The following is a 57671-nucleotide window of genomic DNA, read 5'->3' on the forward strand; positions in this document are numbered from 1 at the left end:
ATATCAAAATCTGTAACCCGCTCAAGGTGTCGGCCATTACCTGCGACGCGGACGGAGGGAACTTTGGCCGCCTGCTGGAATGGGAGGACACTTACGGGATTTGCCGTAAATGGGCGATGCCGATGGAAATGTTAAGTGGCAGCGGCGAAGAGCTGCGGCGGGTGCTGCTGGTCAACGGTCTGTCGTATATCAGCACCACCGGCGAGGCCCGCGCCCGGCTAATGGAATACATATCTCTGTGTAAACCAGAGCGCAAAGTCACCTGTGTGAACAAAACCGGTTGGCATGGCGGGGTGTATGTGTTGCAGGACGAGGTGATTGGTGAGGGGGCCGACGGGGTGATATTGCAGACGGCCAGCGTACAGGGGCGGGATTTTCGGGTAGCGGGCAGCCTTGATGAGTGGCGCGAGCATATCGGACGCTACTGTATCGGTAATTCCCGTGTGGCCTTTGCGGTCAGTCTGGCGTTTGCGGCTCCGCTGTTGCGTCTGGTGGGGATGGACGGCGGCGGTTATCACCTGAAAGGCGAGTCCACAGATGGCAAGACCACCACCATGAAAGCGGCCACCTCCGTGTGTGGCGGGCCGGATTACTGGCACACATGGCGCTCAACCGGTAACGCACTGGAGGGCACCGCCAGCCGTCGCAACGATGCCGCCATGATGCTCGATGAAATACGCGAGGTGGATGGTCGTGAGGCGGGTAATATTGCCTATATGCTGGCAAACGGACAGGGCAAAGGCCGGGCTGGGACTGACGGCGAACTGCGCGCCCGCAAACAGTGGCGTATGTTGTTCTTCTCCACCGGCGAACTGTCATTGACCGAACATGCCGCCCGCGCCGGTGAGCGCACCTTTGCCGGGATGGAAGTGCGGATGATCCAAATCCCCAGTGACTCAGGCAAGTTTGGCGTCTTTGAAGCGTTACACGGCTTTGGCAGCGGTAAAGAGCTGGCCGAACATTTTGAGGGGGCAACTGCCTGTTTCTACGGTACGCCGTTCCGGGCATGGCTCAAGGCGCTGACCGAAGACCTGAACGGCATGACCACTCAGGCGAAAGCGATGCTGAAAACCTATACCCGTGAGTTGATGCCTGTAGATGCCGGGAATCAGGTGGGCCGGGCCATTAACCGTTTCGCCCTGATTGCGATGGCGGGCGAGATGGCGACCCGCTGCGGCCTGACCGGTTGGCCGGAGGGGGAAGCCTTGCGGGCCACCCGTGTGTGTTTGCAGGCATGGATAGGGGAACGCGGTCACAGTGCCAATCAGGAAGACGCCGCCGCCCTTGAGCAGATACGCAGTTTCTTCACCGCCAATCAGTACAGCCGCTTTGCGGACTGGCATGACGAGCGCAACCGGCCCTCGAACATGGTGGGTTTTCGTAAGGTAGACAAGGGCAATAACACCCGTGAGGCCGTCACTACGTTCTATGTGTTGCCGTCGGGCTGGAAAGAGGTGTGCAAGGGGTTTGATGCCAAGAAAGTCGCGCAACTGTGTGTCACGGCGGGGTATCTGCTGGCATCGAAAGACGGGAAGACACAAACCACCGTCCGCCTGCCAGAGATGAATCCCAAACGGATATACGTCTTTAACAGCGAGGTGGTGGGCTAATCCTTTACGTGAGTCTTATCTTTAAGGTGTAACAAGGGTAACAGGTGTAACAATGCTGATTTCATTGAGAAAAGCCTGTTACACCTTTTTCTTTTGTCGGTGTAACAGGTGTAACAAACCGACACGATAACAGCGGTGTTACACCACGTTACACCGGGTGTTACACCTGATAATTTTATAAAAACACTGATATATCAATACTGTAACACCCGTTACACCTGTTACACCCCCAAAGGGATACACCGTTTCTCATTCAGGGCAGTTCAGGACTTCTTTCTGGCTGGCCGGTCAGTTAGCAGTCCGTCAAAGTATGGGTGCGTATCGCGGGAGCCTGTTGGGTGAAATGCTGCTTATTTCCCGTAAACGTCACTTCTTCTGGTGAAGCAGTCACCTGCAAGGTTCCGGCCCGCTGACTGAATCCCTGTATTGTCTTATCAGTGGGGTTACTCAGGGCTGACAGTAGCGCGTCCGAAAGGAATTGTGCTTCATGGCGTTCCAGTGTGAAAAACTTCTCTCCAACGGTCACATTAATCATGGTTTTCTCCTGTTAATCAGAGTCGCTATTGTGTCGTAATCGATGAATGGCACAACGGCGTGTTGTTGTGTCAGCGCCGGGACAACGGGCATCGGTTGAGCTGTTGTGTGTGGATTTGCACAATGGCGACATCCCGATGAGAACGGAGTACGACCATGAGCCAGACAGCAGAACACCCCATCACCCCAGCACTGAACAGCTATAAAGCAGCCAAAGCCCAACACCTGAAGAATGTAGAAACCTACGAAGACATTATTGCGTCCATTGCCCGCAGCCAGCAAAAGCAGCGGGATGCAGAAAATCAGAGCCAACAGGCTGACGGCAGTTGGCGCAAACTGTTTCGCAGCCTGCGCGGTGAAATGACGGATGAGCTGCAAACCGAACATATTCGCCGGATTTCACAGCGGGAGCTGGCACAAGAATTCGGGCATCTGATTGAAGAGCTGGAGTTGGATAAAAGTGAAACCATATTGAAATTATGCGTTTCCGCAAAACCGTATGAAAAAACACATATGGACGCCCTGATGGCTTATGCAGATATGGAAATGCAGGCCGCCATGAAAACCCTGTCTCCGGCAATCATTCGGGCAGCAAAAATCAACGTTGCCGCGAATAAACTCTACGGTAATGCATCATCGGAGGACGCACTGAGAACGCTCATTACCAGGGTACTTACATCTGCCGCACTCTATTCATTTGATCTGGAGAAAGAAACCGTACTGGCAGAATTGACTTTCCAGAGACCGCAACCTGACCGAGTAGACAGTATCCTGTACAACAGCCCGCTGAAACGGGGGTTATTAGGGCAGCGCATTCGAGATAAACGCGAAAAACTAAACCCTGCCGGGGAGTCGTCAACATGATGCGTTGCCCGGTATGCAGACACGCTTCTCATACTCGTTCCAGCCGCTATTTGTCGGAACAGACCAAGGAAGTCTATTACCAGTGCCAGAACCTTGATTGTTCCTGCACCTTTAAGACGGTTGAAAGCCTCGACAGAATTATTACCCGGCCACCGGCGCAGGAAATCCCCGCCCCGGTAGTGATACCTCCATCGGTAAAACGCCATACCTTAGGACGATATGGCGACGCATTCAGACACGGATAACAGAATCATGGCAACCTTTCCCCGCCCTCGTGCGGGGCTTTTTTTGTCTGCAATTTAGTGATGGCGTTCACCGTTTGAGGCTTTATTTCTGGCAGGCGATGCTAAAAAGGGGTGTGCATGCCTAGAGTGCATGGATCTGCATGCAGAATACCCCCCTTAAAACCCTGTGCAGCCCCAGTGCTGGCGCGGTTTAGGGGTCTGCATGCAACTGCATGAAAAGCGGCCTGTAAAGCGCACAGGCGTGGCGGGGATAGCATTGCGCGCAGAATACTTTAAGCGTCATTTTGCCATGGAAAAAAGACTGCATGATAATGCATCAGTTAAATGTTACTATTTATGTAAAATTGAGGGCTAAACAATCTGTTGATGGTTATACTAATCTCAGAAAATTAGTCTGAATGACACTTTTATAATAACCAATTATTAATGGGGGGGTGATATGAACACTATTTCACACCAAAAACCTCTTAACAGTTTCTTAAAACGAGTCAGCACATTAGATGGAAAGTTGGCAGAAGGCCTGTCCAAACTTGTTCCTGAATGGTGGGAAGACTCACTGAATTCATCTCCTGGTATAAGTCAGCAGGTGATATTCGGTTTAGCTAAATTTGCTAATATTGACCTAAACACAGTAGTCAATCCGCAAGTACAATTGAAATTCAATGAGTCGGTATGCAGATATAAGCATGCTGCAAATAAATCGGTTGAGCAACTACAAGCTGCAACGGCTGTCGTACATGGGATCGCGAAAATTGCTGCCACTGTAGTAAAAGATGAATACAGTGAGATACCATCAGCACAAGCTATCCGCCAAAGTATTCTAAATAGTGGTAAAGACTGGGTTGATTTTGAGTCCCTTTTAGAGTTTTCATGGTCTCATGGAGTCCCTGTTCTTTACATGCCTGAATTACCAGCATCAAAAAAAATGGATGCTGTAGTAATAAAAGTATCGAATCGGCCAGTAATTTCGCTGACAAAGAAACATAAGCATGCAAGTGCATTACTTTTCAGCCTAGCCCATGAGTTAGGCCATATAGCATGTGGTCACCTTGAAGATAACTCGTTAATAATCGATGAAAAAATAAACGAAGACGATATTGATAATCCTTTAGAGCGAGAAGCAAATAGTTTCGCTATAGAATTATTAACAGGTCGTCCTGATGCTGCATTCCACAGCACAAGCCGAATTAATGCTCGAATTTTAGCATCTGAGTCATTAAGAATCGCATATGAAAAAAATATAGATCCGGGTCATGTTGCATTGAATTATGCTAAAACCATGGCTAAAAGAAATATAAATTGTTTTCCAGTATCTTCTAGCGCACTAAATATTATCTATCCAGAATTAAACTGGCAAAAACTTATCGAAAGAACTTTTTTGAATCATGTTGAGGAAGAAAAAGTAACAGAAGATAAATTTGAGATTCTTTGTAGAATCAATAATATAGAGGTCTAGTGCCAGTGGCTGTATTACTTGATAATGATGTAGTGCTTAAGTTGGCCCAGTTAGATCTTCTTACTGAAGGCTGCAATTTACTGTCACGTACCTATGGTCAGTTATTTGTTTTAGATACCCTTATTTATCAATTAAAAAGTCGAGGGGCAGAACGGCGTTATGGCACTGAAGCTGTACAAAGAGTTAAAGCATGCTTCGCATCAAATATATTCTCTTTATTTAACGAGCAAATAACTGATCAACGTCTTATTAATTTGCAAAATACTCATGATAACCTTGATGAAGGTGAAATGCGTTTGATGCAAGGTTTAATAAATCATGGTGAACTTCTTTTGTCTGGTGATAAGCGTTTTCTTAGGGCAATAGCAGAGACTGGCCTAATTGAAGAAGCATCGCTCAATAATAGATTTGTGTGTCTAGAACAGATAATATGCTTTCTTATCAATGACTTATCATTGGACTATGTAAATGAAAAAGCTACAATTGCTTTCCAGTCAGGAGTCAGAGTCGATAGCTCTCTAAGAACGTGCATAGGTAATGGACGTAGTCGAGAGTACGTAACTGAAGGAGTATCGCAACAACTTCGAGAATTGCCGCCCCTATTACTTGCAATAGAGATGCATTGGCAAATAGTTATTTAATACCAAAGAGTCATGATTCATTACATGTACCAAGTCATGTACCAAAACTAAGTACAACAATAAAAAACAAACTAAAATAAACTAGTTAGGCAAATAAAAATAAACAGATTCAGAATATCGAGTAAGTTATCACGCTAGCACTCACTTGCCCCTCGAAGTACACCTCAAGCCCGTGTCACTACGGGCTTTTTTAGCGCTATAAATTTTTATGGTCGAATACTTTCTACAACCATATATTCCCCCTGGGGTTGATTGAATTTTCAGCAATGGAAATGTAAATTTAAGAAGTAACAACATGCGTACATATGCCTCAATCCAAGCCAGAGCCAATACTTCAGAAGTTCTGAACTCTGCAACTCACGATGAGCCGATGGGAATTGCTTGCAAAGAGAGTAGCGCCGTAGTGGTGAAAAGGTTATTTAATGGTTTGTGATATACACTAACCACAGCTCATGCTTAGTATCACCCGTCCTAGGTTACTATTCAGTCTGAGTCAGGTGAATCAATGGGAAAGGTTTTCCCTCGCCATCCAATTCTGAGCGACCGATTTTTATAAATCCGCATTTTAGATAAAAAGTTAATGCCGCTGGATTTTGCTCATTCACATCCACACGCAACTTTCCCTTTAAATGCTGAGCATGAACCAACAACGCTTTACCAATACCTTTACCGTGATAAGCGGGATCAATAAACAACGTTTCTACTTTGTTACTATCTAGGCCGATAAATCCTACGATCTCGGTACTATTTTCAAATAACCACACCTCCAGAGCAGGTAAATAGATATCCCGCACCTGTGGCAAATAAAACTGAATATCAGTTTCGGTTAAGAATAAATGTGTTTCTCTTACTGCGAGTTCCCAAACCTCAACCAAACGGGATATATCCGCAAGTGTCGCCTTTCTTATCATCCATACCTCAAACTTTCACCTCAGAGACAAGCGTAATTATCACTGACCGTAGAAGGATGAAACAAGACCGTATTTGTTCCAAACAACGCGAGGTGAGCACTTTTTTCCCTAGCCATCAGGTGTATGTTGAATAAATATAATCAGTTACTGATTAATCGCTTAACGATAGTCGCAAATAATACTCATGTCAGTGTAGAGTATGTAGGTAAGGAGAAAACATGCAGTTAACCGTATTAGTTGATAATAATACCTTGATAGATAAGTACCTTACCGCCGAACCTGGTGTCTGCTATCACTTACGAATTGACGAAAAATCATTTCTTTTTGATACCGGTTACTCCGATGTTTTTCTGAGTAATGCGGCCATTTTAGGCATTAACCTGACTGAGATAGACAGTATTGTCCTTTCTCATGGGCATAACGACCATAGCTGGGGGCTAAACCACCTTGCACAGCATCTTGATCGGGTAAACCATCAATATGCCAAGAAAATAAAGATTGTTGCTCATCCCAATGCTTTTCTGCCGAAATACTATGAAGATAAATCTATAGGGGCTAATTTACCGGCGGATGGTTATCCGATGCTTTTCGAACGGGTCGAACAGCCTGGGGTATATTACCTTACCGATAATTTACTCTTTTTAGGGGAGATTGCGCGTAACAACGATTTCGAAGGGCTAGAGCCTATTGGCGAAACTGTCGATTGCTGCGGCCATAAAGTTGAAGATTTTGTTACCGATGATAGTGCAATGGTTTATACCAGCCCTGAAGGTATCGTAATAATCACAGGCTGCTCTCACTCTGGTATCTGCAATATTATCGATTATGCTATTAAAGTTACCAACGATAAACGTGTGCGTGCAGTTATTGGCGGCTTTCATTTATTAAATGCCAGTAGTGAGATTCTATCCAGAACATCTGACTATTTTAAACAACTCAATGCTAAAGCAGTTTATCCCTGCCACTGTACTGATCTTAAAGCCAAAATAGCCCTAGCTAATACAGTTAATATTGAAGAAGTCGGCGTTGGCATGATACTGAACTTTTAGTAATTAAAGTGCCCAATTTGAGCAGTAATAACGAGAATTATCCGATTATTATAATTCCATAATATTTGTAAGTGTTTGTGTATGGCAAGAGGTTTAAAGCTAATGCATAATCCCTGCTGGAATTTTAACTCTCAAATAAGAAGGATTTCGTAATGCTTAAGAATGTACTTTTTTTCGATGCTTTGCTAACACCAAAAATTCTTACTGGTTTATATTGGCTTTTACTGGTGCTCATCATTATTTCCGGCGTATTTGTAATGATAAATACCAGCGTCATCGGCGGCTTTTTTAGCATCCTTGCTGGTGGCCTTACTTCTCGAATCTGTTTTGAAATGATCATGATCGCATTCAAAAACAATGAATATCTGAAAAGAATCGCAGAAAAACCATAATTGGGATTTGGGTATTCTTACTTCATTTGAAATGGAATACCCTAATTGCTCACCATTTTGCTGTTGTAGTGATGTTAACCCGCCCAAAGTCACACTTCTCTCCCTCAAACAAGCGGCTCTTCTTCATTATTTTATCAATTAAAATATTTTGTACAAATCAATGTAACAATATAAAAAATATGATGTTTTTTTTATTTTTTCCATGCTTACCTTTCTTCTTATGCCACAATTTGAGAGCAGAAAGGGCATTTAATATGTTTATGACTACTATCTAATATCAGGTATGAAGAAATTACACATATACTTTATTGGTTGGTCGGTCTAGACAGGGTCGTTTTATAAGGGCCAGAATTACCACCATCACAGGGTAAGCCAGAAATAGCGTTGCTTAAATTTTCTGGCTAAGGTAAGTAAAAGACACATATACACTTTTAGGGGATCGCGTATGTTCGAAGACCAAAACACATCGATCCTTGATACCTATTTTGGTACCCATAGCCCTTTTTGGCGACTGGCTTTTGATAGTCAAGCTTTAGAGTTGTCAGCGATTAAAGGGACTACAAATATTGCTATTCCCCTTAATTCAGTTCAAACAATGAAAATTCGGGGCTTAACCGGCATTACTGCCAGTTTAGATATTGAAATCGAGATTTATGGTAATCCACTTCATTTACATCTGGTGGGCCGTAAAGTTAATGACAAAGAATGGGGCGGAACGGCTTCCGCGTACGCGGATACTGAATCAGTAGCGCGCGATTTAGTAATGGGGCTTTCCTTTGCAGAACAAGTGGTTTCTGAAGCTAACTCAGTCATTGTGATTCTCGATAAAGATGGTTATGTACAGCGTTTCAATCACCTTAGCGAAGAATATACCGGTAAAAAAGAACAAGATGTCATTGGTAAAAATGTTTACGACTTGTTTATGACAGCCAAAGAGGGAGCCTCATCACGTAAAAATATTGAGGGCTTCTTCCAGCGCGGTGCATCTTACGAAGTTGAGCGTTGGGTTAATACCGTAAAAGGAAAACGTCTCTTTTTATTCCGCAATAAGTTTGTTCACAGTGGCAGTGGCAAAAACGAGCGTTACCTTATCTGTTCTGGTACCGATATTACTAAAGAAAGGCGTGCTCAAGAGCGTTTGCGGATTTTGGCTAATACCGACATGATTACTGGCCTGCCTAATCGCCACGCTATTCATGAACGTATTAATAGCGCGATCCTAACTCGTGGTGATTCTTCGGTGGGGATTATTTACCTCGATCTCGATAATTTTAAAAAAGTGAACGACCATTACGGTCATATGTTTGGTGATCGCTTACTGAAAGATGTCTCACTCGCCATTTTAAGTTGTTTGGGTGAAAGTGAAATGCTTGCCCGGTTAGGCGGTGATGAGTTTATTGTTCTGGTCGAGAATGCCTCGATGAGCTTACTGGAGGCAACTACACAGCGTATTCTCAACCGCATGAAATTGCCCTTCCGAGTAGGATTGATTGAAGTATATACTGGGTGCTCTATCGGGATAGCACTGTGCCCTGAACATGGCGATACACTAGAGAATATTATCCGTAGCGCAGATACTGCCATGTACACCGCAAAAGAACATGGAAAACAGACCTATTCGATTTTTTCACAAGAGATGAATAAGAAAGTATCTGAATACGTCTGGCTAGATACCAATTTACGTAAGGGTTTAGAACAACATCAATTACAAGTTTTTTACCAACCCAAGATATCTGCCAAAACGGGTAAAGTTCATAGTGTCGAAGCATTAGTCCGATGGTTATCACCTGAGCGTGGTTTAATCGCCCCACTTGAATTTATCTCCTATGCCGAAGAATCCGGGTTGATCGGACCATTGGGAAAATGGGTACTGCAAACCTCAATGCAACAAGCGGTAAATTGGAAAAAACGTGGAATTAACTTGCGGGTGGCAGTCAATGTGTCAGCCAGGCAATTAATTGATGAAGCTATCGTAACCAGTTTTATTGAGTCTCTTGAATCCAGCGAATTAGAATCAAGTTTGGTTGATGTTGAATTAACCGAAAGTTGCTTAATTGATGATGAAGATGCAGCTATCAATATCATGAAACAACTACGTCACTTGGGTGCTCAGGTTCATTTGGATGACTTCGGCACTGGCTATTCTTCACTTTCTCAATTGGCCCGTATCCCTATTGATGCCATTAAATTGGATCAAAGTTTTGTTCGTGATATTGATAATAATCCTATTTCACAATCTCTGGTTAAAGCCATTATCGTTGTCGCTGAGGCACTTAAAATGCGGGTGATTGCCGAAGGTGTGGAAACTAAAGGGGAAGAAGAATTCCTGGATTCTATTGGCATTGATGAAAAGCAGGGATTTCTTTACGCCAAACCAATGCCCGCAGATGAACTGGAGCATTGGCTGGTAACACAACACCCTCACCTTTCATTGGATTAGGTGCATAACGTTATATTGCTTTTGGCATTGCCGAAGTATGCCGGTCTTGTAACGTAACCAACCGTTCGATATAGGCAATATCTTTCGGCTCAATAGAAAATGCAGAATCAACCCAATCCTCAGTGATATCCATCAGTTCTGAACGCGTTAATTGTAAAACACGTTGCCGGACCCTAATCATCGCTCTCATACCATTTAACTTCGGCCTGATCGTATCTATAAAGGTGCGAGTAGCAAGATAAGCATCTCCCGGCTGAAATAACTTATCAACTAAGCCACGACTCTCATACCATTCCGCTGCATGAGACTCACCCGTCCAAATCAATTGTTCAGCTACCCTCATTCCTGCTTTTCTGGCAACAAGCGAATACCCCCCCATGCCAGGAAATAGATTAAATGCAATTTCTGGGAATCCCATTCTGGCTGTAGTTTGTGCCAGAACAAAATGATGGGCTAATGCTGCCTCAAAGCCGCCACCTAACGCGCTGCCCTCAATCATCGCAATAGAGATAGCACCAGTATCAAAGCCACGGGAAGCCGCATGAACACAATCTACGCATGCACGCGCATATGCCATTAACGCTTCTCGTTTGCGGTTTTTGATCATATGCGCGAAAAAGTTTAAGTCCCCCCCTACATTAAACATATTGGGCACCACCGAACCCGTCACCCAAAAATCAAAAGGTAACTTTGATTCTTTAGCGGCTTGCGCGAGTGTCATAATATTTTCAATTAATTCCAGATTAAAACAAGGGCGCGGATGAGCGCGCAACAACATCCACATGGTATTACGCTCTTCTTCGTAATAGGCCGATATTTGAGATAAGTGGCCAGCCTCAGTAAAAGGGCGGCAGCTAGGAAGATTAATCATATTCATATTCCATCCAATGAGTTAGTTAAACACAAATAGTGCTATTTCTGCCGGATCCTCCTTGAGGACGCGCTAAACTTGCCGGAGTGATGGCAACTTAAGCTGGCAGATAAATAGTGAGTCACTCAATGGATAAATGATGAGAAAAGCAGTAAAAATTTTAACAATACGCATGTTTAGAGCTGTGTTAAGGCGCTAAATAGAATATATATTGCCAAGGCGGTAGAATTTCAGATGAAAAAAACCTGCCGTTATGGATAAAATACTGGCTGAACTTTATCCCTGACGGATTTTTTATGCTGCAAATTCTGCACTTTCTTTTAGCGTTGATGACTATTGCAATACTGGCGTTGTTAGCCAGTCGTGACCGAAAAAATATTAGACTGCGCTATATTTTTCAGTTATTGGTTTTAGAAATTGCACTGGCTTATTTCTTTTTACACTCAGAAAATGGCCTGGGTGCGATAAAGTATTTTGCTGGATTATTCGAAACACTGATGAAATTTGCCTCAGTCGGTACTAGTTTTGTTTTTGGGGGAATGAACGAACAAGGCTTAGCATTTATATTCATGAACGTTCTTTGCCCGATCATTTTCGTTTCGGCACTGATTGGGATTTTACAGCACTTTCGTATATTGCCACTCATCATACGGGTGGTGGGCACGTTGTTATCCAAAGTAAATGGCATGGGGAAACTGGAGTCTTTCAATGCCGTAAGTACATTGATTTTAGGACAATCAGAGAATTTTATTGCTTACAAAGGGATTATTGCTGATATATCACCACGTAGAATGTACACCATGGCAGCAACGGCGATGTCAACAGTGTCCATGTCGATTGTAAGCGCTTATATGACTATGCTTGAGCCAAAATTTGTAGTAACTGCATTAATATTGAATATGTTTAGTACTTTTATTGTTCTTTCTATTATTAATCCTTACCCTGTTACTGAAGAACCCGAATTAAAGCTAAACAAACTTCATGAAGACCAAAGTTTTTTTGAGATGTTGGGGGAATATATTCTGGCTGGTTTTAAAATCGCTATGATTATAGCCGCGATGTTAATCGGGTTTATTGCCATAATTTCTGCTATTAATGCTTTATTTAGTAGCTTATTCAATATCAGTTTCCAAGAAGTGCTGGGATATCTATTTTATCCGCTTGCTCTGCTGATTGGCATTCCTACTCAGGATGCGTTACAGGCGGGGAGTATTATGGCTACCAAACTGGTGGCAAATGAGTTCGTTGCCATGATTGAATTAAAGAAAGTAGCAGCCGAAATGTCTCCACGTGGCTTAGGCATTCTTTCTGTCTTTTTAGTATCTTTTGCTAACTTTGCCTCAATTGGTATTGTTGCTGGTGCCATCAAAGGGCTGAATGAGCAACAAGGGAATATCGTTTCACGATTCGGATTAAAATTAGTCTATGGTTCAACCTTGGTCAGTTTACTTTCTGCCGCCGTTGCAGGACTTATTTTGTAATAAGGCAAGCTTTCATTCTAAGCCAAAAATAGGGCTATCAGCCTTTTATCTCTCGTAAATTGGAGATAAAAGGCTTGAAATGAATGTTAGAAATCTACGCACACAGTAGTATCAACTCGCATGACAGATTCTTGTGAAAACTGCTGTTTATAGCGGGAGCGTAGAGCTTCAATGGCGTATTCTTTGCCATCTTTATGAATAAGGACTAATGCCTTACTGCTTTCTTTGGCAACTTTCCCATCATTTCCCAACCATTGCCCCTTGGCATCAATTACGGTCAAGCCTTCATTGAAGCGGCTAGTCACATCATTATCGACAAAAGACTGCCATTCAGTGATAGAAATAGCGGGGCCATGAGGCCGATTCAAACCGAAGTAGAGTGTGGTTTGTGTCATTGACTCACCTTTAATACAGGTCGGAGGTACAACTTTCACCGCTACAGTGTTTGCATGACCAGCGTTATCAACACAACCGCCCAGTAATACCCCGATAGCAACCATACCGGCAAACAATGCCCCACGATAACGCAACGGATTAACACGATTGTCCATGAACAAATCTCACTGAAATAAAAGATAAAAACTACCATCCCCTGAATGACTCTGCAATCACGCAAGAGGATCATACAAGCGTACTAATGTACTCTCACAGAGCTTTAACCTACTATTTTTACCCTACAATTATTCATGCCTAATTATTAATACATTCTTTTTTTATTTATATTTATTAGATAGATAATTAATAAATTGATTAGTTAAAGTAATCTTAAATATATGACTTAGAAAATCTCAGTCGCGACAACCAGCCTTAGTCACTACTCTGCGGCCTTTACTGCCCTTAAGAAATTTGATTCATTATGCTACTCAGTGTTCTTTATATTATTGGTATTACAGCTGAAGCCATGACCGGGGCACTGGCTGCGGGCCGCCGTCAAATGGATATGTTTGGTGTCATTATTATTGCATCTGCAACGGCAATTGGTGGTGGTTCAGTCCGAGATATGCTGCTGGGCCATTATCCGCTGGGTTGGGTTAAACACCCGGAATACATTGTTATTGTCGCCGTTGCTGCAATCGTCACAACTTGGATGGCACCACTAATGAAGCATTTACGCCATTTGTTTTTGGTGCTTGATGCAATTGGGCTGATTGTTTTCTCTATTATTGGGGCACAAATCGCTCTTGATATGGGCCACAGTACGATAATTGCCGCCATTGCGGCCGTCATTACCGGCGTTTTTGGCGGCGTCCTGCGCGATATGTTCTGTAACAGTATCCCCTTGGTATTCCAGAAAGAAATCTATGCTGGTATCTCATTCGCTGCCGCCTGGATCTACATTGCTCTGCAATACACACAACTGTCACATAATTGGGTTGTTATCATTACACTCGTCACCGGGCTAAGTGCACGACTGTTAGCATTACGATTCCGGCTGGGCCTGCCAATCTTCAAATATGACCATTCAGAGCATTAAGTCAGGTACGTGAAGGTTTACTCCTCAAGTTGGAACCCGCTAATATTCTGTTGCGATAAAAAGTCAGCCATAGCTTGCACCTCTGGGTGGTGTAAGAAATGAGTAATCTGTTTTGCTCGAATCGGCCCAATACCCGGTATTAAACTCCACTCGGCGATACTGCGTTGTTGTAGTGACCGCCATTGAGAATTGACAAGTGTACCCTGCGCAAAACCCAATGCCTGTAGCCATTGGGAAAAGGGTTTTTCCCTTGTGCTTTGAAATTGCTGATAAATATTTTCAGCACGGGCTATCCCTATGCCAGGAACATCCGCTATTTGGTCTTTCGTGAGAGATAGCCACCCCACCAAATCATTGATCAGCCCATGATGGATCAGCTCTCGCCAATATCCACTACTAACACTTTGTATATCTAGTCCTTTTTGGCCACTAAGCCATGTCAAACGAGAGAGAAGTTGCGGCTCACATTCAGGAGGGATAAGGCGAAAACAGCTCAATTGATGAAATTGATCCTCTGCTGGAGGAGTGAACGTCTGCCGTTGGCTTACCCGCCAAACAACACTATCCAACCGTGGAATACCATGCCCGGCCAGTGCGATAACGATTTGATCGCCGGATGTAATATCCCACTGCCGCCAACGCGCGACCGAGCCAACATTCACTCGCCGAATCCATTTGTCATCAATTTTTACCGGTGAAACCTGTAAAACGACTGTCACTCTACCAGTGCGGCCTATCGTGAAATGTATATCTTTAATTTCAGCAAGTTGCTGCTGTGGTGGGTATTTCCACGCCACAACCCAGTGCCCCGGAACGGCCTGCCAGTAGCGTCCGGCTGGCTCCTGTTCCTGGCGGATAACAACGCCATCAGTTACAAAAGGCAGCGGTGTTTGCAACCAGTGTTTGCGAAAGTGTGCAACATCGCGACTTGATACTATTGGTTTGCTGTATTTAGCGGTCAAGGGGAAGCCCATCGCTTGCAATAGTGTCCCTTTCTCCACCATGCTGCTTGGTCCATCAGGCCATGCCCATATAAAAATGCCCAATTGGGGTAGTAATGCCGCTGGAGACTTACGCATAAGTGCGCCAGCAACTGTCGCCCTGGCATTGGCACCACCAGACGATGCTTGTTGATGGTCGTCCATTTGCAGGAATAGCTCCCCTTGCAGCGTTAACCAGGGAGGAGCGGTAGCAATATATTGAGGAATAGCAGTAATAAATGGTGCTTTGTCAGTCCAGTTCTGGCCTTTCAAACCATTTCCTCGACTGAGAAGTTGCATCAGTTTTCCATCCTGATACACCAGTGTTACTGCAACGCCATCTATTTTAGGCTGCACCCAGAGATTTTTCCGCCCCACCATCCAATCAGCCAGTGCAACTTCATTTTTAAGTTTTTTTAGTCCGGTATGCGCAACCGGATGAAGAAACTTCCCATTACCAGGAGTAAGTCTGTTTTCCTGTCTGTCCGGCAATAAATGGCATGACTGCCATAACTGTAATTTTGCCTGCAATTGATCGTAAACATCATCGGCATGCACGCTAATACCTTGCTGATGGTAAGCCACATTCCACTTATCCAGTTGTTTCTTGAGTGAGTTAATTTCAACCGACATTCTTTCTGGCGGCCATTCAGGGCAGATAGCTTCCGCTCTGGAGGACCAATGTATAAAACTGACTATCAACAGAACAAATATTTTTAAATTCAGCATGCTCATCAGTCCCTTTCCTTGGTGGCCGGAAGTAAAACCTGAAATGTCTTATCCGTCGAAGACCAAAAAAATTAAATGCGGACGCTACCGAAAAATAGTTTTCTGCTTACAGCAACAAATGAAAATTACGCAATCTTCGCCGCAAAATCAGAAAATCGAGCTGTTTACAGACGAAACATTCAGGTGAAATGTGTTGTAACGCTGCATGACGCGTAGCAGCCGTGTATACTGTGCGGAGATTCACACTTCTGCTTTCTATATACACCCAAAGTAATTGGTGTTGCGGATAGGTAGCAAGCGAGCAAATCCTGATGCGCTGACTAAAGTCAGTGTTTTTGGAGAGAGGGCTGCTAGCGCCGTTGCAACGTCAAGTAAGAAGGGTATATCAACCTAATCAACTGAAACGTCATCATGGTCCAAGGCACGCTATACATCGTTTCCGCGCCCAGTGGGGCAGGGAAATCAAGCCTGATTCAGGCTTTGTTAAAAACACAACCGCTGTACGACACGCAGGTTTCTATTTCCCATACCACGCGTGCAATACGTCCGGGTGAGAATCACGGTGAACATTACTTCTTCATTTCTAAAGAAGAGTTTTGCCAGATGATTGATGACGATGCTTTCCTTGAGCATGCCAAAGTATTTGAAAATTACTATGGCACCTCACGTTTGGCGATTGAGCAGGTTCTTGCAACCGGTGTCGATGTATTTTTAGATATTGATTGGCAAGGTGCGCAGCAAATTCGCGCAAAAATGCCCACTGCACGCAGTATTTTTATTTTGCCGCCATCCAAGGAAGAATTGGATCGCCGCTTGCGAGGCCGTGGGCAAGATAGCGAAGAGGTTATCGCTAAGCGAATGGCGCAAGCTGTCGCCGAGATGACCCATTACGCTGAATATGATTATTTAATCGTAAATGATGATTTCAATCTGGCTTTATCTGATCTGAAAACCATTATTCGCGCAGAACGACTGCGTTTAGGCCGCCAGAAACAGCGGCATGACGCTTTAATCACCAAATTATTGGCAGACTGAACCGAGTTTCAGTATCATGCCCCGTCATTTCGTCACCTGTGGAGTAGCAGAATTATGGCACGCGTAACTGTTCAAGACGCTGTAGAGAAAATTGGTAACCGTTTTGACCTGGTGTTGGTCGCTGCTCGTCGGGCACGTCAAATCCAGTCCGGCGGTAAAGACGCACTGGTTCCAGAAGAAAACGATAAAGTTACTGTGATTGCGCTGCGCGAGATTGAAGAAGGCCTGATTACTAATCAGATTCTCGATGTTCGTGAACGCCAAGAACAGCAAGAGCAGGAAGCCGCAGAGATCCAAGCGGTAACCGCGATTGCTGAAGGTCGTCGTTAATTAGACAGCGAGTCTGCCTTGTACCTGTTTGAAAGCCTGAATCTGCTGATTCAACGTTACCTGCCAGAGGAGCAGATTAAGCGCCTCAAACAGGCATATCTTGTTGCACGTGATGCTCACGAGGGTCAGACACGCTCCAGTGGTGAGCCTTATATCACTCATCCTGTTGCTGTGGCCTGTATTCTCGCGGAGATGCGGCTCGATTACGAAACCTTAATGGCGGCGTTATTACATGACGTCATTGAAGATACTCCTGCTACATATCAAGATATGGAGCAGTTGTTTGGGAAAAGCGTAGCCGAGCTGGTCGAGGGTGTTTCTAAACTCGATAAACTGAATTTTCGTGACAAGAAAGAAGCTCAGGCGGAAAATTTCCGCAAAATGATCATGGCGATGGTGCAGGATATCCGCGTTATTTTGATCAAACTGGCTGATCGCACACATAACATGCGAACGCTGGGTTCCTTACGCCCAGATAAACGTCGCCGCATTGCACGTGAAACCCTTGAAATATACAGCCCACTGGCCCATCGGCTGGGTATCCATCATTTAAAAACCGAGCTGGAAGAGCTGGGTTTTGAAGCGCTCTACCCCAATCGCTATCGCGTAATTAAAGAAGTGGTGAAAGCCGCACGTGGTAACCGCAAAGAGATGATTCAGAAAATCTTGGCGGAGATTGAAGGGCGTCTGACTGAGGCCGGTATTCCTTGCCGAGTCAGTGGTCGTGAAAAGCATCTCTATTCCATTTATTGCAAAATGAACCTGAAAGAGCAGCGTTTTCACTCCATCATGGATATCTATGCTTTTCGGGTAATAGTCAAAGAAGTCGATACTTGCTACCGCGTGTTGGGTCAGGCTCACAGCCTGTATAAGCCACGCCCCGGTAGAGTGAAAGACTATATTGCCATCCCTAAGGCTAACGGCTATCAATCGTTACATACCTCATTAATCGGCCCTCATGGGGTTCCGGTCGAGGTACAGATTCGTACTGAAGATATGGATCAGATGGCCGAAATGGGGGTTGCTGCACACTGGGCTTATAAAGAGCAGGGTGAGTCTGGCACCACCGCACAAATTCGCGCTCAGCGCTGGATGCAAAGCTTGCTGGAGTTACAGCAAAGTGCAGGCAGCTCATTTGAATTTATTGAAAGCGTAAAATCTGATTTATTCCCTGATGAGATTTACGTTTTCACCCCAGAAGGGCGCATCGTTGAATTACCTGCCGGTGCGACACCTGTCGACTTTGCCTATGCCGTGCATACCGATATTGGCCATGCCTGTGTAGGTGCGCGTGTTGACCGTCAGCCCTACCCGCTTTCTCAGTCACTGAACAGTGGCCAGACCGTTGAGATTATTACCGCTCCGGGTGCTCGGCCAAATGCGGCCTGGCTGAACTTTGTTGTCAGCTCGAAAGCGCGAGCTAAAATTCGCCAGTTGCTGAAAAACCTGAAACGTGATGAATCGGTGAGCCTTGGCCGCCGGTTACTGAATCATGCGTTAGGAAATGGTCGAAAACTGTCTGATATTTCTGAAGATAATATCAAACATGAACTGGACCGTATGAAACTGGCGACGCTAGATGATTTGCTAGCAGAAATTGGCTTGGGTAATGCGATGAGTGTGGTAGTGGCCAAAAACCTGTTGGGTGACCTATCAACGCTGGCGACCTCTGGCACCCGTAATCTGGCAATCAAGGGTGCCGATGGTGTCCTAATTACCTTTGCCAAGTGTTGCCGTCCTATCCCCGGTGACCCGATTATTGCTCATATCAGCCCAGGCAAAGGTTTGGTTATCCATCATGAGTCTTGCCGTAATATCCGTGGCTACCAGAAAGAGCCTGAGAAATTTATGGCGGTTGAGTGGGATCAAGAGACTGAACAAGAGTTCATTGCTGAAATTAAAGTCGATATGTTCAATCAGCAAGGTGCTTTGGCAAATCTGACTGCGGCAATCAATGCAGCCGAATCTAATATTCAGAGCCTGAATACTGAAGAGAAAGATGGCCGGGTATACAGTGCCTTTATTCGCCTGACTACCCGTGACAGGGTCCATCTGGCTAACATAATGCGTAAGATTCGTATCATGCCAGATGTGGTTAAAGTCAGCCGTAATCGTAACTAACGCCTATGAATCCTCAACGCTATGCGCGGATTTGTGAAATGCTGGCTACCAGGCAGCCGGACCTAACGGTTTGCCTGGAGCAAGTACATAAACCTCATAATGTATCCGCTATCATTCGTACAGCTGATGCTGTCGGTATCCATCAAGTACATGCAATTTGGCCAACGACTCAGATGTATACACGACTCTCTTCCGCGGCCGGCAGCAACAGTTGGGTACAAGTCAAAACACACACTCATATTAGCGATGCCATTGCTCATCTGAAATCACAGAACATGCAAGTTCTGGCAACGCATCTGTCTGATAATGCTGTCGATTTTCGTGAAATAGACTATACCCGCCCAACCTGTATTTTGATGGGACAAGAGAAGACCGGTATATCTGAGGAAGCGTTAGCACTCGCGGACCAAGACATCATTATTCCGATGATCGGCATGGTGCAATCACTCAATGTTTCTGTCGCGTCTGCGTTGATTTTATATGAAGCCCAACGGCAGCGGCAAAATGCAGGTATGTATCAGCGAGCAAAAAGTGTCTTGCCCGAAGATGAGCAGCAACGATTACTGTTTGAGGGGGGGTATCCGGTATTGGCACAAGTCGCCAAACGGAAAGGGCTACCTCAACCACATATTGATGAGCAGGGTCAGGTTATTGCCGATGCACAATGGTGGTCTGCCATGCAAGCCACGGAGTCTTAAATGAAAGGCCGCCTGCTGGATGCAGTACCCCTCAGTACACTTTCCGGTGTTGGCGCAAGTCAGGCTGGGAAGCTGGCTAAAATGGGGTTGGAAACCATCCAAGACCTACTGCTTCACCTCCCACTACGTTATGAAGATCGTACTCGCCTGTATCGTATTGGCGATTTAATGCCTGGCCTCTCGGTTAATGTTGAGGGCGAGGTTCTACGTTCTGATATCACCTTTGGCCGCCGCCGCATGATGACCTGCCAAATCAGCGACGGTAGTGGTGTTCTCACTCTGCGTTTCTTTAACTTCAACGCTGCGATGAAAAACAGTTTGTCTCCGGGCAAGCATGTTATCGCCTACGGCGAAGTCAAACGGGGCAATACTGGGGCGGAAATCATTCACCCTGAATATCGGGTGCATGGCGAGAACATTGGCGTTGAATTACAAGAGTCCCTGACACCCGTTTATCCCACCACCGAAGGGATTCGTCAGGCAACCTTGCGCAAACTTATCGATCAAGCGCTGGCGATGCTGGATACTTGTGTTATTGCCGAATTATTGCCGATTGAGTTAAGCCGCTCACTCATTAGCTTGCCAGAAGCTATTCATACCCTGCATCGCCCACCAGCAAATATTCAGTTGACTGATTTAGATCAAGGCAAGCATCCTGCACAGCGGCGATTAATCATGGAAGAGCTAGTCGCTCATAACCTCAGTATGTTGGCTGTCCGGGCCGGCGCGCAAAGCTATCGGGCATTACCGCTATTGGCAGAGCAACAACTCAAACAACGTTTTCTGGCCGCGCTACCTTTCAGCCCCACGCATGCCCAGCAACGGGTAGTGGCGGAGATTGAGCAGGATATGACCCATAACTTCCCGATGATGCGATTGATTCAAGGGGACGTTGGCTCAGGAAAAACATTGGTTGCAGCCCTGGCCGCGCTACGGGCAATTGCTCACGGCAAGCAGGTTGCTTTGATGGCACCCACCGAATTACTGGCAGAACAACATGCCTCCACTTTCCGCCAATGGCTAGAACCGTTGGGGCTGCAAGTGGGCTGGCTGGCTGGCAAGCAAAAAGGTAAAGCCCGTATAGCACAGCAAGAAGCTGTCGCCAGCGGTCAGGTTGCAATGGTTGTTGGCACCCATGCGATGTTTCAAGAACAGGTGCAGTTCTCTGGACTGGCGCTTGTTATTATTGATGAACAACATCGTTTTGGTGTTCATCAACGGCTCGCTTTATGGGAAAAGGGCGAGGAGCAAGGTTTCCATCCACATCAACTCATTATGACCGCGACCCCAATTCCAAGAACGCTGGCCATGACTGCCTATGCAGATCTTGATACCTCAGTAATTGATGAGCTTCCGCCAGGTAGAACACCGGTGACTACAGTGGCAATCCCTGATACCCGCCGCAGTGATGTTATCCAGCGAGTTAAAAATGCCTGTCTGGAAGAGGGTCGGCAAGCTTATTGGGTCTGCACACTGATTGAGGAATCTGAAGTCCTGGAAGCGCAGGCCGCCGAAGTAACTTGTGAAGAACTGAAAATTGCTTTGCCGGAAATTAAAGTCGGTTTAGTTCATGGGCGCATGAAAGGACCAGAAAAACAGGCAGTTATGCAGGCATTTAAACAGGGTGAGTTGCAGCTATTGGTGGCAACCACAGTGATCGAGGTTGGGGTCGATGTGCCTAACGCCAGCCTGATGATAATCGATAACCCGGAACGCTTGGGGTTAGCGCAATTACATCAGTTACGAGGCCGTGTCGGCCGTGGTGCTATCGCCTCTCATTGTGTATTACTCTATAAAACGCCGTTGAGTAAAACCGCCCAGATGCGTTTGCAAGTGTTACGTGATAGTAATGATGGCTTTGTCATTGCCCAGCGAGATTTAGAAATCCGTGGACCGGGCGAATTGTTGGGAACACGGCAAACTGGAAGTGCGGAGTTCAAAGTGGCTGATTTACTGCGCGATCAGGCGATGATTCCCGAAGTCCAACGGGTAGCTCGCCATCTGCACCAGCAATATCCTGAACATGCACGCGCATTGATTGAGCGCTGGCTACCAGAGCGAGCGCGTTACACTAACGCTTAATAAATAAGGGGCAGGTAAACCCACCCCTAAGTGCAGTTACCCTACCACCGCTGGGAATATTGGCAGTAAAAGATACAGCTTAATCACGATCGCATTAGCGATATCAATAAAGAATGCGCCAACCATTGGTACCACTAAGAACGCCAGATGAGATGGGCCAAAACGGTCAGTAATCGCTTGCATATTGGCGATTGCAGTCGGTGTTGCACCCAGACCAAAACCACAGTGCCCCGCCGCCAGTACCGCTGCATCATAGTTTTTTCCCATGATGCGATAAGTGACAAAGATAGCGTACAACGCCATCGCCAGTGCCTGAACTGACAAAATTACCAGCATCGGTAATGCCAGTGAAGCCAGCTCCCAGAGCTTCAAACTCATCAGTGCCATTGCCAAAAACAGTGACAGACTGACATTGCCCAGCACTGATACCGCACGATCAAAGACTTTATAGAAGCCGATTGCCGACAACGTGTTACTGAGGATAACCCCGACAAACAGCACACAAACAAAGATTGGCAGTTCAAACATCGTGCCCTGCAACCAACCCGCAATCACATTGCCTGCCATCAGGCAGATAGCTATCATGGCGATGGTTTCAACTAACACCAACGAGGTGATCATGCGCCCCGCCGAAGGCTTTTCAAATGCGGAAGGGACTTCGCTGTCCTCCGGCGTACCATCGGGTGTGGAAGAGCGCTTCACCAGGTAGCGGGCTACCGGGCCACCAATCAATCCCCCCAGCACCAAACCAAATGTTGCACAAGCCATAGCAACTTCTGTTGCATTTTCAAAGCCATAGCGTTCAGAAAAGAGTTTACTCCACGCAGCACCAGTACCGTGCCCACCTGATAAGGTAATTGAGCCAGCTAGTAACCCCATCAACGGGTCTAGCCCCATCAATTTAGCAAGCGCAATACCAATTGCGTTCTGCATGAGCAACAAACCAATGACCACAAACACAAATACGCTCAAAGCTTTGCCGCCAGCACGTAAGCTAGCCAGATTGGCATTCAAACCAATAGTTGCAAAGAATGCCAGCATCAAGGGATCTTTGAGCGACATATCAAAACTGATTTCCCAGCCAAGAGTCTTTTGCATCAGCAACATCAAGAAGGCAACCAACAAACCGCCGGCTACTGGTTCAGGAATAGTGTATTTTTTCAGGAATGGGACAGTTTGTACGAGTTTTCGGCCTAATAATAAAACCAAGCAGGCCGCGACTAGCGTGCCATAGGTATCGAGATGAAACATCTTGGTACTCCATGCGATTGAAATATCGATTAAAAATATGACGTTAGACAGTTCCTTAAAAACGCCAAAACAGTTAAGGAAGGGATTAGAAGAAAAAACGCCGCCCATTACAAGTTTAGTAATAGAAAAATGCAGGTGAGCACCGAATAGAATTATTTTTAAAAACGCAGCGCAACCGATTGCTTTTGTGAGCCGGATCATTAAAATGCCCTCTTTGCCGATCCGGGAATGCCACTCCATGTCTACGCAATCCGCCGAGCTTGATACTCCACAGCAAGCAGCCACTCGCCCCAGCGAATTGATTTACCGTTTAGAAGACCGCCCCCCACTCGCCCAAACATTGTTCGCTGCTTGCCAGCATTTATTGGCGATGTTTGTCGCAGTGATAACCCCTGGCTTATTGATTTGTCAGGCGCTGGGACTACCAGCGGAAGATACCCAACGCATTATTAGCATGTCGCTATTTGCCTCCGGCTTGGCATCGTTACTGCAAATTAAAACCTGGGGGCCAGTTGGCTCTGGCCTATTATCGATTCAGGGCACCAGTTTTAACTTTGTTTCGCCATTGATTATGGGTGGCCTGGCGCTAAAAAACGGCGGCGCAGATATCCCAACCATGATGGCGGCACTGTTTGGTACGCTAATGGTGGCGTCCTGCACCGAAATTATACTTTCCCGCTTCCTGCATCTGGCGCGCCGCATTATCACCCCACTGGTATCTGGTATCGTGGTGATGATCATCGGTTTGTCATTGATTCAGGTTGGGCTGACATCAATTGGCGGCGGTTATGGTGCAATGAGTGACCATACCTTTGGCGCACCGAAAAACCTGCTATTAGCGGGTGCCGTATTAGTCGTGATTATTCTACTGAACCGCCAGCGCAACCCGTATTTGCGTGTGGCCTCTTTAGTCATTGCGATGGCCGTGGGTTACTTGCTGGCCTGGTCGTTGGGTATGTTGCCAGAGAGCCGCCCGGTGGTAGATACCGCGCTGATCACTATCCCAACACCACTCTATTATGGCCTCTCCTTTGATTGGAATCTGCTGGTACCACTGATGTTAATCTTCATGGTGACCTCACTGGAGACCATTGGTGATATCACCGCGACCTCGGATGTCTCTGAACAACCTGTTCATGGCCCGTTGTATATGAAACGCCTGAAAGGTGGTGTGCTGGCGAATGGTTTGAACTCCATGCTGTCGGCAGTGTTCAACACCTTCCCTAACTCCTGCTTCGGCCAGAACAATGGCGTGATCCAGTTGACCGGTGTTGCCAGTCGTTATGTCGGTTTCGTTGTCGCACTGATGCTGATTGTTCTGGGCTTGTTCCCGGCGGTTGCAGGTTTCGTGCAACATATTCCTGAACCAGTGCTGGGGGGCGCCACGCTGGTGATGTTCGGTACCATTGCAGCTTCCGGCGTGCGTATTGTCTCTCGTGAAACACTCAATCGGCGCGCTATTATGATTATGGCTCTGTCATTGGCAGTTGGTATGGGTGTGGCACAACAGCCATTGATTCTACAATTCGCGCCAGATTGGGTAAAAACGCTGCTTTCTTCCGGGATTGCTGCCGGTGGTATTACTGCCATTGTGCTTAACTTACTCTTCCCACAAGAAAAATAATCTTTACATCAACACGTCAATGAAATGGCCGGTCGTAAACGATCCCGGCCATTTTTTTATCGCCGGATAACTGATTGTCTATTGAGCTCATGGACAAATTACGGCATAAACAGGGTTCCGTATCACCGACAGGCGTGGAAAGACCGGATGAAATTTCTCGGGAAAGTGCTGCTAACGTTATTACTACTACTGGTGCTGTCCGTAGTGCTGTGTTACGTATTGCTCCAAACCAGTTGGGCTGCCGGTTGGCTGAGCCGTTGGGTTAGTGATAATAGTGAATATCGCCTCTCTCTGGGTAAAATAGACCACTCATGGTCCCAACCGGGACAAATCAGTTTCAGTGATATCACTCTGGGCCGGGCCAATCAGCCTCCGTTTCTTGTTGCCCAACAAGCGCTGTTTGGCCTGAGTTGGCGGCAACTGACCGAGCCTCGTCACCTTCTCAGTCTCAATCTGCAAAATGGTCGTTTAATCCTCAGTAACAGCCCATCACCGCTGCCATTACAGGCTGATACCTTGCAGTTGACTAATATGGCCCTCGATACCACTCTTGAGGCGAAAAACTCAGCAACTCAGTGGAAGATTGCGGGTCAGCAAGTGACTGGCGGTTTGGTGCCTTGGCAGCCACAACCGGGTAATAGCCTTGGCGAAAATGCTCAATTTCAGTTTAGTGCCGGTTCTTTAACCATTAACGGTATTACCGCGCAACAACTTTATCTGCAAGGCTCGATACAGAAAAATGCCCTGACCCTAACCAATTTTGGGGCAGATATCGCGCAGGGTGAATTGACCGGTAACGCCAGCCAAGCGGCTGATGGCAGTTGGCTGGTCGATCGCCTGCGGCTCAGCAATATTCGCCTACAAACACCAGCATCGATAGATGATGTTTGGAATACATTCTTACAACTCCCGCCGATTACGCTAAAACGGTTTGATTTAATTGATGCGCGAGTAGAAGGGAAAAGCTGGGCATTTAATGACCTGGATTTGACGCTAAAAAATATCACGTTTAAACAAGGCGATTGGCAAACAGAGGATGGCGAACTGTCCTTCAATGCCGGTGATATTATCAAGGGTAATATTCATCTGATTGACCCAATAGCAACATTTACTTTATCTCCGGCTGGCGTCGCAATTAATCAGTTCTCAACCCGCTGGCAGGATGGTCTATTAAGAACTCAGGGGAATTGGGCGCGCGATACTCATCGCCTGCAATTGGATGAACTGACACTGGTCGCGCTGGTTTACACTCTGCCTGCCGATTGGAAGCAACAATGGCAACAAACATTGCCAAACTGGCTATCCGAGGTGTACGTCGGCAAGCTTAGTGCTAATCGTAACTTGTTGATTGATATCAGCCCTGACTTCCCCTTCCAGATTACATCGCTGGACGCCGCAGGCACTAACTTACTGTTGGCAAAAAACCATCAGTGGGGTGTATGGTCTGGCTCATTAATGTTGAATGCAGGTAATGCGACATTTAATAAAAATGATATTCGCCGTCCGTCACTGGCCCTCAATGCCAATGAACAACAGATTACATTTAGTGAGTTAAGCGCATTCACCAAAGAGGGCTTACTGGAGTCCACCGCCAGTATTGACCAAACGCCTGCCCGCGCCTTATCACTGGCGCTGACCGGCCGTTCTGTCAATCTGGATATCTTGCAAAACTGGGGTTGGCCAGCATTACCGTTGCATGGCCTGGGCAACCTAAAATTACAGATAAAAGGAAGTCTGGCTGCCGATACACCATTGAAACCTACTGTTAGCGGCTCTCTACAAGCTACTGACAGCAATGGGCAACAAGTCAATCAAACTATGCAGCATGGTGAAGTGCATAGCGTAGCGGGGCAATAAGGGCGTTTTACACTGCCCTACCAGATTGCTGCTGGGTGACAACGCCGATTACATGATATTTTTCATGTAATCGGCACAGAAGTTTGTCCTACATAAGAGGGAACGAACCCGAATATTCAAAGAAACTCTGCGGAACATAATTATTTATCTTATTTTCATAACAATACTCAACAACCTGTTTTTTACTGGTCACACTGGCCTTTCGATAGATGTTTTGAGTTATATTACAAACTGTTCTGGTGGATAAATGGATTTTTTTAGCAATCTCTTTACTTGAGAAAGCATGTAAAATATAAAACAACACCTCCCATTCTCTTTTAGTAAATAATTCTGATGGCGGGGTAAAGATAAGTGAGGTGGGGACTTTTATTTTACCTAAATTTGTTAACAACATATCATGCACAGGTCTTACATGGAAAATAACACCTTGCGATATCCCATCGCTATCTATTAACGGATATTTGTCACAGAAATTAGGCTTAAAATAGGAAAGGCCATCCCACTCATGTATTTCAACCGCTGTTATACGATCCTGCAATAGCTCTACCTTACGGTCATGCTCTTGAAACTCAACCTCAAAATCTGATATTGGAGTGGGAAGTTCGCCATCAGACCGCCCCTCTACACAGTATTTATCCGGTAAAGCTAATAATTTATTGAATCTGTTATTTGCATAAATAAATCTTGATTGATTATCTTTAACCCCCCAAGGTTCTGAACTATGCTCCCAAAACCGTATTAATACCTCAAGCGAGTTTAGTAATGTCTTATCCATCATTACTTTCCCCTTAAATTTACGTTACCTTTCCCCGCAAGCGGAAAAGAACCTGAGTATTCAAAGAAACTTTGTGGTACATAGTTATTAATTTTCTTCTCATAACAATATTCTATAACCTGTTTTTTACTGGTCACACCGGCCTTTCTATAGATATTTTGAATTATATTGCAGACTGATCTGGTTGATAAATTAAGCTTTTTAGCAATGTCAGGGCTTGAAAAAGCATGTAAAATATAAAATAACACCTCCCACTCTCTTTTGGTAAATGACTCTGATGGCGGGGTAAAGATAAGTGAGGTGGGGACTTTTATTTTATTTAAATGCGTTAATATTATATCTTCTACTGGCCTTGCATGAAAAATAAGCCCCTGTGAAATGCCGTTTTTATCTATTAATGGATACTTATCACAAAAGTAAGGTTGAAAATAGGAACGTCGCTCAAATGCATGGATTTCAATCGTTGTCGCACGTTCTTTCGATAATATCGCCTGACGGTCATGTTCCTGAAATTCAGTCTGAAACTCTGCCGTTGGCGCAGGAAGTTCGCCATCTAATCGCCCTTCCACACTAAATTTATCAGGTAAGCCTAATAATGTACCAAACCTATTATTTGCATAAATAAACACTGACTTGTTATCCTTAACCCCCCAAGCTTCCGAACTATTTTCCCAAAATGGTATTAACATTTTAAGCGAGTTTAGTAGTTTTTTATCCATTTGAACCACCCTCTTAACGTTAGTTTTGCCTTACTCTTCGAATAATCATCCGCCCTCGATAATCGATGAACCTACTGGGCCATATCTCTCGAGGGGAAACACCGATAGCGTCTGCAATAATTACTTCTCCCTTGGGCCACGGGCGTGTTAGCGCGTTAGCTAATGTACTTGGCGAAAGCCCGCTCTCTCTTGATAATGCTGCTAGTGAGCCTTTTGCTTTCCGTATTGCAGCTAAAATATCTTGTCTATGCCAATCTCTATCCATTTTAATTCACTCCCATTAAAAAATTTATTATAAATTCCTTAATTAAATGACTCAGACTAGTTTAGATTTATCTATAGTTAGCTATTTAATAAATAATATTAAGGGTTGATTTATATTTATAAATAGCAAACAGCAGATGTTAATTTATTAAATAACGATTACGCTGTATGATCCAGTGCATTAGTTACTCTTTTTTTAAAAAAACCAAATAAAACAACCCTGCATTATTTAGCTAAACATAGATTATAGATAATTTAACGATGATAAATTAAAGAAAAGGTTAAGAAAGGAGGTTTATAAAATCACACTAAAAAATATTGAAGTAAACCGATAAACAACTCGATAGCACCGTTTATCGGTTTACTATTTCAAATTACTCATTAATTAACTAATAACTAGCCATAAACCAACAAATTCATAGCCACTGAGTTGTTCAAAGAGTTCAGCTGTTGGATTACCCCAATCATTATCACGAACTCCGGTGGCGGGATCGTAATAAAGTCCGTCGGAACCACGAGCTAACATGTGAAGAGCTTGCGGGCCGGAAGCCACACAAATCAATTGTACTTGCCCATGAGCCGGCTCTACATAAACAGCATCCGTATGTACATTTGGCTCCCCTACCACCGCCACACAGGCAGCTTGCTCAGCTGGATACAACGCCCCCAAGGCATATAAGCCAGCAGCGGTGATATTCACCGATACCACCCGTGCGAAATCTATCGCCACAGCAGCCATTGCCGCAGGTGAGTTATATCCGCCACCCGCAACGTTTGCCCCACCATCGGGGTTAAGTATCCCAGTCAGACCATAGATCTTATCCTTAGCGTTAATAAAATCATCGTCTTGTTGAATGACATTATTATTTTCTCCATAAGTGATAATGGTACTTTCCGGCCACAGTGCAAATGCAGCCAATGTGGCAGTTAATGCATAAGCACCACACTCATTACTGAGCGGTGGCTGAGTCAGTTGACTAACAGGATTCGGAAATTGGCCCAATAATAGATTTAGCGAAATACTGGTTGTTAGATTAGGCATATAGCCTCCTCATAGAAATAATAAATAGGGGAGTACAGGTACGGCACTGTTGATCAGGCAGGCCGTACACGCGTGTTTTTATCAAGCAGCGCTAACCGTCCAGGTGCCCTGAGGGTTATAAGTAACATTGAATGCGGTCACACCTTGGGTGGTATCACATATCGCGGACCCAACTGAAGACGTAGAGAAGTTAATAACCGTCCCCGCCTGATAGGTACCCGTTTGGACATAAAAACTCAGCACTGGCTGACAATCGATATTTTTGCTTGGTTCTGCATTGATGAAACTCGACAGTACGCTACTGCCACTGGCACTTTGCACCGCCAACCCCGCGTTAAATACATCTGTGACGGGGTTAAATGCAGGAGTGACAATACGATAAGCACCAGGTTGCACCCCCTCGGTATAAGTCGCAGGAGACAGACCAAGAGAAGGATCAACCGACATTACCGTGGTGTTTGCTGTTTGTACTCCAGCGGTAATAGAGGTCAAATCGACAGGCTGGCTTGAGGTGATATATCCTGAATCTTGCCCAACCAACAAGCTTGGTAGTTGAGATTGCGCTCCAGCATAAAATTGCATTAAACATTCAAAGGTCAGTACAGAACCCGAGCTGGCAAAAGGTGATAACACTTCCTGATAAATACTGTTGGAGTAAACTTTAGCGCCACCGGTATAAATCGCCGGTTTTTGGAAGAAAAAGAAATCCTGCGCTGTCGGGCTGTTATTGATTACGTTAATTGTATATAGAGTACTCATAGTGTGTTCCTTATAAATAAGAGGGAGACATCATTAGGTAGTACATCCGATATTCGCTCTACCCACAGTACAAATTGCAACCTGTGTGCCAACTAGATAATCAATTGATTTTTAATAATTAATTAAAATCTAAGGGGTTTAAAAACACCTAGGATGGACGATACTGTCCAAGTGAGAGACGGTGATTGGTCGAAAACGTCCATGCCCCAGAATGCCGCTTCACTCCGGCTTATCCAGTTCAGCCAGCAACTGAATTGCCCGGCTGACAAAAGGTGGAACATGGTGAGAGTCGATGCTTTTCAGAATGGAAGACAGCAAGGCAACCGCTTCAGCTTTTCGTCGCGATTGCCCTAACAAACGAGCCAGTTCACTGGTAGCAATAATTTGTGCGGGAATAATACCCAACGTTTGCGCACTCGCGATGGCGCAGCGAAAGCCTTGTTCAGCGCCAACAATGTCATTCAATGCCAGTCTGGCACGGGCTTTGACGACCATCAACTCACTAAGATAGGCGCGTTCTTGATACTTAAATGCCAAGTCCAATGCCTGTGACATCAGTACATCACATTGTTGCGGCTCACCTGATTGCAGCAATAACTCGCCACGTTTCCATGCCTGGAAGGAGTGAAAAAGCTTTCCTCCTTGGCACAACAGATGGCTATCATAACCCTCAATCATATGCTGTTCAGCCTGAACATAGTCATGCTGCATGAGCAAATAACACCCCTTCAGTACCTTCCCTAACCCCTGATAAAAAGTAAATCCATATTGCTGCGCCTGCACTGCTAATTCGTGGGTCAAGCGACCTAAACTGTCACGGTCTTCGAACAAGCAAGCAAGCCACGCCGCGCCCCGTAAGGAGATAACCCGATGAAAAGCAATAATGTCTTCCCCCATAGCACGTGAGGCCAGTTTTTGGGCTACCTCTCTGGATTTTTTAAATTCACCTAGTTGAAATAAAGCCAGCCCTTTCAGGGTCAGTGCCATGCCAACCAAATCCAATCCTTGTTGATCAGCATACTCGCAAGGGGTAGTCAGTAACTTACTGCGAGCTAAACATGTTAAGACTTCTTGATTATCCCCCAACCAAAATAGGGTACTGGCAAGAGCGATATGTGCTTCACTCCATATTGACGCGGTTTTTTCAGTCAGGCCCCATTGCAGTAACTCCTGAGCCAGAGTGCGGACATGCGGTAAATCAAGGGTCACCAACTGGGCCGACCAACGCCAAAAGAGTAATCCTGCCAGCTCAGACTCATCACCTGCTTTTTTACCTAGCGCGATGGCATCATTATGATATTTAAGCGCATCATGGCTTAACCAACCATAAAGTATTTGATAGCTGATACTGAGTTGGCGATAGAGCTTGTAATGAAGCTGTCGAACCTCTTCATCCAAGGTGATTCCCAGCAGTAGTTGTAACCCTTTCTGTAAATCAACGATGGCTTCATGGTAGGCGGAGCAATTCATTAACCGCATACCTTCCTGCAAGTGTTGTAATGCTATTGGCCGTTTATCCATCCGGCCATGAATTCGCCGTTCCACTGACTTACGACTAATCCCTAATAGTTGTGCCGCTGCTGTTTTATTACCGGTAGTACGCTGCAACGCTCGGTCTATCAATAACTGCTCCACCGCAACGAGCTTATCAGCCCCCGGCAATGCCAGCATGGCATCAGCAAGCAGGTCAGATGACACTTTCACTTCGAGTTGTGAGGTTGGCATAAAGGTATCCAACACCTCACGCGTAATTAAATGGCTATCAGATAATGCCGCAAGCCTGTCGACCAGATTGCGCAACTCCCGCACATTACCCGGCCAAGGATACTGCTGTAAGTAAGACATAGCCTGGGAATTGAAAACTAACGGGTGAGTTTGTAACCCTGAGAAATAGTCAATTAATGCGGGGATATCCTCCCTTCGCTGGCTGAGAGCAGGAATATCCAGAGTAATGACACCTAAGCGGTAATAAAGGTCTTCCCTAAAAACACCACTTTTTACCTGAGCAAGTAAATTTCGGTGAGTGGCAGCGACCACTCGCCCATTAAAGTGGCGAATGTCGCTGCTGCCGATAGGCCGGAAAGTACGAGTTTCCAATGCACGCAATAACTTAGGCTGTACTGACAAAGGCATTTCACCTATTTCATCTAAAAACAGCGTGCCATTACCGACCATTTCCAGATGACCACGCCGATCGCCAGAGGCACCAGTAAACGCACCTTTGACATGACCAAATAGCTCAGCTTCAACCAAATGCTCAGGGATTGCGCCACAGTTGAGATCAATAAATGGAGCTGAAGGATTTTTGCTACGTTGGTGTATCAGTTGGGCAATAACTTCTTTTCCACACCCAGTAGGGCCACAAATCAGTAAAGTTTGTTGTGATGGCGCAACCCGGTCAACTAAACGTAAAAGTTGCTTAAATGCTGCGGATGAACCAATAACATTAATTGATGTTTTCTCATTACATACCATCATAACTCCCTCCTTGACACCAAGGATGGGGAATCAAAATCGAACCATCTGGAGGTGATTGCTGTGATTCAAAAAGAAATAAGACAAGTATCTACGCATGATTTTATTTAATTATATCAATCATATTTAGTATATTGGTCAGTGGGTAACACTGAGAAAATTACTTTTTGATTCGCCTCCAAAAAATGATCAATCAGAAACATGAATATATAACTGTAAGTTATCTATTGAATATTGCACATACCACAGCAAAGAATTCGATAAATTAGTGCGAGGGGTCACAGGAAAAGAATGTATAGATAGAACGCGGGAGGATAAAAGAAAGTTATAAATGTACACCCGCTCATCTGTTATCAGTAAAGCGGGCATAGCGGAGGGCGTGAATTAACTCACGGCATCCTCTCCAGCAGCAACTGGCAACACCATGTAAGTTCCTGAAAAAACAGCACCAGCATCTTCATCACCGAATAGATTCACGTCTAACTGCACTCTGGCACGACGGCCACGGGCCAATCTATCCAGATCACCACTCAGGGAGCTTAGCTCAGCCACTGCCCGGGGCCGACCAGTAACCGGCGCACTGTAACGAATGTGGGCATCAGCGAGAATAATCGTGCCGCCCAAATGGCGCTCACGCAATAATAGCCAAATCAAGCCCCAGCCCGTCAGGGTCGCCAACGAAAAAAGGCTACCAGCAAATAAGGTATGGTGAGGATTTTGATTACCCGCCTCTGGCATGGTAGTGACAAAACGCTGGCCGGTATATTGGCTGATGCGCACCCCCATTTTTTCACTAAGCGGAATATGGTCGTACCAGGCTTGCTGCAACTGACCGCACCAATCAGGGCGATGCAGAATATCGTCCATGGTCACAACCGGTTTTATCATTAAAAAGTGGCGCACAGGTGTGGTTTGCGGGGCGGTTATTTCCCCCTGGCTGACAAAGCCCAGCTTGGCGAAGAAATCTACCGCATCTTCACGCGCGCTACACACAACTCGCTTCACCCCCTCCTGCCGCGCAACTGACTCTAAGGTCATTGCCACCAGCGTTCCCAAACCTTTGGCGCGCACTGATGGGTCAACGGCCAAAAAACGAATCGCAGCCTCATTATCTGCATTGATATATAACCGCCCAATAGCGACAGGTTTACCCTGCTCATCCACCACCATTTGATGATGGGCCATCGCATCATAAGCATCTTTCTCTGAGCCAACCGGTTGGTGCAACGGCTTGCGTAACATTTCCCAGCGGAATTGATAATAATCTTTGAGTTCTTGTTCTGTTATGGGCACACGCAAGTGATACATAGAAGCATTCTCTCTTTAAAATTATCAATAAAATAACCCTCAGTTTTGGGCACTATTCTGCCTCTAGACCTGTAACCAGAAAGTCACTGGGCCATCGTTTACCAAACTGACTTTCATATCTGCGGCAAATAATCCCGTTTCCGTTTTTACACCACGCTCACGACACTGGGCAACAAAATACTGATAAAGCCGATCAGCTTCTGCCGGAACTGCACCACGGGAAAAGCTTGGTCTCATGCCTTTTTGCGTATCTGCCACTAGTGTAAATTGCGAGACGACTAGCACACTGCCACCAGCTTGCAGGACGTTGAGATTCATTTTATCGTTCTCATCGCCAAAAATCCGGTACCCCAAAACCTTTTCACATAGACGCTGTGCTTTTTGCTCGGTGTCCTCTTGTTCGACCCCCAGCAATATCAATAATCCAGGCCCAATCTCACCGACAATATTCCCATCTACGACAACACTGGCGCTAAGCGCCCGTTGAATCAACGCAATCATAATGCCTTACATCTCCTGACTCTGGTTTTCCTCAATGACCACTTTAGACCGCTGTGCTCGATACTCACCCAAGGTCACGGTGATTTCTGCCCCCAGTAACACGATGCACCAACTCCAGTAAACCCAAAGGAATAAGATGGGGATAACCGCCAGCACCCCGTAAATCAACTGATAAGACGGAAACAGCGTGATATACATCGTGAATCCTTTCTTACCCAATTCGAAGAGCAATGCAGCCACCAGCGCACCAATAAGTGCATCCCGGGCAGGCACCCGTACTGTCGGAACCACACTGTACAATAACCAAAAAGAAACCCAGGAAATCAAGAGAGGAAATAGCCGTAATGTCTCATCAATCATGCTGTCTACCTGGGCATTTGCCAGCCATTGCAATGAAAGCAGGTATGAGCTGATCACCATACTGGCCCCGACGAGAATTGGCCCTAATGTCAGTACCATCCAATAAACGGCAAATGAAAACACCAGTGACCGGTGAACCTTACTGCGCCAGATAATGTTAAGCACACTGTCGACGGAGTAAATCAGCAGCAGTGCTGTCACAATCAAGCCGCAGGTGCCCACCACCGTCATACGATTTGAGTTGGCAACAAACTGCTCAAGGTAGTTTTGGATAATATCGCCAGTGGCAGGCATAAAATTGGCAAATATGAAGGCTTTCAATTTTATGCTGATATCAGCAAACATGGGAAAAGCCGCGAACAGAGCAAAAATCACAGTGACCAATGGCACTAGAGAAAGTAATGACACATACGCCAGATGCCCAGCCAGCATGGTTAACCCATCTTTATCTATTCGGGTGTAAAGCATTCGCCCGAACGTAATGTAGGGTTTTAAAGATGCAGATAAGCGAAAACGCAGAAAACTCGCCATGTTTATCTCTCAGTCAATACCGGTGTTTAGGCTCGGTTATGGGTTAGCGTGATATTTAAGGCTAACCCATTAACGTCTGGAGTAAGAACTTATCAGGGAAAATAAGCAGGAATAACCTTTCGGTCTATGACATGAATTGCGGTGATACCTACAATTCTGGCTGCAACAACATTTGCTTCAACATCATCAAAGAATACCGCCTGCTCCGCCGGGATGTTTTCCGCACTCAGCACATGCTGATAAATTCTCGCTTCCGGCTTGCGCATGCCCAAATCCTGGGACAGATACATATGGTTAGCGGCAGCCACCACTTCAGGGTAATGTTGGGGCCAGTGATTACAATGCAGCCGGTTAGTATTGGATAACACCACCACCCGATGCCCTTCCTGACGCAACTTTTGCATAATGGCGATCACTTCCGGGCGCAAAGCGACAAATACCGCCTGCCAGCCTTCGGCAAACTGTTCAAAACTTAGAGATAGCCCCATCTCATCACTGAGCTGGTGAGCAAACTCTTCATCGCTAATTTCACCGCGCTCATGCTGCTGGAAGACCTCGCCCATGGTAAACCGCTCACTCAACGTCGCCAGCGGGACACTGCTTAATTTGCTCCAAACGCCCAATACGCGTTTGAAGTCGATATCGACAATCACATTACCTAGATCAAAGATATACAGCATGGCGCTCTCCCAATTAGATGGTGAGTTTCACTGTAACGGGAAAAGGGAAAACTGAACAGAGAGAGGAAGAAAAAGGAGGGGTCAGTCAGGAAAAATAATATTTTTATAACAATGGCAAAAAAATAGGATGTATCCTCAAAAACCTTGGAGTTGCAACAAGGCAGCAAGTGAACTTATCCCGATGAGCTTACTCAGGTAAGTGATTCGGGTTAGTAAGCGAAGCTAACACAGTTGCAGCTTCAAGGGTGCGGCGAATAGAACTCAGGGCGCAGCTAGCGCCCTAAGTATCAGCAGTACCAAGAAGAATTAACCTTCTTTAGGACCACGACCTGCACGCTTACGATCGTTTTCCGTCAAGTGACGCTTACGGATACGAATTGATTGCGGGGTAACTTCTACCAATTCATCGTCATCGATGAATTCCAGTGCCTGTTCAAGAGTTTTCTTCAAGAAAGGAACCAGAGTGGTTGCTTCGTCAGTACCGGATGCACGCATGTTGGTCAGTTGCTTACCGGTCAGGCAGTTTACAGTCAGGTCGTTAGAACGTGAGTGAATACCGATGATCTGGCCTTCATACACTTCAGTCGCGTGACCAATAAACAGCTTGCCGCGGTCTTGCAGTTTGTACAGTGCGAATGCCACAGCTTTACCCTGACCGTTAGAGATCAGTACGCCGTTTTGACGTTGGCCGATCTCGCCTGGACGCACATCATCGTAGTGACTGAATGTGGAGTACAGCAGACCAGTACCAGAAGTCATAGTCATGAATTCAGTACGGAAGCCAATCAGGCCACGGCTTGGGATCATATAATCCAGACGAATACGACCTTTGCCGTCTGGAACCATGTCCTTCACGTCACCCTTACGCTCACCCATGGCTTGCATTACTGCGCCCTGGTGCTGTTCTTCGATATCCAGAGTTACGCTTTCAAATGGTTCTTGATTACGGCCGTCGATAACACGGTTGATAACTTTAGGACGGGAAACAGCCAGCTCGAAACCTTCGCGGCGCATGTTTTCGATCAGAACCGACAGGTGAAGTTCACCACGGCCTGATACGCGGAATGCGTCAGCATCTTCAGTTTCTTCAACACGCAGTGCTACGTTATGAATCAGCTCTTTGTTCAAACGGTCAAGGATCTGACGTGAAGTCACGTACTTGCCTTCTTTACCACAGAACGGAGAGGTGTTAACGCAGAAATACATAGTAACAGTTGGTTCATCAACAGACAGTGCTGGCAATGCTTCAACAGCATTCACATCACAGATAGTGTCAGAGATGTTCAACTCGCCCAAACCGGTGATAGCAACGATATCACCAGCTTCAGCCATAGTTGCTTCGATACGTTCCAGACCCATATGGCCCAGTACTTTAGCGATTTTACCGTTGCGGGTCTTACCTTCGCTATCGATAACAGTAACTTGCTGGTTAGGCTTAACAACACCACGTTTGATACGGCCGATGCCGATAACACCTACGTAGTTGTTGTAGTCCAACTGGGAGATTTGCATCTGCAATGGACCAGTGCTGTCTACGTCTGGTGCAGGCACATGGTCGATGATTGCCTGATACAGCGGAGTCATGTCTGCCGACATATCATTGTGGTCTTCGCCCGCAATACCCATCAATGCTGATGCGTAAATGATAGGGAAGTCCAGTTGTTCGTCAGTGGCATCCAGGTTTACGAACAGGTCGAACACCTGATCGACAACCCAATCTGGACGCGCGCCAGGACGGTCAACTTTGTTGATAACCACGATTGGTTTCAGACCATGAGCAAAGGCTTTCTTGGTCACGAAACGGGTCTGCGGCATCGGGCCATCCATTGCATCGACGACCAGCAGCACAGAGTCAACCATAGACATTACACGCTCAACCTCACCACCGAAATCGGCGTGTCCTGGGGTATCCACGATGTTGATGCGGTAGTCTTTCCAGTTAATGGCGGTATTTTTCGCGAGGATGGTTATCCCACGCTCTTTCTCCAAATCGTTGGAGTCCATTACACGTTCAGTTGCTTCAGCACGTTCACCGAACGTACCAGATTGTTGTAGCAACTTATCAACCAGGGTAGTTTTCCCATGGTCAACGTGCGCAATAATGGCGATGTTACGCAGATTCTCGATCACAGCTTTTTTGCCTCAGGCATTTAGAAATAGCGCGCTATTGTACACGTATTAAGCGAGGGACTAAACAAGATCACAAACTTCTCTTATAAACAACCTGACGGCGGTTAGTTTGTGATCCCTTTCACGGTGCAAAAATAGCCTCTCGGCCCACCTTTGCACCAATACAGTGCCCAACGACGCAAATGAAGCACCAAAATAGTGCAATATAACTATCCTGGTGCATACTGAATATCAGCAGACCCCTATGATATGGCATAAACGGGGCGTTTGGAAAGTTGGCATAGATTTCGCAACAGACTTTATGACGCAGTTTAGCATGAATAACGGTCATGAAAAATCAGCATGAGCGTTAGCCTGAATAAAAAGATAACTGAACACCCAAACGATAATCGTTCCACGACGACTATGACAAATCCAGGAGATATAAGTATGTCCGCTGAACATGTTTTGACGATGCTGAATGAGCACGAAGTGAAATTTGTTGATTTGCGCTTCACCGATACCAAAGGGAAAGAGCAGCACATCACTATTCCGGCTCATCAGGTCAACGCTGACTTCTTCGAAGAAGGCAAAATGTTTGATGGCTCCTCGATTGGTGGCTGGAAAGGCATTAACGAATCCGACATGGTACTGATGCCAGACGCCAGCACCGCTGTTATGGATCCGTTCTTCGAAGATTCCACACTGATTATCCGTTGTGACATTCTTGAGCCAGGTACCCTGCAAGGCTATGATCGCGACCCACGTTCAATCTCAAAACGCGCAGAAGAATTCCTGAAATCTTCAGGTATTGCAGATACCGTGCTGTTTGGGCCAGAACCAGAATTCTTCCTGTTTGACGATGTTCGTTTTGGTAGCAGCATCCGTGGCTCTCATGTCGCTATCGATGACATCGAAGGCGCATGGAACTCCAGCACCAAATACGAAGGCGGCAACAAAGGCCACCGTCCGGCAGTGAAAGGCGGTTACTTCCCAGTTCCTCCGGTTGATTCTTCACAGGACCTGCGTTCTACCATGTGTCTGACCATGGAAGAAATGGGCCTGGTAGTAGAAGCGCATCACCATGAAGTGGCTACCGCAGGTCAGAACGAAGTGGCTACTCGCTTCAATACCATGACCAAGAAAGCCGATGAAATTCAGATCTACAAATATGTGGTGCACAACGTGGCACACGCATTCGGCAAAACTGCGACCTTTATGCCAAAACCAATGTTTGGTGATAATGGTTCAGGCATGCACTGCCATATGTCGTTGTCCAAGAACGGTACTAACCTGTTCGCCGGTGACAAATATGCTGGCCTGTCTGAAATGGCGCTGTTCTACATCGGCGGTATCATCAAGCACGCAAAAGCAATTAACGCCTTGGCTAACCCAACGACTAACTCCTACAAGCGTTTGGTCCCAGGCTACGAAGCTCCGGTCATGTTGGCATACTCTGCCCGTAACCGTTCAGCTTCTATCCGTATTCCAGTGGTTGCCAGCCCGAAAGCGCGTCGTATTGAAGCACGTTTCCCGGATCCAGCCGCTAACCCATACTTGTGCTTCGCAGCACTGCTGATGGCTGGCCTTGATGGCATCATCAACAAAATTCACCCAGGTGATGCGATGGACAAAAACCTGTATGACTTGCCACCGGAAGAAGAAGCAGAAATTCCAAAAGTTGCAGGTTCACTGGACGAAGCTATGGCTGCACTGAACGAAGACCGCGAGTTCCTGACCCGTGGTGGCGTGTTCACTGACGACGCTATCGATGCTTATATCGAACTGCGTAAAGAAGAAATGGACCGCGTTCGTATGACTCCGCACCCAGTTGAGTTCGAACTGTATTACAGCGTTTAATTTTAGTTTACCCAATAGATTTCAAGGTGTAGGAAGGCGGCAAGCGAGAGAATCCCGATGAGCTTACACCAGTAAGTGATTCGGGTGAGTGAGAGCAGCCAACACACCTACAACTTGAAAGATGAAGGGTTGTTGCCGTGGAAACTTTTGGCCCATCTTCGGATGGGCTTTTTTCTCCACTTTTCGTTTTCGTCATATTTCCTCTGGCTCAGTCACGACTGAACCGATTAGGATGTATTCACCAAAAGAGTGCAGGAGTCTGCGTAATGGCAACAGGCACGCTGCCCGATGCTGGGCAGATCCTTAATTCTCTCATTAATAGTATTCTGCTATTAGATGATGATTTGGCTATCCATTATGCCAATCCCGCTGCGCAGCAACTTCTGGCGCAAAGCTCTCGTAAACTTTTTGGTACACCCCTGCCCGATTTATTAGGCTATTTTTCTCTTAACATCGACCTGATGCGGGAAAGTCTGATCGCCGGTCAAGGTTTTACCGATAACGAGGTGACCGTAGTTGTTGATGGCCGCGCGCATATTTTGTCGCTGACAGCACAATCACTGCCAGAAGGTTTTATATTGCTGGAAATGGCGCCGATGGATAATCAGCGTCGGTTAAGCCAAGAACAATTACAACATGCACAGCAAGTCGCAGCCCGTGATCTGGTTCGTGGGCTGGCTCATGAGATTAAGAACCCGTTAGGTGGCTTACGGGGGGCAGCACAATTATTGTCTAAAGCATTGCCTGATCCGGCATTGTTGGAATATACCAAAGTGATCATTGAGCAGGCAGACCGCTTGCGTAACTTAGTTGATCGCTTATTAGGCCCACAACGGCCCGGTCAACACATCACACAAAGTATCCATCAGGTTGCTGAACGGGTTTGTCAGTTAGTCTCGCTGGAAAAACCAGATAATGTGACGTTAATCCGTGACTATGACCCAAGCTTGCCTGAACTGGCCCATGATCCAGACCAAATTGAACAAGTGTTGCTGAATATCACTCGCAATGCATTACAGGCTTTGGGGGGAGCTGGCGGCACTATTACGCTGCGCACCCGTACTGCGTTTCAGATAACACTGCATGGTATGCGCTATCGTTTGAGCGCTCGCATTGATATTGAAGATGACGGTCCGGGCGTTCCAACGCAATTACAAGATACCGTGTTCTATCCGATGGTAAGTGGTCGCGAGGGGGGAACTGGCCTTGGCTTGTCTATCGCCCGTAATCTTATCGATCAACATTCGGGTAAAATTGAATTCAACAGTTGGCCGGGACATACCGAATTCTCGGTTTACCTGCCTATTCGCCAGTGAGGTTTCTATGCAACGAGGGATAGTCTGGATCGTCGATGACGATAGCTCCATCCGCTGGGTGCTTGAACGTGCACTGACTGGAGCAGGTCTGAACTGTGCAACCTTCGATACCGGTAACCAGGTGTTGGATGCACTCGCGACACAAACCCCGGATGTGTTGTTATCGGATATTCGCATGCCTGGCATGGACGGATTAGCCCTGCTGAAACAGATTAAGCAGCGCCACCCGATGCTCCCGGTCATCATAATGACGGCACATTCTGATTTAGATGCTGCGGTCAGTGCCTATCAGCAAGGGGCTTTTGATTACCTGCCTAAACCTTTTGATATTGATGAAGCCGTAGCTCTGGTTGAGCGGGCTATCAGCCATTATCAGGAGCAGCAGCAACCGGCACGCAGCCAACCAGCCAGCGGCCCAACCGCTGATATCATTGGCGAAGCACCGGCGATGCAAGACGTTTTCCGTATCATCGGCCGCTTATCTCGTTCTTCTATTAGTGTGCTGATTAACGGTGAGTCGGGTACCGGTAAAGAGTTAGTGGCCCATGCGTTACATCGCCACAGCCCACGGGCTAAAGCGCCGTTTATCGCGCTGAATATGGCGGCGATCCCGAAAGATTTAATTGAATCTGAATTATTCGGCCACGAGAAAGGTGCCTTTACCGGCGCGAATCAAGTGCGCCAAGGTCGTTTTGAACAAGCCGATGGCGGCACACTGTTTTTAGATGAAATCGGTGATATGCCATTGGATGTACAGACCCGCCTGCTACGCGTGCTGGCTGATGGTCAGTTTTATCGCGTCGGGGGTTACGCACCGGTCAAAGTAGATGTTCGTATTATTGCCGCTACCCACCAAAATCTGGAGCTGCGTGTTCAGGAAGGTAAATTCCGTGAGGATTTATTCCATCGTCTGAATGTGATTCGGGTACATCTGCCACCGCTGCGTGAACGTCGTGAAGACATTCCGCGTTTGGCTCGTTACTTCTTGCAAGTGGCGGCTAAAGAGTTAGGTGTGGAAGCCAAAAATCTGCACCCTGAGACCGAAGTGGCGCTAACCCGTCTGCCTTGGCAGGGTAACGTGCGCCAACTGGAAAACACCTGTCGCTGGCTGACGGTGATGGCTGCCGGGCAGGAAGTACTGACTCAAGATTTACCTTCTGAATTGTTTGAAACCAGCACGCCAGATGCTTCAGGTCAGCGGACGCCGGACAACTGGGCAACCCTATTGGCACAATGGGCTGAACGCGCCCTACGTTCTGGTCATCAGGATCTGTTATCTGAGGCACAGCCGGAAATGGAGCGCACGCTGTTAACCACGGCATTACGCCATACTCAAGGTCATAAGCAAGAAGCGGCACGTCTGCTGGGTTGGGGCCGCAACACCTTAACGCGGAAGTTAAAAGAGCTGGGAATGGAGTAGTTGGGAGAAACAGAGTAATTCCTGCCTAAATTCCCCCTCAAGGTAATGTTGACCATTGAGGGGGACATCATCAGATCACGCGTGAAAACTGCTGCTTGCGCGCCTGTTTCCGTAAATAGATATCGAAACACATACAAATATTACGAATCAGTAAGCGCCCGCGCGGTGTTACCCGAATACCTTTATCATCCCGCTCCACCAGCCCATCGTGTTCGAAAGGTTCTAGTAGCTCAAAATCTTCAGCAAAATAATCTGCAAAACGAATACCATACTGCTGCTCAATCGGCTGATAACTGATTTGGAAATTACAAATCAGCGTTTTAATCACATCACGGCGCAAGCAATCATCTTCAGTCATCGCCAAACCACGCCACAGCGCATTGCCACGCTGCTCCACGCAGGAATAGTAAGTCTTCAAATCTTTTTCATTCTGCGCATAGCTGTCACCCAACATGCTGATAGCAGAAACCCCCAAACCGAGTAAATCACTGTCGCCTTGGGTGGTATAACCTTGGAAATTACGGTGTAATTCACCTTCACGCTGCGCAATGGCTAATTCATCATCTGGCCGGGCAAAATGATCCATACCAATAAATTGATAGCCAGACTCAGTTAAGAAACTGATGGTGTGCTGCAAAATATCTAGCCGCTGTTCGGCGCTCGGCAGATCGGCATCTTTAATTTTACGTTGAGCGGCAAACAGACTCGGTAAATGTGCGTAATTGAACACACTCAGGCGATCAGGATTCAGCTCTGCCACCCGTTTGAGGGTAAAAGCAAAACTCTCTGGTGTCTGTTTTGGCAAACCATAAATCAAATCGATATTGGTTGAGTTAAAACCAAGGGCTTTAGCGCGGGCAATCAGGGCAAAGATAAAATCCTCATCCTGCTCACGATTAACCAGCCGTTGAACCTCTTTATTAAAATCTTGCACCCCCATGCTTAGGCGGTTAAACCCCTCAGCACGCAGGTGATCAAGGACATCCAGTTCAATTTCACGTGGGTCTACTTCTATTGATTGCTCAGCACCGGGCAGGAAATCAAAGTTTTCACGTAGCAGATTCATCAGGTGGGTAATTTGTATTTTATTCAGGTAAGTGGGCGTACCACCGCCCCAGTGCATCTGGCTAACCTGACGCCCAACAAATAACGCCGCACGCTGGCGGATCTCTTTTTCCAAGACCGCCAGATACTCATCAGCTTTATGCTGTTGCCGCGTCACCAGCTTATTGCAGCCGCAGAAATAACACAGCTTATGGCAAAACGGGATATGCACGTACAGCGACAAAGGCCGTTGTGGGTAACGCTTCACTGCCTGTTGAAAAGCAGATTCATTATAATCTTCACTGAATTCAAGCGCAGTGGGGTACGACGTATAGCGCGGCCCTGAATAATTATATTTTTGAATCAGGGATAAATCCCAAACTATAGCCTGCTCAGACATGTTCATTCCTTCCGATATTTGCGCCTACCGGGCCGGTTAGAGGGCAGATGTTTTCGTTGTCTGGCCGCAGTAGCACTGCGCAACCGCTTTCTTCGTTGCGACAGTAGCCATAGTTTACCCAATAACCACACTAGATAACATGTAAGCAGTAGGGCTATTATCAGGATCACCCAATTCATGGTTTAAAATGTATCTTTTGGGTTACCGCGTTTCAGCAATTGCAAAATGTCTTCCTGCTTTTCTTCTGGCGCTTCGTCATCTTCATCGTCGCCCAATTCAATACCCAATTGTTCCATTAGGGCATCAATACGATCCAACGTCAGATCAACATAAGCCTGATCTTCTTTGCTCAATACTTCATCATTATCCAGACGATCCAGCAATGCATCCAGACGCTCATCGTTTTCCAGCTTAGACAGCTCTTCTTCCGGCGTCAGACGTGGCTTAGCTTCAACTTTAGCCACCGGCTTAGTGGTTGGCTTAGCTTTAACCTTACTCTCAACCACCAGCGGCACGGGTACTTTACTGCCGATACGTGGATCTTTCTCTTGAGTCTCGGACTGGCCCTTCTTATTGCTGCCTTCTACATTGGTTCTCGCCCCTGAGCGATTGCCACTATGTTTCTTCTGACGTTTACGCTCGCGAGCTTCAATATCAAGCTCTACACGGGTCTTTCTAATACGCTTAGGCGTCGCGGTACCTTTCGGGGCCGCAATATTCGCGCGTGGTGCTTTATTTGGCTGCTTCATAACCTGTGCTCTTAAATGGGTAAATAAGTATGGGATCGGATTTAGTATAGGATTGGGCCGGAATCTAGCAGAAAGAAGAGAAAGAAAAAAGGCGGCAGATTAACCTGTCGCCCTTTTTCGCATCTTCTGCGGAAGGATATCCTTACAGCACACTCCCTGCACTGACATAACAACCGGATATCTCCCTCCTGCAATGCGCCATCCTTGCCATATCTGCGGCCCTCAAGGCAACTCAACCAGCGCGCCTGCCAGTATACCTGAACCCTGTTACTTGAAGGGTATAAAAGATAAACCCCCTTTTTTTTGCCTGATGCAGTTATAATCGCTGCATGTAAGCTATCTCTCACGGAGACGACAAATTTTGACTATTAGAAACTATAACTATCACATGACCCACTTCGTCATCAGTGCTCCGGATATCCGCCATCTGCCACGTGATGAAGGTATTGAGGTGGCATTTGCTGGCCGTTCAAATGCCGGTAAATCGAGTGCACTTAATACGTTAACTAACCAGAAAAGTCTGGCCAGAACCAGTAAAACACCCGGCCGTACTCAGCTAATTAACCTATTTGAAGTCGTTGACGGTATTCGTCTGGTTGACTTACCGGGCTATGGCTATGCTGAAGTCCCGGAAGAGATGAAACTCAAATGGCAACGCGCGCTGGGTGAGTATTTGCAAAAGCGTAACTGTCTGAAAGGATTAGTTGTGTTGATGGATATTCGCCATCCACTGAAAGATTTAGATCAGCAGATGATTACCTGGGCGGTTGCGGTTGGCACCCCGGTTCTATTATTGCTGACCAAAGCGGATAAGCTGGCTTCGGGCGCCCGTAAGGCTCAATTGAACATGGTGCGAGAAGCGATTATTCCATTTATGGGTGATATTCAGGTTGAAGCTTTCTCTTCTTTGAAGAAGATTGGCGTCGAAAAACTACGGGAAAAACTGGATACCTGGTTTAGCGAGATACCACCAGAAGTTATGATTGATGATTATGACGATGAAGGTGAGTGAGTAAGCGCTAACAGCAGCCCGCAAGGGCTGTTATCCCCAAGGGTGATGTTTTATATCGCCCTGAGTTAATACCTGGCAATACCACTTCCCCCTAGAGTAAAAAAATCATCAACCCGTATTTTCACGGGTAATGCCGGGCTGTTTTCCTATCGGTTCGCGAAAAGTGCTCACAAATCCCAATAAAAAACGCCCCAGTCAATAAATGACTGGGGCGGCTAATATATAGCCAAATCCGATTACGTGAAGTAAAAGGTCTGAAAGATAGAACATCTTACCTCTGTACCCTACGTCTGTAACTCTACATCATTTTTTCGCGGGGCAAAAGAATTTTTTGTTGTATAGTTACACAAATTGGCACGATTCAGCGCACATCTTCCCCGCATAATGGCGGATAAATGTAGCTTAATTACATAAAATGCTTTATTTATCGCCACTTACCCACAAAGCTAGTGAGCCTGGTCCCAGTTATCACCAACACCGACATCCACCTTCAGTGGTACCGCCAGTTGCATACTCTGCTCCATCAGTTCACGAATCTTTTGTTCCGCGCTTTCCAATACACTTTCATGCACTTCAAACACCAATTCATCGTGTACCTGCATGATTACCCGCACCAATGGTTCTGGTTCCTGTTGTAACCAGGCATCCACTGCAATCATTGCCCGTTTGATAATATCAGCGGCGGTACCTTGCATTGGCGCATTGATAGCTTCACGTTCAGCAGCTTTACGGCGAGTTGCATTACGAGAATGAATGTCTGGCAAATAGAGGCGACGGCCATCCAGCGTGGTGACATAACCTTGATCGGCGGCTTGCTTACGTGTGCGCTCCATGTATTCCAACACACCGGGATAGCGCTCAAAATAGAGATCCATGTAGCGCTGCGCCTCTCCACGGGGAATGCTTAGCTGCCGCGCCAGACCAAAAGCGCTCATACCATAAATAAGACCAAAGTTAATCGCCTTGGCACTGCGGCGTTGTTCAGTTGTGACCTTTTCTAGTGGCATACCAAAGACTTCCGCAGCTGTCGCACGGTGGATATCTTTTCCCGCAGCAAATGCAGCTAATAGCCCTTTATCCTGCGACAAGTGCGCCATAATACGCAGCTCAATCTGTGAGTAGTCAGCCGCCATAATGCGATAGCCTTTAGGCGCAATAAAAGCCTGCCGTATACGACGCCCTTCTTCATTCCGCACTGGAATGTTTTGCAGGTTAGGATCACGTGAGGACAAACGCCCTGTCGCGGTCACCGCCTGGTGATAAGAGGTATGGACCCGGCCCGAAATTGGGTTAATCATCAACGGCAGCTTGTCGGTATAGGTACTTTTCAGCTTAGCCAGACCACGATATTCAAGGATCACCTTCGGCAACGGGTAATCTAATGCCAGCTCAGCCAACACTTCTTCATTAGTTGACGCGGCCCCGCCAGGGGTTTTCTTCAAGATGGGCAGTTTTTGTTTTTCGTACAAGATGGTCTGAAGCTGCTTAGGTGATGCCAGGTTGAACGGCTCTTCAGCCAATTCATGAGCCTGTTTTTCTAACTCATCAAGGCGGATAGTCAGCTCTTTTGAATGTGCGGCCAAGATATTCTGGTCAATCAAGACACCAGTACGCTCGATGCGAGACAGAATTGGCAATAGCGGCATCTCAATTTCCTGGAATACCCGCTTTAACCCTTCACTTTGTTGCAGTTTTGGCCACAGCACCAAATGCAACTGTAGCGTAACGTCGGCATCTTCTGCGGCATAAGGGCCTGCTTGTTCCAACGCAATTTGATTAAAGGTCAGTTGGTTTTTACCCTTACCGGCGATCTCTTCAAAGGTAATAGTTTTGTGGTTGAGATAACGTTCTGCCAGACTATCCATATCATGGCGACCAGCAACACTGTCTAAAACGTAAGATTCCAGCATAGTATCGAAAGCGATACCGCGCAGCTCAATGCCATAACGTGCCAGCATGCTTTGGTCAAACTTGAGATTCTGGCCAACTTTAAGGGCTTTATCGTCTTCCAGTAGTGGTTTTAGCGTGGCCAAAACCCAATCCCGGTCGAGCTGTACAGGAGAGTCCAAATAATCATGCGCCAAGGGTAAATAAGCGGCTTCGCCTGGTGCAACGGCAAAAGAGATACCAATTAAATTGCTGCTAAGCGTATCCAGGCCGTCAGTCTCAGTATCAAACGCGAAAACCTCTGCTTTTTTGAGGCGCTCAATCCACTCTACTAAGGATTTCTCATCCAAAATGGTCTGATAATTTTCTTGTGATAGTACTGCGGTGACCTCAACCGCATCAGCTGGCTCTACTGCCACAAAAGCTTTATTACTTGTTTGTGCCGTTGGCCGATCTTTTTTACCGTCCAGCCATTTGCCCGCTTCTACATCCACTAACCAGCGCTTAAATTCATAACGGCTGAATAACTGATGTAATTGATCATCATCTGGGGGGGAAACTTTTAGCTCATCACAAGTCACATCCAATTCAACATCTGTTTTAATGGTGGCTAATTTATAGGAGAGATAAGCAACATCTTTATTCTGCTCTAACTTGGCTGACATGGTTTTGGCACCACGGAATGTCAGTGTGGATATTTTATCCAAATTACTGAACAGCGCATCCAGCCCACCCAAACCTTGCAATAAAGCTTGTGCGGTCTTTTCGCCAACACCTGGAACCCCTGGAATATTGTCTGAGGAGTCCCCCATTAGTGCTAGAAAATCAATAATCAATTCAGGAGGTACACCATATTTTTCACAGACTTCCTGTGGCCCCAAAATAGCGTTATTCATTGTATTGATTAAAGTGATATTTGGCGTAACTAATTGCGCCATATCCTTATCACCGGTACTGATTAATACAGCATGACCTGCTTTTTCAGCTTCCTGCGCTAAAGTACCAATAACATCGTCGGCCTCAACACCGGAGACAACCAATAAAGGTAGCCCCATTGCCTTAACCATTTGGTGCAACGGCTCAATTTGAGCTCGCAAATCATCTGGCATCGGTGGCCGGTGGGATTTATAGTCAGCGAAAAGCTCATCACGGAATGTTTTACCTTTAGCATCGAATACTACCGCTACATGGCTAGGACGATATTGCAGCAATAGACTGCGCAACATGTTCAACACGCCGTACATCGCACCCGTTGGTTCACCGCTGCCGTTGGTCAGTGGTGGGAACGCATGGTAAGCACGATAGAGGTAAGAGGAACCGTCAACGAGGATCAATGGGTTTTCTGCAATCTGGGCCATAGGGTTTCTTCATCTTTATTCAGCAAGGTCTAACGCTAAGAATGCCATAGCTGGCGACAAGAGACGAATTTTAGCGTCCATTGTTGTGCGAAAGAGAGCATTTTTACGTAGTGATCCTGAAGATCCAATCTGTGGATAACTTTGTGAGTAAAAGCATGTGCAGATTATATCTGCTCTACTTATTTTTTAGAGGTAATATTTAAAATTATAATAATCATATAGTTACATTCATTGTTTTTTTATTTTACTGTCATTTTTTCTTTATCTAAATTGTGGATATTACTTATTCAGTTACAGTCTTAAGGTAAATAAATTCCACGGGTGGATAATTTAGTGTTCTCTCTTTTTTATTACCCACCATCAAGTCGTTTTCTCTTTTTAGCATCGCTAATATCCGTATTTATCCATCACTGAAATAAATAAATCTATCGAAAACAACATGGAAAAAAATATAAAATCAGTATTTAGTCGTATTACTGTCACATTAGTAAATATGATGATTCCGTGGCAGAGATAGATACAGAATTGAAGTGCTGATGACAATGTAGGTATTGGATAAGTGAAAGAGGAGCTAACAAAAGCCAGCTCCTCCTTTTGTACAATTACTTTTGGGTCAGTAGGAACTTAACGACATCCGCATACTGTTTAACATAGGTATCCATTGAGCTGGTATCCATGCCATCATTCTTAATCATATATTTGCCATTAACAAACATGGCTGGCACACCACGTAATTGTAAATCTTCAGCCGCTTTTTGTTGTTGAGCAACCAGTGATTTAACGACAAAACTATTTAATGCTGCATCATAATCTTCGCCACTCACACCCGCTTTAATAAAGACATTACGAATATCATCAGGGGTTTGAACAGTTTGTGTTTTCTGTACACCTTCAAACATCAGTGGGGTGATTTTTTCCTCAACACCCAATGCCATGGCAACAGCCCATGCCTGAGTCAATTGCTTACCTAATGGCCCAAGGAACTCAACATGGTATCGAGTCATTTTTGTCCCTTCTGGCAGTGCTTTTTTTACTGCCTGAGGGATATGATAAACTTCTTCAAACTGAAAGCAGTGCGGGCAATAGAAAGAGAAAAACTCTAAAACCTGAGGCTCACCCGTTACTGGTTTATTTAACGTCTGGTACTGGGTTCCATCTGTAAACTGTGCGGCAGATGCACTGAATGCCATCACCATGCCAACGAGAGCTAACCATACATTTTTCATACTATAACAATCTCCATTATCTTAGCTTTAGTACATTGGCATCAGCTGCAAAGGGGGTACCTGCAACAGCTTAACCTGTTCTGTAAATGATGCAGTCTGCTGTAACCAAAAATCAGACTCCGCCATCCACGGAAAACTTTTCGGAAATGCAGGGTCCTGCCAACGTCTGGCGACCCATGCAAGGTAATAAACCATGCGCATTGCGCGTAAAGGTTCAATCAATGCAAGTTCACGCTGATCAAAATCAGCAAATTCACCATAAGCTTCCAGCAAGATATCCAACTGGATCAATTGCTCTCTGCGCTCGCCGTGTAATAACATCCACAAATCCTGAACCGCCGGACCATTTCTGGCATCATCCAAATCGACGAACATTGGCCCATCACGCCACAAAATATTACCAGGATGGCAATCACCATGTAGCCGCAACGGCTGCCAATCGGTGTGCCAATACTGCTTAATGGTGGCGATCAACAGATCGGTTGCCGCCAGAAACTTGTCTTTCTGTTTTGCCGGCACTAACACACTGCTGGCCAGTAACTGACGTGGCTCGGTCAGATATTCCTCAATACCCATCGTTGGCCGGGCAACAAAAAGTCCATCGCTACCCACCTGATGAATTCTGCCGAGAAAACGGCCCACCCACTCCAGTTGATCAAGATTGTCTATTTCATATTGCCGCCCACCGACACTTGGGAACACAGCAAAGAAAAAGCCGCCATGAGTATGCAAAGTTTCGCCGTTTAGCGCTAATGGGGCGATAACCGGAATCTCAGATTCTGCCAAATCAAGCGAGAACCGATGTTCCTCGATAATTTGTTCACTGCTCCAACGCTCGGGACGATAAAACTTCACCACATACCGTTTACGATCTTCATCCATAAACTGATAGACGCGGTTCTCATAACTATTAAGCGCGGTTAACCCTGAATCCACCCGTAATCCTACAGCCTCAAGGGCGTCCATAATCAGGTCTGGAGACAAAGTCTGAAAATTAAAAGCAGAATTGTTCATAACAACATTCAGTCTGTATAAGTAACAGCGGCGCGCTGAGAATAAGAAATAGTATCATTAAAGCCCCCTCCCTACGCAGACAGGAGTGTGACTAATCTTTAATGATGCCACGAGCTCTCAATAATGCTGTTTTAAAATCCTCTTCATAATCCTTTTTCAGTCCTGGAATCACTTCCGTTGATGCCGAGCCACGCATTTTCAGATGATAAATAAGAATATCGTCTGTCAAATCTGCGAAATTACCTTCAAAACCAGCTTCCTCTGACAATTTTTGTAAAAACTGCACCAGATTTAAATCAGGTTCTTGCTGCCAGGCCGGATGTAAAAGCTCAATCAGTTCATTAACACGATGGCATTTCATAGCGAAGTTATCCTATTCAAAAATATGCTGACAAAGTAGCAGGGATATTCACACAGGGAAAGAGAGCCTATTGTCAATAAAAGTAAATCCTGACCTGTTCACCTATTTGAAGATACAATCCCATAGTCAGTTTAATACCGTGGAGTGATAGAAATGCGACCTAATATTACAGGCGTTATTCTTGCTGGAGGCCTTTCGTCCAGAATGGGCGGAAATGATAAAGGATTAATCTCCCTAAATGGAAAGCCACTGTATCGACATGTGATTGATAGGTTAAGACCTCAGGTTGAGAATTTACTGATTAATGCTAATCGTAACCAAGCCCTCTATCAACAAAGTGGCGTTCACGTCATTAACGATATCATTACTGGCTTTGTAGGCCCATTGGCTGGCATGCATGCTGGATTAAGCCATTCAACTACCGAATGGGTTGTCTTTGCTCCCTGTGACGTTCCTATGCTTCCACTTAATCTGGTTTCTCAACTCTGGCAGTCAAAAGGGCAGGCTCTTGCTGCTTATGTTAGTGATAACGAGCGTGAGCATCCAACATTAGCTTTAATGCATGTTAGTCTTAAACCAACGCTAGCAACGTATCTGGCAAAAGGGGAGCGTAAGTTAATGATATTTATGACGAGTATCAACGCGCAAAGAGTGGTATTCGATGGACAACCCAATCAATTCAGTAACCTAAATACTCCCGCAGATTGCGAGTTATGGGAACAAGCTAAAAGAGAGCCATTATGAGCAGCAAGACGCCCCCGTTACTCGGTATAGCCGCGTACAGTGGTACAGGAAAAACAACCTTACTAAAACACCTGATCCCCTTACTTCAACAGCGCCAAATCCGCGTTGGCTTAATCAAACATACTCATCACAATATGGAAATTGATACGCCGGGCAAAGACAGTTATGAATTGCGTAAAGCTGGAGCCCATCAAACGTTAGTTGCCAGTGATTGCCGCTGGGCATTAATGACAGAAACACCAGAACAGCCACCGATGGATCTTCACTATCTGGCTAGTCGATTAGATACATCAACTATCGACTTGATTTTGGTTGAGGGCTTTAAGCACGAGCCGATCAGCAAAATTGCTCTTTATAGAGCAGCTGTAGGTAAGCCTTTCGCTGGTTTGATTGATGAATACGTTATCGCTTTGGCAAGTGACGAGCCGATAGATACTGTAGTAAAGCAATTAGATATTAATCAACCAGATCAGATCGCAGAGTTTATTTATAGCTGGCTCAAGATGGATCAGTCAGAGCTATAAAAACAAAAAAAGCCACCTATCAAGGTAGCCTTTTATTTTATTCATCGCTGTGACGGCCGGATTTGACTCATCTGCCCCTGCAATATTTGACTCGTCTGACTATGAGCCCTGCGACGCAACCACTCTAAGGTCACTATTTATACCTATTTCACTATTCTGCCCATAGCAAAAACCCCACGCTTTTGGCATGGGGTCTCGGCTTTATTTGATGCCTGGCAGTGTCCTACTCTCGCATGGGGAGACCCCACACTACCATCGGCGCTACGGCGTTTCACTTCTGAGTTCGGCATGGGATCAGGTGGGACCACCGCGCTAAGGCCGCCAGGCAAATTCTGTCTAAACTAACCCGCTATATGTCTCCACACAGCCAGCCAGCCCAATCTCGGAACTTCGCTGAAAATTTCTATCTCTCAAATCTAAAACACCTTTGGTGTTGTAAGGTTAAGCCTCACGGATCATTAGTACTGGTTAGCTCAATGCATCGCTGCACTTACACACCCAGCCTATCAACGTCATAGTCTTTAACGTTCCTTCAGGGGGCTTAAAGCCCCAGGGAAGACTCATCTCGAGGCAAGTTTCCCGCTTAGATGCTTTCAGCGGTTATCTCTTCCGAATTTAGCTACCGGGCAATGCCATTGGCATGACAACCCGAACACCAGTGATTCGTCCACTCCGGTCCTCTCGTACTAGGAGCAGCCCCTCTCAATCTTCCAACGCCCACGGCAGATAGGGACCGAACTGTCTCACGACGTTCTAAACCCAGCTCGCGTACCACTTTAAATGGCGAACAGCCATACCCTTGGGACCTACTTCAGCCCCAGGATGTGATGAGCCGACATCGAGGTGCCAAACACCGCCGTCGATATGAACTCTTGGGCGGTATCAGCCTGTTATCCCCGGAGTACCTTTTATCCGTTGAGCGATGGCCCTTCCATTCAGAACCACCGGATCACTAAGACCTACTTTCGTACCTGCTCGAGCCGTCACTCTCGCAGTCAAGCTAGCTTATGCCTTTGCACTAACCTCACGATGTCCGACCGTGATTAGCTAACCTTCGTGCTCCTCCGTTACTCTTTGGGAGGAGACCGCCCCAGTCAAACTACCCACCAGACACTGTCCTCACCCCGGATCACGGGGCCGAGTTAGAACATCAAACATTAAAGGGTGGTATTTCAAGGTTGGCTCCATGCAGACTGGCGTCCACACTTCGATGCCTCCCACCTATCCTACACATCAAGGCTCAATGTTCAGTGTCAAGCTATAGTAAAGGTTCACGGGGTCTTTCCGTCTTGCCGCGGGTACACTGCATCTTCACAGCGAGTTCAATTTCACTGAGTCTCGGGTGGAGACAGCCTGGCCATCATTACGCCATTCGTGCAGGTCGGAACTTACCCGACAAGGAATTTCGCTACCTTAGGACCGTTATAGTTACGGCCGCCGTTTACTGGGGCTTCGATCAAGAGCTTCGCCTTGCGGCTGACCCCATCAATTAACCTTCCAGCACCGGGCAGGCGTCACACCGTATACGTCCACTTTCGTGTTTGCACAGTGCTGTGTTTTTATTAAACAGTTGCAGCCAGCTGGTATCTGCGACTGGCTTCGGCGCCGGGAGCAAGTCCCATTACCTAATGCCAGCGTGCCTTCTCCCGAAGTTACGGCACCATTTTGCCTAGTTCCTTCACCCGAGTTCTCTCAAGCGCCTGAGTATTCTCTACCTGACCACCTGTGTCGGTTTGGGGTACGATTTAATGTTACCTGATGCTTAGAGGCTTTTCCTGGAAGCTTGGCATCAACTACTTCACCACCGTAGTGGCTCGTCATCACACCTCAGCGTTGATAAGCAACCGGATTTACCAAGTCGCTCCGCCTACATGCTTAAACCGGGACAACCGTCGCCCGGCTAGCCTAGCCTTCTCCGTCCCCCCTTCGCAGTAACACCAAGTACAGGAATATTAACCTGTTTCCCATCGACTACGCTTTTCAGCCTCGCCTTAGGGGTCGACTCACCCTGCCCCGATTAACGTTGGACAGGAACCCTTGGTCTTCCGGCGTGCGGGTTTTTCACCCGCATTATCGTTACTTATGTCAGCATTCGCACTTCTGATACCTCCAGCAACCCTCACAGGTCACCTTCAACGGCTTACAGAACGCTCCCCTACCCAACAACACCTAAGTGTCGCTGCCGCAGCTTCGGTGCATGGTTTAGCCCCGTTACATCTTCCGCGCAGGCCGACTCGACCAGTGAGCTATTACGCTTTCTTTAAATGATGGCTGCTTCTAAGCCAACATCCTGGCTGTCTATGCCTTCCCACATCGTTTCCCACTTAACCATGACTTTGGGACCTTAGCTGGCGGTCTGGGTTGTTTCCCTCTTCACGACGGACGTTAGCACCCGCCCGTGTGTCTCCCGTGATAACATTCTTCGGTATTCGGAGTTTGCATCGGTTTGGTAAGTCGGGATGACCCCCTAGCCGAAACAGTGCTCTACCCCCGAAGATGAGTTCACGAGGCGCTACCTAAATAGCTTTCGGGGAGAACCAGCTATCTCCCGGTTTGATTGGCCTTTCACCCCCAGCCACAAGTCATCCGCTAATTTTTCAACATTAGTCGGTTCGGTCCTCCAGTTAGTGTTACCCAACCTTCAACCTGCCCATGGCTAGATCACCGGGTTTCGGGTCTATACCTTGCAACTAGACGCCCAGTTAAGACTCGGTTTCCCTACGGCTCCCCTATTCGGTTAACCTTGCTACAAAATATAAGTCGCTGACCCATTATACAAAAGGTACGCAGTCACCCAACAAAGTAGGCTCCCACTGCTTGTACGTACACGGTTTCAGGTTCTATTTCACTCCCCTCGCCGGGGTTCTTTTCGCCTTTCCCTCACGGTACTGGTTCACTATCGGTCAGTCAGGAGTATTTAGCCTTGGAGGATGGTCCCCCCATATTCAGACAGGATGTCACGTGTCCCGCCCTACTCATCGAGTTCACAGCAAGTGTGTTTTGGTGTACGGGACTATCACCCTGTACCGTGCGACTTTCCAGACGCTTCCACTAACACACAAACTGATTCAGACTCTGGGCTCTTCCCCGTTCGCTCGCCGCTACTGGGGGAATCTCGGTTGATTTCTTTTCCTCGGGGTACTTAGATGTTTCAGTTCCCCCGGTTCGCCTTGCATGGCTATGTATTCACCATGCAATAGTGCAACGAATTGCACTGGGTTTCCCCATTCGGGTATCGTCGGTTATAACGCTTCATATCAGCTTACCGACGCTTTTCGCAGATTAGCACGCCCTTCATCGCCTCTGACTGCCTAGGCATCCACCGTGTACGCTTAGTCGCTTAACCTCACAACCCAAAGGTGTTTTTCGTTATTGGTGTGGCTGTGAACACACTCTGCTATGTTGTGCAGTGCGCGCAATCCTCATGAACGTTAAGTTCACTCCGGTTGCTGTGCGCTGTACGCCTTGCTGAGTGTCTTCTCGCTCACACTGCAACAATGATTACCCATTGGCATTGCGATTATTTGAGAGACTCTAATACAGGTTAATCCTTATCTCAGTCATTCTACGGAGAGATAAGTTTCAGCTGTATTGTTTCAATTTTCAGCTTGTTCCAGATTGTTAAAGAGCAATATCTTAAACACGACTCGTTAAAGTCATCTTTAAGATATTCAGTTGATAATGTCTTTCACACATTATCGGCGTGGCGTCCCCAAGGGGATTCGAACCCCTGTTACAGCCGTGAAAGGGCAGTGTCCTAGGCCTCTAGACGATGGGGACACAAAAATTTCTACTGAATCACTGATTCAGTATTTTTGTGTAAAGGTGAGAATGTGGTGACACATTCGAACGACTGATGCAGTAAAAACTCGATACCGAGGTCTTATTGCACAATCATCACCCTCATCAACAGGTGCTCTTGCTCATTTACATTCATCAGACAATCTGTGTGGACACTGCGCAATGCGTATCGTTAGGTAAGGAGGTGATCCAACCGCAGGTTCCCCTACGGTTACCTTGTTACGACTTCACCCCAGTCATGAATCACAAAGTGGTAAGCGCCCTCCCGAAGGTTAAGCTACCTACTTCTTTTGCAACCCACTCCCATGGTGTGACGGGCGGTGTGTACAAGGCCCGGGAACGTATTCACCGTAGCATTCTGATCTACGATTACTAGCGATTCCGACTTCATGGAGTCGAGTTGCAGACTCCAATCCGGACTACGACAGACTTTATGTGGTCCGCTTGCTCTCGCGAGTTCGCTTCACTTTGTATCTGCCATTGTAGCACGTGTGTAGCCCTACTCGTAAGGGCCATGATGACTTGACGTCATCCCCACCTTCCTCCGGTTTATCACCGGCAGTCTCCCTTGAGTTCCCACCATTACGTGCTGGCAACAAAGGATAAGGGTTGCGCTCGTTGCGGGACTTAACCCAACATTTCACAACACGAGCTGACGACAGCCATGCAGCACCTGTCTCACAGTTCCCGAAGGCACCGAAGCATCTCTGCTAAGTTCTGTGGATGTCAAGAGTAGGTAAGGTTCTTCGCGTTGCAT

The 57671-nt window shown here is 46.3% G+C and carries 47 protein-coding genes, 1 tRNA gene and 3 rRNA genes (2 of these 51 cut by a window edge); 24 read left to right on the top strand and 27 right to left on the bottom strand.

Annotation, left to right across the window (positions count from 1 at the left end; all coding sequences use genetic code 11):
- Positions 1-1610, top strand: partial view of a DUF927 domain-containing protein gene (locus V1953_RS20975; RefSeq protein WP_442851267.1) — the 3' portion only. It extends 1054 nt beyond the left edge of the window; 1610 of the gene's 2664 nt are visible here — the last part of the coding sequence; its start codon lies beyond the left edge, outside the window; it ends in the stop codon at positions 1608-1610.
- Positions 1611-1902: 292 nt separating this feature from the next.
- On the opposite strand, the gene V1953_RS20980 is transcribed toward V1953_RS20975, so the two are convergent.
- The gene (locus V1953_RS20980) at positions 1903-2145 is read right to left on the bottom strand and encodes a hypothetical protein (protein WP_442851268.1); all 243 of its coding nucleotides are present in this window, start codon (positions 2143-2145) and stop codon (positions 1903-1905) included.
- 155 nt (positions 2146-2300) lie between these two features.
- On the opposite strand from V1953_RS20980, the gene V1953_RS20985 reads away from it, so the two are divergent.
- The 5 genes from V1953_RS20985 to V1953_RS21005 all read left to right on the top strand — a co-directional run bounded on the left by V1953_RS20985 (position 2301) and on the right by V1953_RS21005 (position 5783).
- Positions 2301-3008, top strand: coding sequence for an aldehyde dehydrogenase (locus tag V1953_RS20985; RefSeq protein WP_145515658.1), 708 nt, complete (start codon positions 2301-2303; stop codon positions 3006-3008).
- Positions 3005-3253, top strand: coding sequence for an ogr/Delta-like zinc finger family protein (locus V1953_RS20990; RefSeq protein WP_442851269.1), 249 nt, complete (start codon positions 3005-3007; stop codon positions 3251-3253). Before V1953_RS20985 ends, V1953_RS20990 begins: the two co-directional genes overlap by 4 nt.
- 439 nt (positions 3254-3692) lie before the next feature.
- Positions 3693-4709, top strand: a complete 1017-nt coding sequence (locus V1953_RS20995) for an ImmA/IrrE family metallo-endopeptidase (protein WP_442851270.1) — start codon at positions 3693-3695, stop codon at positions 4707-4709.
- A gap of 5 nt (positions 4710-4714) precedes the next feature.
- Positions 4715-5350, top strand: coding sequence for a hypothetical protein (locus V1953_RS21000; protein WP_442851271.1), 636 nt, complete (start codon positions 4715-4717; stop codon positions 5348-5350).
- Between the two features lie 295 nt (positions 5351-5645).
- Positions 5646-5783: a hypothetical protein gene (locus V1953_RS21005; RefSeq protein ID WP_193784755.1), complete on the top strand. Its 138-nt coding sequence runs from the start codon at positions 5646-5648 to the stop codon at positions 5781-5783.
- A gap of 46 nt (positions 5784-5829) precedes the next feature.
- Here the strand turns inward: V1953_RS21005 and V1953_RS21010 are convergent, their stop codons facing one another.
- Positions 5830-6261: a GNAT family N-acetyltransferase gene (locus V1953_RS21010; protein ID WP_083161676.1), complete on the bottom strand. Its 432-nt coding sequence runs from the start codon at positions 6259-6261 to the stop codon at positions 5830-5832.
- Positions 6262-6479: 218 nt separating this feature from the next.
- On the opposite strand from V1953_RS21010, the gene V1953_RS21015 reads away from it, so the two are divergent.
- From V1953_RS21015 to pdeR, 3 genes are all read left to right on the top strand, one after another.
- Positions 6480-7310 carry an MBL fold metallo-hydrolase gene (locus V1953_RS21015; protein WP_083161674.1) on the top strand — a complete coding sequence of 277 codons (831 nt, stop codon included), beginning with the start codon at positions 6480-6482 and terminating at the stop codon, positions 7308-7310.
- A gap of 152 nt (positions 7311-7462) precedes the next feature.
- On the top strand, positions 7463-7702 hold the full coding sequence (locus tag V1953_RS21020) for a DUF4282 domain-containing protein (protein ID WP_083161672.1): 240 nt from the start codon (positions 7463-7465) through the stop codon (positions 7700-7702).
- A 445-nt stretch (positions 7703-8147) separates the two neighbouring features.
- Positions 8148-10142: a cyclic di-GMP phosphodiesterase gene (gene pdeR, locus V1953_RS21025; RefSeq protein ID WP_442821391.1), complete on the top strand. Its 1995-nt coding sequence runs from the start codon at positions 8148-8150 to the stop codon at positions 10140-10142.
- A 10-nt stretch (positions 10143-10152) separates the two neighbouring features.
- Here the strand turns inward: pdeR and V1953_RS21030 are convergent, their stop codons facing one another.
- The gene (locus V1953_RS21030; protein ID WP_102970503.1) at positions 10153-11019 is read right to left on the bottom strand and encodes a crotonase/enoyl-CoA hydratase family protein; all 867 of its coding nucleotides are present in this window, start codon (positions 11017-11019) and stop codon (positions 10153-10155) included.
- A gap of 290 nt (positions 11020-11309) precedes the next feature.
- Here V1953_RS21030 and V1953_RS21035 point away from each other — a divergent pair, with 290 nt between their 5' ends.
- Entirely contained in the window at positions 11310-12494 is a 1185-nt protein-coding gene (locus tag V1953_RS21035; RefSeq protein ID WP_083161668.1) for a NupC/NupG family nucleoside CNT transporter, read from the top strand.
- An 86-nt stretch (positions 12495-12580) separates the two neighbouring features.
- On the opposite strand, the gene V1953_RS21040 is transcribed toward V1953_RS21035, so the two are convergent.
- A complete protein-coding gene (locus tag V1953_RS21040) occupies positions 12581-13045 on the bottom strand; it encodes a DUF3574 domain-containing protein (protein WP_420073864.1) in 465 nt (154 codons plus the stop codon).
- Between the two features lie 305 nt (positions 13046-13350).
- On the opposite strand from V1953_RS21040, the gene V1953_RS21045 reads away from it, so the two are divergent.
- Positions 13351-13968: a trimeric intracellular cation channel family protein gene (locus tag V1953_RS21045; protein ID WP_083161663.1), complete on the top strand. Its 618-nt coding sequence runs from the start codon at positions 13351-13353 to the stop codon at positions 13966-13968.
- A 17-nt stretch (positions 13969-13985) separates the two neighbouring features.
- On the opposite strand, the gene ligB is transcribed toward V1953_RS21045, so the two are convergent.
- On the bottom strand, positions 13986-15683 hold the full coding sequence (ligB, locus tag V1953_RS21050) for an NAD-dependent DNA ligase LigB (protein WP_442851272.1): 1698 nt from the start codon (positions 15681-15683) through the stop codon (positions 13986-13988).
- 405 nt (positions 15684-16088) lie between these two features.
- Here ligB and gmk point away from each other — a divergent pair, with 405 nt between their 5' ends.
- The 5 genes from gmk to recG are packed head-to-tail and all read left to right on the top strand — an operon-like array spanning position 16089 to position 21943.
- On the top strand, positions 16089-16712 hold the full coding sequence (gene gmk / locus V1953_RS21055; protein WP_005191120.1) for a guanylate kinase: 624 nt from the start codon (positions 16089-16091) through the stop codon (positions 16710-16712).
- 54 nt (positions 16713-16766) lie between these two features.
- Entirely contained in the window at positions 16767-17042 is a 276-nt protein-coding gene (gene rpoZ, locus V1953_RS21060; protein ID WP_004392061.1) for a DNA-directed RNA polymerase subunit omega, read from the top strand.
- An 18-nt stretch (positions 17043-17060) separates the two neighbouring features.
- Complete coding sequence (gene spoT, locus V1953_RS21065; protein WP_083161661.1) at positions 17061-19163, top strand: bifunctional GTP diphosphokinase/guanosine-3',5'-bis pyrophosphate 3'-pyrophosphohydrolase; 2103 nt, start codon at positions 17061-17063, stop codon at positions 19161-19163.
- 5 nt (positions 19164-19168) lie between these two features.
- Positions 19169-19861: a tRNA (guanosine(18)-2'-O)-methyltransferase TrmH gene (gene trmH, locus V1953_RS21070; RefSeq protein WP_083161659.1), complete on the top strand. Its 693-nt coding sequence runs from the start codon at positions 19169-19171 to the stop codon at positions 19859-19861.
- Positions 19862-21943 (top strand): ATP-dependent DNA helicase RecG, encoded by a 2082-nt coding sequence (gene recG / locus V1953_RS21075; protein WP_372569803.1) that lies wholly within the window; start codon positions 19862-19864, stop codon positions 21941-21943.
- Between the two features lie 36 nt (positions 21944-21979).
- On the opposite strand, the gene gltS is transcribed toward recG, so the two are convergent.
- The gene (gene gltS, locus V1953_RS21080; RefSeq protein WP_083163981.1) at positions 21980-23194 is read right to left on the bottom strand and encodes a sodium/glutamate symporter; all 1215 of its coding nucleotides are present in this window, start codon (positions 23192-23194) and stop codon (positions 21980-21982) included.
- 238 nt (positions 23195-23432) lie between these two features.
- On the opposite strand from gltS, the gene V1953_RS21085 reads away from it, so the two are divergent.
- Positions 23433-24818 carry a uracil-xanthine permease family protein gene (locus V1953_RS21085; RefSeq protein ID WP_083161655.1) on the top strand — a complete coding sequence of 462 codons (1386 nt, stop codon included), beginning with the start codon at positions 23433-23435 and terminating at the stop codon, positions 24816-24818.
- A 147-nt stretch (positions 24819-24965) separates the two neighbouring features.
- Positions 24966-26675: an AsmA family protein gene (locus tag V1953_RS21090; protein WP_372569805.1), complete on the top strand. Its 1710-nt coding sequence runs from the start codon at positions 24966-24968 to the stop codon at positions 26673-26675.
- Between the two features lie 88 nt (positions 26676-26763).
- On the opposite strand, the gene V1953_RS21095 is transcribed toward V1953_RS21090, so the two are convergent.
- The 11 genes from V1953_RS21095 to typA form a co-directional block, all read right to left on the bottom strand.
- Entirely contained in the window at positions 26764-27450 is a 687-nt protein-coding gene (locus V1953_RS21095) for a helix-turn-helix transcriptional regulator (RefSeq protein ID WP_442851346.1), read from the bottom strand.
- 2 nt (positions 27451-27452) lie between these two features.
- The gene (locus tag V1953_RS21100) at positions 27453-28169 is read right to left on the bottom strand and encodes a helix-turn-helix transcriptional regulator (RefSeq protein WP_083161649.1); all 717 of its coding nucleotides are present in this window, start codon (positions 28167-28169) and stop codon (positions 27453-27455) included.
- A gap of 19 nt (positions 28170-28188) precedes the next feature.
- Complete coding sequence (locus V1953_RS21105; RefSeq protein ID WP_083161647.1) at positions 28189-28434, bottom strand: helix-turn-helix domain-containing protein; 246 nt, start codon at positions 28432-28434, stop codon at positions 28189-28191.
- A gap of 384 nt (positions 28435-28818) precedes the next feature.
- The gene (locus V1953_RS21110) at positions 28819-29475 is read right to left on the bottom strand and encodes a hypothetical protein (protein WP_083161645.1); all 657 of its coding nucleotides are present in this window, start codon (positions 29473-29475) and stop codon (positions 28819-28821) included.
- A gap of 81 nt (positions 29476-29556) precedes the next feature.
- Positions 29557-30234: a hypothetical protein gene (locus tag V1953_RS21115; protein WP_083161643.1), complete on the bottom strand. Its 678-nt coding sequence runs from the start codon at positions 30232-30234 to the stop codon at positions 29557-29559.
- Positions 30235-30453: 219 nt separating this feature from the next.
- Positions 30454-32712: a sigma-54 interaction domain-containing protein gene (locus tag V1953_RS21120; RefSeq protein ID WP_083161641.1), complete on the bottom strand. Its 2259-nt coding sequence runs from the start codon at positions 32710-32712 to the stop codon at positions 30454-30456.
- Positions 32713-33093: 381 nt separating this feature from the next.
- Positions 33094-34017, bottom strand: coding sequence for a fatty acid biosynthesis protein FabY (fabY, locus tag V1953_RS21125; protein ID WP_083161639.1), 924 nt, complete (start codon positions 34015-34017; stop codon positions 33094-33096).
- Between the two features lie 63 nt (positions 34018-34080).
- Positions 34081-34518 carry a D-aminoacyl-tRNA deacylase gene (gene dtd, locus V1953_RS21130; RefSeq protein ID WP_083161637.1) on the bottom strand — a complete coding sequence of 146 codons (438 nt, stop codon included), beginning with the start codon at positions 34516-34518 and terminating at the stop codon, positions 34081-34083.
- Positions 34519-34524: 6 nt separating this feature from the next.
- Positions 34525-35409 carry a virulence factor BrkB family protein gene (locus V1953_RS21135; RefSeq protein WP_083161635.1) on the bottom strand — a complete coding sequence of 295 codons (885 nt, stop codon included), beginning with the start codon at positions 35407-35409 and terminating at the stop codon, positions 34525-34527.
- Positions 35410-35501: 92 nt separating this feature from the next.
- Positions 35502-36089, bottom strand: coding sequence for a glucose-1-phosphatase (yihX, locus tag V1953_RS21140; protein WP_442851273.1), 588 nt, complete (start codon positions 36087-36089; stop codon positions 35502-35504).
- 306 nt (positions 36090-36395) lie between these two features.
- Positions 36396-38219, bottom strand: coding sequence for a ribosome-dependent GTPase TypA (typA, locus tag V1953_RS21145; RefSeq protein ID WP_042568870.1), 1824 nt, complete (start codon positions 38217-38219; stop codon positions 36396-36398).
- Positions 38220-38648: 429 nt separating this feature from the next.
- Between typA and glnA the strand changes: the two genes are divergently transcribed.
- The 3 genes from glnA to glnG all read left to right on the top strand — a co-directional run bounded on the left by glnA (position 38649) and on the right by glnG (position 42794).
- Positions 38649-40058, top strand: a complete 1410-nt coding sequence (gene glnA, locus V1953_RS21150; RefSeq protein WP_004392048.1) for a glutamate--ammonia ligase — start codon at positions 38649-38651, stop codon at positions 40056-40058.
- 266 nt (positions 40059-40324) lie between these two features.
- On the top strand, positions 40325-41374 hold the full coding sequence (gene glnL / locus V1953_RS21155; RefSeq protein WP_083161629.1) for a nitrogen regulation protein NR(II): 1050 nt from the start codon (positions 40325-40327) through the stop codon (positions 41372-41374).
- Between the two features lie 7 nt (positions 41375-41381).
- Positions 41382-42794: a nitrogen regulation protein NR(I) gene (glnG, locus tag V1953_RS21160; protein WP_042568869.1), complete on the top strand. Its 1413-nt coding sequence runs from the start codon at positions 41382-41384 to the stop codon at positions 42792-42794.
- Positions 42795-42864: 70 nt separating this feature from the next.
- Here glnG and hemN read toward each other — a convergent pair whose 3' ends face one another.
- Together hemN and yihI are read right to left on the bottom strand one after the other, a co-directional pair.
- Positions 42865-44238 (bottom strand): oxygen-independent coproporphyrinogen III oxidase, encoded by a 1374-nt coding sequence (gene hemN, locus V1953_RS21165; RefSeq protein WP_372569809.1) that lies wholly within the window; start codon positions 44236-44238, stop codon positions 42865-42867.
- 182 nt (positions 44239-44420) lie between these two features.
- Positions 44421-44987, bottom strand: a complete 567-nt coding sequence (gene yihI / locus V1953_RS21170) for a Der GTPase-activating protein YihI (RefSeq protein ID WP_083161625.1) — start codon at positions 44985-44987, stop codon at positions 44421-44423.
- Between the two features lie 361 nt (positions 44988-45348).
- Here yihI and yihA point away from each other — a divergent pair, with 361 nt between their 5' ends.
- Positions 45349-45999 (top strand): ribosome biogenesis GTP-binding protein YihA/YsxC, encoded by a 651-nt coding sequence (gene yihA, locus V1953_RS21175; protein WP_032907610.1) that lies wholly within the window; start codon positions 45349-45351, stop codon positions 45997-45999.
- A gap of 446 nt (positions 46000-46445) precedes the next feature.
- On the opposite strand, the gene polA is transcribed toward yihA, so the two are convergent.
- The 4 genes from polA to V1953_RS21195 form a co-directional block, all read right to left on the bottom strand.
- Positions 46446-49244 carry a DNA polymerase I gene (gene polA, locus V1953_RS21180; protein ID WP_420073476.1) on the bottom strand — a complete coding sequence of 933 codons (2799 nt, stop codon included), beginning with the start codon at positions 49242-49244 and terminating at the stop codon, positions 46446-46448.
- 602 nt (positions 49245-49846) lie between these two features.
- Positions 49847-50470 carry a thiol:disulfide interchange protein DsbA gene (gene dsbA / locus V1953_RS21185; RefSeq protein WP_083161621.1) on the bottom strand — a complete coding sequence of 208 codons (624 nt, stop codon included), beginning with the start codon at positions 50468-50470 and terminating at the stop codon, positions 49847-49849.
- Between the two features lie 27 nt (positions 50471-50497).
- A complete protein-coding gene (locus V1953_RS21190) occupies positions 50498-51484 on the bottom strand; it encodes a serine/threonine protein kinase (protein ID WP_083161619.1) in 987 nt (328 codons plus the stop codon).
- 91 nt (positions 51485-51575) lie between these two features.
- Entirely contained in the window at positions 51576-51845 is a 270-nt protein-coding gene (locus V1953_RS21195) for a YihD family protein (protein WP_083161617.1), read from the bottom strand.
- Between the two features lie 153 nt (positions 51846-51998).
- On the opposite strand from V1953_RS21195, the gene mobA reads away from it, so the two are divergent.
- The gene (gene mobA / locus V1953_RS21200; protein WP_372569813.1) at positions 51999-52589 is read left to right on the top strand and encodes a molybdenum cofactor guanylyltransferase MobA; all 591 of its coding nucleotides are present in this window, start codon (positions 51999-52001) and stop codon (positions 52587-52589) included.
- Positions 52586-53113 (top strand): molybdopterin-guanine dinucleotide biosynthesis protein MobB, encoded by a 528-nt coding sequence (mobB, locus tag V1953_RS21205; protein ID WP_372569814.1) that lies wholly within the window; start codon positions 52586-52588, stop codon positions 53111-53113. Before mobA ends, mobB begins: the two co-directional genes overlap by 4 nt.
- 210 nt (positions 53114-53323) lie before the next feature.
- On the opposite strand, the gene rrf is transcribed toward mobB, so the two are convergent.
- The 4 genes from rrf to V1953_RS21225 form a co-directional block, all read right to left on the bottom strand.
- A 5S ribosomal RNA gene (rrf, locus tag V1953_RS21210) occupies positions 53324-53439 on the bottom strand.
- A 111-nt stretch (positions 53440-53550) separates the two neighbouring features.
- Positions 53551-56459 (bottom strand): 23S ribosomal RNA (locus V1953_RS21215).
- 358 nt (positions 56460-56817) lie between these two features.
- Positions 56818-56893 (bottom strand) — tRNA-Glu (locus tag V1953_RS21220).
- A gap of 198 nt (positions 56894-57091) precedes the next feature.
- Positions 57092-57671, bottom strand: a 16S ribosomal RNA gene (locus tag V1953_RS21225); it runs 963 nt beyond the window's last position.
- The 16S, 23S and 5S rRNA genes sit together here with 1 tRNA gene alongside, the layout of an rRNA operon.

It is taken from the genome of Yersinia sp. 2541 StPb PI (assembly GCF_052217145.1).
Lineage (GTDB): Bacteria > Pseudomonadota > Gammaproteobacteria > Enterobacterales > Enterobacteriaceae > Yersinia > Yersinia enterocolitica_E.

Excerpts from the sequence above, each read along its gene's own strand:
- gmk (WP_005191120.1), top strand. The coding sequence starts at position 16,089 with ATGGTCCAAGGCACGCTATACATCGTTTCCGCGCCCAGTGGGGCAGGG.
- V1953_RS21040 (WP_420073864.1), bottom strand. The coding sequence starts at position 13,045 with ATGGACAATCGTGTTAATCCGTTGCGTTATCGTGGGGCATTGTTTGCC.
- fabY (WP_083161639.1), bottom strand. The coding sequence starts at position 34,017 with ATGTATCACTTGCGTGTGCCCATAACAGAACAAGAACTCAAAGATTAT.
- V1953_RS21115 (WP_083161643.1), bottom strand. The coding sequence starts at position 30,234 with ATGAGTACTCTATATACAATTAACGTAATCAATAACAGCCCGACAGCG.
- dsbA (WP_083161621.1), bottom strand. The coding sequence starts at position 50,470 with ATGAAAAATGTATGGTTAGCTCTCGTTGGCATGGTGATGGCATTCAGT.
- yihI (WP_083161625.1), bottom strand. The coding sequence starts at position 44,987 with ATGAAGCAGCCAAATAAAGCACCACGCGCGAATATTGCGGCCCCGAAA.
- rpoZ (WP_004392061.1), top strand. The coding sequence starts at position 16,767 with ATGGCACGCGTAACTGTTCAAGACGCTGTAGAGAAAATTGGTAACCGT.
- V1953_RS21045 (WP_083161663.1), top strand. The coding sequence starts at position 13,351 with ATGCTACTCAGTGTTCTTTATATTATTGGTATTACAGCTGAAGCCATG.
- V1953_RS21095 (WP_442851346.1), bottom strand. The coding sequence starts at position 27,450 with ATGGATAAGACATTACTAAACTCGCTTGAGGTATTAATACGGTTTTGG.
- V1953_RS20980 (WP_442851268.1), bottom strand. The coding sequence starts at position 2,145 with ATGATTAATGTGACCGTTGGAGAGAAGTTTTTCACACTGGAACGCCAT.
- polA (WP_420073476.1), bottom strand. The coding sequence starts at position 49,244 with ATGGCCCAGATTGCAGAAAACCCATTGATCCTCGTTGACGGTTCCTCT.
- pdeR (WP_442821391.1), top strand. The coding sequence starts at position 8,148 with ATGTTCGAAGACCAAAACACATCGATCCTTGATACCTATTTTGGTACC.
- V1953_RS21020 (WP_083161672.1), top strand. The coding sequence starts at position 7,463 with ATGCTTAAGAATGTACTTTTTTTCGATGCTTTGCTAACACCAAAAATT.
- V1953_RS21010 (WP_083161676.1), bottom strand. The coding sequence starts at position 6,261 with ATGATAAGAAAGGCGACACTTGCGGATATATCCCGTTTGGTTGAGGTT.
- V1953_RS21100 (WP_083161649.1), bottom strand. The coding sequence starts at position 28,169 with ATGGATAAAAAACTACTAAACTCGCTTAAAATGTTAATACCATTTTGG.
- V1953_RS20985 (WP_145515658.1), top strand. The coding sequence starts at position 2,301 with ATGAGCCAGACAGCAGAACACCCCATCACCCCAGCACTGAACAGCTAT.
- hemN (WP_372569809.1), bottom strand. The coding sequence starts at position 44,238 with ATGTCTGAGCAGGCTATAGTTTGGGATTTATCCCTGATTCAAAAATAT.
- V1953_RS21030 (WP_102970503.1), bottom strand. The coding sequence starts at position 11,019 with ATGAATATGATTAATCTTCCTAGCTGCCGCCCTTTTACTGAGGCTGGC.
- V1953_RS21195 (WP_083161617.1), bottom strand. The coding sequence starts at position 51,845 with ATGAAATGCCATCGTGTTAATGAACTGATTGAGCTTTTACATCCGGCC.
- yihX (WP_442851273.1), bottom strand. The coding sequence starts at position 36,089 with ATGCTGTATATCTTTGATCTAGGTAATGTGATTGTCGATATCGACTTC.
- glnG (WP_042568869.1), top strand. The coding sequence starts at position 41,382 with ATGCAACGAGGGATAGTCTGGATCGTCGATGACGATAGCTCCATCCGC.
- ligB (WP_442851272.1), bottom strand. The coding sequence starts at position 15,683 with ATGAGCATGCTGAATTTAAAAATATTTGTTCTGTTGATAGTCAGTTTT.
- V1953_RS21015 (WP_083161674.1), top strand. The coding sequence starts at position 6,480 with ATGCAGTTAACCGTATTAGTTGATAATAATACCTTGATAGATAAGTAC.
- mobA (WP_372569813.1), top strand. The coding sequence starts at position 51,999 with ATGCGACCTAATATTACAGGCGTTATTCTTGCTGGAGGCCTTTCGTCC.
- gltS (WP_083163981.1), bottom strand. The coding sequence starts at position 23,194 with ATGTTTCATCTCGATACCTATGGCACGCTAGTCGCGGCCTGCTTGGTT.
- glnL (WP_083161629.1), top strand. The coding sequence starts at position 40,325 with ATGGCAACAGGCACGCTGCCCGATGCTGGGCAGATCCTTAATTCTCTC.
- mobB (WP_372569814.1), top strand. The coding sequence starts at position 52,586 with ATGAGCAGCAAGACGCCCCCGTTACTCGGTATAGCCGCGTACAGTGGT.
- V1953_RS20995 (WP_442851270.1), top strand. The coding sequence starts at position 3,693 with ATGAACACTATTTCACACCAAAAACCTCTTAACAGTTTCTTAAAACGA.
- V1953_RS21135 (WP_083161635.1), bottom strand. The coding sequence starts at position 35,409 with ATGGCGAGTTTTCTGCGTTTTCGCTTATCTGCATCTTTAAAACCCTAC.
- V1953_RS21105 (WP_083161647.1), bottom strand. The coding sequence starts at position 28,434 with ATGGATAGAGATTGGCATAGACAAGATATTTTAGCTGCAATACGGAAA.
- trmH (WP_083161659.1), top strand. The coding sequence starts at position 19,169 with ATGAATCCTCAACGCTATGCGCGGATTTGTGAAATGCTGGCTACCAGG.
- V1953_RS21090 (WP_372569805.1), top strand. The coding sequence starts at position 24,966 with ATGAAATTTCTCGGGAAAGTGCTGCTAACGTTATTACTACTACTGGTG.
- V1953_RS21120 (WP_083161641.1), bottom strand. The coding sequence starts at position 32,712 with ATGATGGTATGTAATGAGAAAACATCAATTAATGTTATTGGTTCATCC.
- V1953_RS20990 (WP_442851269.1), top strand. The coding sequence starts at position 3,005 with ATGATGCGTTGCCCGGTATGCAGACACGCTTCTCATACTCGTTCCAGC.
- recG (WP_372569803.1), top strand. The coding sequence starts at position 19,862 with ATGAAAGGCCGCCTGCTGGATGCAGTACCCCTCAGTACACTTTCCGGT.
- V1953_RS21085 (WP_083161655.1), top strand. The coding sequence starts at position 23,433 with ATGTCTACGCAATCCGCCGAGCTTGATACTCCACAGCAAGCAGCCACT.
- V1953_RS21035 (WP_083161668.1), top strand. The coding sequence starts at position 11,310 with ATGCTGCAAATTCTGCACTTTCTTTTAGCGTTGATGACTATTGCAATA.
- V1953_RS21005 (WP_193784755.1), top strand. The coding sequence starts at position 5,646 with ATGCGTACATATGCCTCAATCCAAGCCAGAGCCAATACTTCAGAAGTT.
- V1953_RS21190 (WP_083161619.1), bottom strand. The coding sequence starts at position 51,484 with ATGAACAATTCTGCTTTTAATTTTCAGACTTTGTCTCCAGACCTGATT.
- glnA (WP_004392048.1), top strand. The coding sequence starts at position 38,649 with ATGTCCGCTGAACATGTTTTGACGATGCTGAATGAGCACGAAGTGAAA.
- dtd (WP_083161637.1), bottom strand. The coding sequence starts at position 34,518 with ATGATTGCGTTGATTCAACGGGCGCTTAGCGCCAGTGTTGTCGTAGAT.
- V1953_RS21110 (WP_083161645.1), bottom strand. The coding sequence starts at position 29,475 with ATGCCTAATCTAACAACCAGTATTTCGCTAAATCTATTATTGGGCCAA.